The 57,671-nt window shown below is 62.7% G+C and carries 47 protein-coding genes (1 of these 47 running past the window's edge); 27 read left to right on the top strand and 20 right to left on the bottom strand.

Annotated elements, in window-relative coordinates; all coding sequences use genetic code 11:
- Nucleotides 1–956, top strand: the 3' portion of a protein-coding gene (locus tag GYH35_RS25995; protein WP_161829921.1) for an NADP-dependent oxidoreductase. 55 nt of this gene lie to the left of the window's left edge; only the last 956 of its 1,011 coding nucleotides appear in the window; the start codon falls outside the window, past its left edge; its stop codon occupies nt 954–956.
- A gap of 62 nt (nt 957–1,018) precedes the next feature.
- On the opposite strand, the gene GYH35_RS25990 is transcribed toward GYH35_RS25995, so the two are convergent.
- Nucleotides 1,019–1,966, bottom strand: coding sequence for a helix-turn-helix domain-containing protein (locus GYH35_RS25990; protein WP_161813147.1), 948 nt, complete (start codon nt 1,964–1,966; stop codon nt 1,019–1,021).
- A 533-nt stretch (nt 1,967–2,499) separates the two neighbouring features.
- Here GYH35_RS25990 and GYH35_RS25985 point away from each other — a divergent pair.
- Entirely contained in the window at nt 2,500–2,742 is a 243-nt protein-coding gene (locus GYH35_RS25985) for a hypothetical protein (RefSeq protein ID WP_129642351.1), read from the top strand.
- A 72-nt stretch (nt 2,743–2,814) separates the two neighbouring features.
- Here GYH35_RS25985 and GYH35_RS25980 read toward each other — a convergent pair whose 3' ends face one another.
- Nucleotides 2,815–5,073: a patatin-like phospholipase family protein gene (locus GYH35_RS25980; RefSeq protein ID WP_161829920.1), complete on the bottom strand. Its 2,259-nt coding sequence runs from the start codon at nt 5,071–5,073 to the stop codon at nt 2,815–2,817.
- Between the two features lie 57 nt (nt 5,074–5,130).
- On the opposite strand from GYH35_RS25980, the gene GYH35_RS25975 reads away from it, so the two are divergent.
- Nucleotides 5,131–7,140: a pyrroloquinoline quinone-dependent dehydrogenase gene (locus GYH35_RS25975; protein WP_161829919.1), complete on the top strand. Its 2,010-nt coding sequence runs from the start codon at nt 5,131–5,133 to the stop codon at nt 7,138–7,140.
- Nucleotides 7,141–7,147: 7 nt separating this feature from the next.
- Nucleotides 7,148–9,259 carry a TonB-dependent receptor gene (locus tag GYH35_RS25970; RefSeq protein WP_161813144.1) on the top strand — a complete coding sequence of 704 codons (2,112 nt, stop codon included), beginning with the start codon at nt 7,148–7,150 and terminating at the stop codon, nt 9,257–9,259.
- On the opposite strand, the gene GYH35_RS25965 is transcribed toward GYH35_RS25970, so the two are convergent.
- From GYH35_RS25965 to GYH35_RS25950, 4 genes are all read right to left on the bottom strand, one after another.
- Nucleotides 9,244–9,840, bottom strand: coding sequence for a Uma2 family endonuclease (locus GYH35_RS25965; protein WP_161829918.1), 597 nt, complete (start codon nt 9,838–9,840; stop codon nt 9,244–9,246). The genes GYH35_RS25970 and GYH35_RS25965 overlap by 16 nt on opposite strands.
- 206 nt (nt 9,841–10,046) lie before the next feature.
- Entirely contained in the window at nt 10,047–11,645 is a 1,599-nt protein-coding gene (locus GYH35_RS25960; RefSeq protein ID WP_202624702.1) for a hypothetical protein, read from the bottom strand.
- A 12-nt stretch (nt 11,646–11,657) separates the two neighbouring features.
- Entirely contained in the window at nt 11,658–14,249 is a 2,592-nt protein-coding gene (locus tag GYH35_RS25955) for a LamG domain-containing protein (RefSeq protein ID WP_202624700.1), read from the bottom strand.
- 14 nt (nt 14,250–14,263) lie between these two features.
- Complete coding sequence (locus GYH35_RS25950; protein ID WP_202624698.1) at nt 14,264–15,469, bottom strand: hypothetical protein; 1,206 nt, start codon at nt 15,467–15,469, stop codon at nt 14,264–14,266.
- A gap of 492 nt (nt 15,470–15,961) precedes the next feature.
- Between GYH35_RS25950 and GYH35_RS25945 the strand changes: the two genes are divergently transcribed.
- From GYH35_RS25945 to GYH35_RS25915, 7 genes are read left to right on the top strand one after another with little or no spacing between them, the layout of a single operon-like run.
- Nucleotides 15,962–18,748: an HzsA-related protein gene (locus GYH35_RS25945; protein ID WP_161813141.1), complete on the top strand. Its 2,787-nt coding sequence runs from the start codon at nt 15,962–15,964 to the stop codon at nt 18,746–18,748.
- Nucleotides 18,748–19,497: an outer membrane beta-barrel protein gene (locus tag GYH35_RS25940; RefSeq protein ID WP_161813140.1), complete on the top strand. Its 750-nt coding sequence runs from the start codon at nt 18,748–18,750 to the stop codon at nt 19,495–19,497. Before GYH35_RS25945 ends, GYH35_RS25940 begins: the two co-directional genes overlap by 1 nt.
- Entirely contained in the window at nt 19,464–20,171 is a 708-nt protein-coding gene (locus GYH35_RS25935; protein WP_161813139.1) for an outer membrane beta-barrel domain-containing protein, read from the top strand. The genes GYH35_RS25940 and GYH35_RS25935 overlap by 34 nt, the downstream gene beginning before the upstream one ends.
- A gap of 45 nt (nt 20,172–20,216) precedes the next feature.
- The gene (locus GYH35_RS25930; RefSeq protein WP_202624696.1) at nt 20,217–20,729 is read left to right on the top strand and encodes a TlpA family protein disulfide reductase; all 513 of its coding nucleotides are present in this window, start codon (nt 20,217–20,219) and stop codon (nt 20,727–20,729) included.
- A gap of 23 nt (nt 20,730–20,752) precedes the next feature.
- On the top strand, nt 20,753–20,977 hold the full coding sequence (locus GYH35_RS25925; protein ID WP_407676192.1) for a DUF4266 domain-containing protein: 225 nt from the start codon (nt 20,753–20,755) through the stop codon (nt 20,975–20,977).
- 8 nt (nt 20,978–20,985) lie between these two features.
- Nucleotides 20,986–22,170, top strand: coding sequence for a DUF3570 domain-containing protein (locus GYH35_RS25920; RefSeq protein WP_161813138.1), 1,185 nt, complete (start codon nt 20,986–20,988; stop codon nt 22,168–22,170).
- An 8-nt stretch (nt 22,171–22,178) separates the two neighbouring features.
- Nucleotides 22,179–23,183: a DUF3187 family protein gene (locus tag GYH35_RS25915; protein WP_161813137.1), complete on the top strand. Its 1,005-nt coding sequence runs from the start codon at nt 22,179–22,181 to the stop codon at nt 23,181–23,183.
- Nucleotides 23,184–23,188: 5 nt separating this feature from the next.
- Here GYH35_RS25915 and pap read toward each other — a convergent pair whose 3' ends face one another.
- From pap to glnE, 4 genes are all read right to left on the bottom strand, one after another.
- Complete coding sequence (gene pap / locus GYH35_RS25910; protein WP_161813136.1) at nt 23,189–24,634, bottom strand: polyphosphate:AMP phosphotransferase; 1,446 nt, start codon at nt 24,632–24,634, stop codon at nt 23,189–23,191.
- A gap of 3 nt (nt 24,635–24,637) precedes the next feature.
- Complete coding sequence (gene aguA, locus GYH35_RS25905; RefSeq protein WP_161813135.1) at nt 24,638–25,768, bottom strand: agmatine deiminase; 1,131 nt, start codon at nt 25,766–25,768, stop codon at nt 24,638–24,640.
- A gap of 115 nt (nt 25,769–25,883) precedes the next feature.
- Nucleotides 25,884–26,084 (bottom strand): zinc-finger domain-containing protein, encoded by a 201-nt coding sequence (locus GYH35_RS25900; RefSeq protein ID WP_116809467.1) that lies wholly within the window; start codon nt 26,082–26,084, stop codon nt 25,884–25,886.
- Nucleotides 26,085–26,117: 33 nt separating this feature from the next.
- Nucleotides 26,118–29,009: a bifunctional [glutamate--ammonia ligase]-adenylyl-L-tyrosine phosphorylase/[glutamate--ammonia-ligase] adenylyltransferase gene (gene glnE / locus GYH35_RS25895; RefSeq protein WP_161813134.1), complete on the bottom strand. Its 2,892-nt coding sequence runs from the start codon at nt 29,007–29,009 to the stop codon at nt 26,118–26,120.
- Nucleotides 29,010–29,147: 138 nt separating this feature from the next.
- On the opposite strand from glnE, the gene GYH35_RS25890 reads away from it, so the two are divergent.
- From GYH35_RS25890 to GYH35_RS25875, 4 genes are all read left to right on the top strand, one after another.
- Nucleotides 29,148–29,765, top strand: a complete 618-nt coding sequence (locus GYH35_RS25890) for an energy transducer TonB (protein ID WP_202624694.1) — start codon at nt 29,148–29,150, stop codon at nt 29,763–29,765.
- A 286-nt stretch (nt 29,766–30,051) separates the two neighbouring features.
- Nucleotides 30,052–30,972, top strand: coding sequence for a hypothetical protein (locus GYH35_RS25885; RefSeq protein ID WP_161813132.1), 921 nt, complete (start codon nt 30,052–30,054; stop codon nt 30,970–30,972).
- Nucleotides 30,973–31,146: 174 nt separating this feature from the next.
- Nucleotides 31,147–31,692, top strand: a complete 546-nt coding sequence (locus GYH35_RS25880; RefSeq protein WP_161813131.1) for a glycine zipper 2TM domain-containing protein — start codon at nt 31,147–31,149, stop codon at nt 31,690–31,692.
- A 166-nt stretch (nt 31,693–31,858) separates the two neighbouring features.
- A complete protein-coding gene (locus tag GYH35_RS25875) occupies nt 31,859–32,599 on the top strand; it encodes an SIR2 family NAD-dependent protein deacylase (protein ID WP_161829917.1) in 741 nt (246 codons plus the stop codon).
- Here GYH35_RS25875 and GYH35_RS25870 read toward each other — a convergent pair whose 3' ends face one another.
- From GYH35_RS25870 to GYH35_RS25860, 3 genes are all read right to left on the bottom strand, one after another.
- On the bottom strand, nt 32,600–33,907 hold the full coding sequence (locus GYH35_RS25870) for an amidohydrolase (RefSeq protein WP_202624692.1): 1,308 nt from the start codon (nt 33,905–33,907) through the stop codon (nt 32,600–32,602).
- 3 nt (nt 33,908–33,910) lie between these two features.
- Nucleotides 33,911–34,960: an FAD:protein FMN transferase gene (locus GYH35_RS25865; RefSeq protein WP_161813129.1), complete on the bottom strand. Its 1,050-nt coding sequence runs from the start codon at nt 34,958–34,960 to the stop codon at nt 33,911–33,913.
- 182 nt (nt 34,961–35,142) lie between these two features.
- A complete protein-coding gene (locus GYH35_RS25860) occupies nt 35,143–35,412 on the bottom strand; it encodes a hypothetical protein (RefSeq protein ID WP_161813128.1) in 270 nt (89 codons plus the stop codon).
- 199 nt (nt 35,413–35,611) lie between these two features.
- Between GYH35_RS25860 and GYH35_RS25855 the strand changes: the two genes are divergently transcribed.
- Nucleotides 35,612–36,505, top strand: coding sequence for a DUF4382 domain-containing protein (locus GYH35_RS25855; RefSeq protein ID WP_161829916.1), 894 nt, complete (start codon nt 35,612–35,614; stop codon nt 36,503–36,505).
- A gap of 47 nt (nt 36,506–36,552) precedes the next feature.
- Nucleotides 36,553–37,020, top strand: coding sequence for an AtaL-like protein (locus GYH35_RS25850; protein WP_161813126.1), 468 nt, complete (start codon nt 36,553–36,555; stop codon nt 37,018–37,020).
- Here the strand turns inward: GYH35_RS25850 and GYH35_RS25845 are convergent.
- Complete coding sequence (locus tag GYH35_RS25845; protein WP_161813125.1) at nt 37,003–37,875, bottom strand: YihY/virulence factor BrkB family protein; 873 nt, start codon at nt 37,873–37,875, stop codon at nt 37,003–37,005. The two genes, GYH35_RS25850 and GYH35_RS25845, sit on opposite strands and share 18 nt — an antisense overlap.
- Nucleotides 37,876–37,944: 69 nt before the next feature.
- Here GYH35_RS25845 and GYH35_RS25840 point away from each other — a divergent pair, with 69 nt between their 5' ends.
- A complete protein-coding gene (locus tag GYH35_RS25840) occupies nt 37,945–38,274 on the top strand; it encodes a hypothetical protein (protein ID WP_202624690.1) in 330 nt (109 codons plus the stop codon).
- 2 nt (nt 38,275–38,276) lie between these two features.
- Here the strand turns inward: GYH35_RS25840 and GYH35_RS25835 are convergent, their stop codons facing one another.
- The 6 genes from GYH35_RS25835 to GYH35_RS25810 form a co-directional block, all read right to left on the bottom strand.
- Nucleotides 38,277–38,756: a pyridoxamine 5'-phosphate oxidase family protein gene (locus GYH35_RS25835; RefSeq protein ID WP_161829915.1), complete on the bottom strand. Its 480-nt coding sequence runs from the start codon at nt 38,754–38,756 to the stop codon at nt 38,277–38,279.
- Nucleotides 38,723–39,145 carry a hypothetical protein gene (locus GYH35_RS25830; RefSeq protein ID WP_161829914.1) on the bottom strand — a complete coding sequence of 141 codons (423 nt, stop codon included), beginning with the start codon at nt 39,143–39,145 and terminating at the stop codon, nt 38,723–38,725. The genes GYH35_RS25835 and GYH35_RS25830 overlap by 34 nt, the downstream gene beginning before the upstream one ends.
- 175 nt (nt 39,146–39,320) lie before the next feature.
- Nucleotides 39,321–40,076, bottom strand: coding sequence for a DUF899 family protein (locus tag GYH35_RS25825; protein WP_161829913.1), 756 nt, complete (start codon nt 40,074–40,076; stop codon nt 39,321–39,323).
- Nucleotides 40,077–40,209: 133 nt separating this feature from the next.
- Nucleotides 40,210–43,065: a malto-oligosyltrehalose synthase gene (gene treY, locus GYH35_RS25820; RefSeq protein ID WP_161829912.1), complete on the bottom strand. Its 2,856-nt coding sequence runs from the start codon at nt 43,063–43,065 to the stop codon at nt 40,210–40,212.
- Entirely contained in the window at nt 43,062–44,975 is a 1,914-nt protein-coding gene (treZ, locus tag GYH35_RS25815) for a malto-oligosyltrehalose trehalohydrolase (RefSeq protein ID WP_161829911.1), read from the bottom strand. The genes treY and treZ overlap by 4 nt, the downstream gene beginning before the upstream one ends.
- A 54-nt stretch (nt 44,976–45,029) precedes the next feature.
- On the bottom strand, nt 45,030–46,040 hold the full coding sequence (locus GYH35_RS25810) for a sugar phosphate nucleotidyltransferase (protein WP_161813119.1): 1,011 nt from the start codon (nt 46,038–46,040) through the stop codon (nt 45,030–45,032).
- Between the two features lie 317 nt (nt 46,041–46,357).
- Here GYH35_RS25810 and GYH35_RS25805 point away from each other — a divergent pair, with 317 nt between their 5' ends.
- The 9 genes from GYH35_RS25805 (at nt 46,358) to GYH35_RS25765 (ending at nt 57,587) form a co-directional block, all read left to right on the top strand.
- Nucleotides 46,358–47,878: a glucan biosynthesis protein gene (locus tag GYH35_RS25805; RefSeq protein ID WP_161813118.1), complete on the top strand. Its 1,521-nt coding sequence runs from the start codon at nt 46,358–46,360 to the stop codon at nt 47,876–47,878.
- A complete protein-coding gene (mdoH, locus tag GYH35_RS25800) occupies nt 47,863–49,995 on the top strand; it encodes a glucans biosynthesis glucosyltransferase MdoH (RefSeq protein WP_161829910.1) in 2,133 nt (710 codons plus the stop codon). Before GYH35_RS25805 ends, mdoH begins: the two co-directional genes overlap by 16 nt.
- Before the next feature lie 150 nt (nt 49,996–50,145).
- On the top strand, nt 50,146–50,760 hold the full coding sequence (locus GYH35_RS25795) for a hemerythrin domain-containing protein (RefSeq protein WP_161813116.1): 615 nt from the start codon (nt 50,146–50,148) through the stop codon (nt 50,758–50,760).
- Nucleotides 50,761–50,937: 177 nt separating this feature from the next.
- A complete protein-coding gene (locus tag GYH35_RS25790; protein ID WP_161813115.1) occupies nt 50,938–51,288 on the top strand; it encodes a DUF2934 domain-containing protein in 351 nt (116 codons plus the stop codon).
- Nucleotides 51,289–51,345: 57 nt separating this feature from the next.
- The gene (locus GYH35_RS25785; protein ID WP_161829909.1) at nt 51,346–51,795 is read left to right on the top strand and encodes a GNAT family N-acetyltransferase; all 450 of its coding nucleotides are present in this window, start codon (nt 51,346–51,348) and stop codon (nt 51,793–51,795) included.
- Nucleotides 51,796–51,862: 67 nt separating this feature from the next.
- Nucleotides 51,863–54,097, top strand: coding sequence for an ATP-binding protein (locus GYH35_RS25780; protein WP_161829908.1), 2,235 nt, complete (start codon nt 51,863–51,865; stop codon nt 54,095–54,097).
- Nucleotides 54,090–54,554 (top strand): response regulator, encoded by a 465-nt coding sequence (locus GYH35_RS25775; RefSeq protein ID WP_161829907.1) that lies wholly within the window; start codon nt 54,090–54,092, stop codon nt 54,552–54,554. The genes GYH35_RS25780 and GYH35_RS25775 overlap by 8 nt, the downstream gene beginning before the upstream one ends.
- Before the next feature lie 2 nt (nt 54,555–54,556).
- Nucleotides 54,557–56,959, top strand: a complete 2,403-nt coding sequence (locus GYH35_RS25770; RefSeq protein ID WP_161829906.1) for a response regulator — start codon at nt 54,557–54,559, stop codon at nt 56,957–56,959.
- Entirely contained in the window at nt 56,949–57,587 is a 639-nt protein-coding gene (locus tag GYH35_RS25765; protein WP_161813110.1) for a biliverdin-producing heme oxygenase, read from the top strand. Before GYH35_RS25770 ends, GYH35_RS25765 begins: the two co-directional genes overlap by 11 nt.
- Nucleotides 57,588–57,671 lie beyond the last annotated feature (84 nt).

Raw genomic sequence — 57,671 nt, 5'->3', positions numbered from 1 at the left:
CCGCCGATACGCCGCCTGCAGAAATGCGAGCGCTGCTCATGACCGGCTACGGCGGGTCGGAAGTCCTCAAACTCGACGAAGTAGCGACGCCCACGCCAGCGAGCGGCGAAGTCCGGATCCGAGTGCATGCCGCGGCCGTCAATCCCATCGACTGGAAGATTCGTACCGGCAAGTTGCAGCGAAACTATGGTGTCAAACTACCCTACATCCCGGGCCGCGATGTGGCGGGAACCATCGACGCGGTCGGCTCGGGCGTCACTCGCTGGAAAGTAGGCGACACTGTGGTGGCTGTGACGGACGGCGGCACGCTTGCCGAATATGTGATCGCTCCGGCAGAGAACGTTGCACGCAAGCCGGCGAAACTCACGTTTGAAGAAGCAGCTGGCATTCCGACAGCATCGCTCGCCGCGTGGCGCACACTCATTACTAACGGCGACATCAAGAAAGGTCAACGCGTTCTAATCCACGGCGGCGCGGGTGGCGTGGGCAGCACGGCCGTGCAACTGGCTCACTGGCGTGGGGCGCATGTGATTGCGACCGCGTCCGCTCGCAATCACGAATATTTGAAATCGATCGGCGCGGACGAAGTGATCGACTACCGCACCACTCGCTTTGAAGACGTCGTGAAGAACGTGGACGTAGTGCTCGACACGGTCGGAGGAGACACATTGCAGCGCTCGCCTGCAGTGCTGCGTGAAGGCGGCACGCTGCTAACGATCGTCGGCATACCGCCGGCGCAGGCATGCAGTGAACGGAAGCTTCGCTGCCCGACTCCGAGCACCGCCACGAATGAGCAGCCCGGCGAAGAACTAACGAAGCTCGGGCAACTGTTCGACAACGGCGCGTTGAAGATGCAAGTAGAAGCGACGTTTCCGCTGGCGCAAGCAGCTCAGGCGCTGGAACTGAGTGAGACGGGCCGGGCGCGCGGCAAGATCATCGTTCAAGTCATCGAGTAACAGGCGCGCAAAAAGAAAAAGCTCCAGCAGGGCACGCCTGCTGGAGCTTCAAGCAGTCTGAATCACGCCGCTGCTGCCCCCATGCCACCCATGAAAGTCAGCGAGTCGGCGGCGCGACGGCATTCACGCGGTGTCACGCCATGGAAGCGCCGCAGAGCGCGGAACAACGTCGAGCGGGAGTCGAAGCCGACCACCTTCACGATGTCTTCCACTGCCATCTCGCTTCCACGCAACAAGCGTCCAGCCACCGTCGTGCGCTTACGCTGCAAGTACTCGTGCGGCGTCACGTCGTGGATGTGCTTGAACAGCCGCAGGAAGTGATGGCGCGACAGGAACGCGGCGCGAGCCATGTCACCCAGCATCAACGGCTTGTCGAAGTTGGAGTGAATGAAATCGGTCGCCAGCGACACCCGTCGCAGGATCTCGCGACGCGTGGCCGCGCGACGCACCGGCACGCCCCGCGCCCGCTGCAACACGTCGCGATGCCGAGCCAGCATGCGCTCGAGCAGGAACGCGAACTGTTCTTCGAACCACAGCGGATCGTTCAAGCCCATCTCGCAGTGACGACGAATGAACAGCAGCACCGGCGTCACGCCCCGGTCGTGGGTCTGCAGGTGGGGAATGAAAGGCAGCGTCGCCGACGCCTGCACTTCACCCTCGTCCAGCAGCCGGTCATCCGGCGTGAGCATGGCGCCGAGCACTTCCTCCGGCATGCCCTTGCGGAACAACACGGTCAACACATTCACGGGCTCGGCGCCGCGAATGCGCACCGCGGCCGGTCCAGAGGGGATCGGCAACCAGGTGTCGTCGTCGACTGCGATACGCCGGTTGTCCAGCGTGACTTCCTGCCGCCCGCCCCATGCGCTCAACAGCGCGAAGCGTTCGCCATCCATCGTGTAATCGGCGACCTGCGTGTGCAGGCTCACCACGGTATTCTCGGAGCTGGGCTGTCGCGCCAACGCCGCACTCAGATCACCACTCACCATCTCATGGGTTCGACGGAGAATCATCCCGTTACCCCTCCCCGTTGCTTAGCAGTCAACACCGGCCGCAACACCGGCCTCACTGGAATCCCGCCGTCGCCCTCACGGCACACGCCGCAACTCCACCCTAAAAGCTGACACATCCTGGAAATCGGCTGAGTTGTTACCATTTCCGCGCCATTTCGCGCCGGCTACAAGCGCTTTACGATGATCTGATTGCGGCATGCGGCGAAAGGTTGCAGTGGTCCCCAGACTTCGGTCAGGCCGGAGATGAATTACGCAATGAATGAGACAGCGTCGCGCACGATCAGATATCGATGGACAGGATGAGTTGATAACTGTCGCCGTCAAAAGTTGCAGGTGCGCCACGACTTTCACCGCATCGCACCCGCTTTTGAACGGGCCTGGCTTAAAGACGAGTGAGACTGCGCGAAGGAGACACCTTGCGAAAAAGAATCTGCGACGGCGTCGGGGCGAATGCGGCTGGTGGAGTCGAGGGCCGACCGGGTAAAATCGCGCCCGCTTAGAACTTGTCCAAATCAACAGACTCCATCCGGCCCATGCCCATCGCTCACGAACACAACCTTGCGCGCCCCCTGCCGCGCGACTGCCAGTTCGGCATTCGTGTCAAATTGCGCTCCACCGATCCGTTCAAGAACCTGGTTGGCGGGGACTGGACGCGCGAACACTGGTACGCAACGCGCGAAGAGCGCGACCGCATGCTCAAGGAAATGAGCGGCCGCTACGTGTACTTCCGCCCGGGCGACCGCCCGACCCTGGAGTTCGAGAAGGTCGACCGGTAGCCCAGCAAAAGTCACGCCTTTTGATGGGCGTGTCGAAAGGGCCTCGGCCGCTTTCGACCATGGAATCCGCCGCTAGAAAGTCCGGCCGAGGAACAGGTAGAACGCCTTCTCCGACTCCTCGGCATCGTAGCCCGTTGCCAGGTAAACGGGCCCGAGCGGCGAATCGATGCCGAAGAACACGCTGAAGTTCTTGCGCAGATCCCCGAAGCTCGCGTCGCTGCTATCCAGCCAGGTGTTGCCCATCTCGAACGACAGGCCGGCATAGGCCGGGAAGTCGAGCACGCCCGCGCCACCCCGCCCCACGCGCCGCTGATAAATGAGCCGGCCGATCCCATAGTGCGGACCGGCCAGATAGCCCGGCGGCAGCCCGGACAGGTTCAAGAAGCCGCCCAGCGAGTAAAAATTCTCCGGCCGCGCCAGCTCCGCATCGGCGGTGGTGCCCCCTTCCAGCCAGAAGATCAGCGTGTGGCGATCGAACGAGCGCGCCACCAGCCACGAGGTCTCGAACGCATTCAGGTTCTCTTCCGAACCGATGCTTTCGCGCTCGCCGCGCCACTGGAACTCGAACTGCTGGCCATGGCGCGGGAAGAAAATGCTGTCGAGCCGATCGTACGAGAAGCGCGCGAAATAACCGCCGCGGTCGAATTCATCGACCGGCAACGTCGGGTCGCCGATCAGCACACGCGCTCGCCCCGTGCCTCGTCGCATGCCGAACCGGACTTCGCCCCAGTTCGATATCTCGCGTCCCACGTCCAGGCCGCCTTGCAGCGTCCGCACCCGATACTCCGCCAACAGGTCCTGACGATCTCCGCCCAACTGGAAGACACTGCGCTCCTCGAAATCGATGCTCGGCGCAATGAAGTAGCGGCTCGCCAGCGACAGCGGTTGATACAGCTCGGTGAACAGCTTGGGGTTGTCGCCGATCTGGATGTCGGTCAACCATTCGGCGCCGAGCGGATTGAGCTCGGTGGCGATGAAGCGTACCGCCGCGTTGTAGCGGCTGGTGCCCTCGAAATTATCTTCCAGGTTCAAGCCGAAGCGCATGTAGTTCGGCCCCCAGCTCTTGCGCTTCAGGTCGAACTCGAGCCCGGCGCGACCGTTCTCTTCGATCAGGTTGTAATCGATGGACTCGAAGCGATCCAACGCATACAGCGAAGACAACTGGCCGCGCACGCGATCCGCATCGATGGCCTTGCCGACCAGATTGCTCATGGTCGCTTTCACCAGCGGGTCGTATTCCATCGAGCGCGGATCGGCGCGAACGAACTCGACCGTCGGCAAGCTGGCGTCACGCGGATTGCGAGTGGCCAGATAGCTCAAATACTCATCCGGACTCAGCGCGAGCTTTTGTAACGACGCGGTTTGATCGCGCGCCCCGGTCTCGCCGGCGCCCAATGCCTGCGTAACGCGGCTGAAATCCGCCGAAGGGAACCGGCCGAGCGGCGGCTCGATCACAATATCGTTCGGCCCGAGCAAAGCTCGCTGCTCACGGGTCCGTCCCCGAATCAGAATCGCGAACGCCTGGTTGGTGATTTCGATGGGCGACGTCAGATCTTCGGCGGCATACAACGGGAAGCTCACATCGACGACGATCAGCACGTCGACCTTCATCGCCCGCGCAATTTCGACCGGCAGGTTTTCGGTGAGCCCGCCATCGACCAGCAACTTGCCGTCGCGTTCGACCGGCGCGAACACACCGGGCGCAGACATGCTGGCGCGCATCGCCGTTACCAGGTCGCCGGAGTCCAGAATCACCGGCTCGCCCGTCTCCAGATCCGTGGCCACTGCACGAAATGGAATGGGCAACCGATCGAAGCTCTGAATCGCGGCCACCGGCAGCGACGCGCCTCGCAGCACCTGCTCGAGCTTCTGGCCTTGAACCAGGCCGCGCGGCAAGACGAAACCTTTGTCGGTCACGCCGAGCGCATAACGCACCAGGAATTCACGATCGTCCTGCTTGCGCCGGAAACCCAGCTCTTCACGCGGCGGGCGGTCCTTGAACGCGTCTTCCCAATTCACCGAGCGCAGCAGTTTTTCAATGTCGGCGACCGGCATGCCCGACGCGTACAACCCACCGACCACCGCGCCCATGCTGGTGCCGGCGATCGCATCGATGGGAATGCGCATCTCGTCGATTACTTTGAGCACGCCGACATGCGCCGCTCCACGCGCGCCGCCGCCACTTAGCACTAGACCGACACGCGGTCGTGACTGCTCCGCGGCTGCCGCCAGCACTGGCGATATCAACGCTGCGCCGAGGACCAGCGCGATGAGCATCGCGATCGACGACGCAGGGAAGCGCCGCGCGCGGCATGCGAGATGGGCCTTCATCGTCGAAATTATAGGACAGAGCTTGTGACGCCGAACCTTGCTCGCTAGGCTTTTTGCATGACATTCGCCTGTCGCCGTCCGGCCACGCTGCTCTGGATCGCTCCGATCGCCCCCCTCGTCGTCATGTTGGGCGGCCTCGTGGCCAGTCAGGCAGTGGCCGCGCCTCCGCATCGGCGGCTCAACGACGACGATGCGCAATGGCAGTTTTACGGCGGCGATGCCGGTGGCACGCGTTACGGGGCGTCCAGGCAAATCACGCCAGGCAATGTCGATCAGCTGGAAATCGCATGGACCTATCGCACCGGCGAGCTCGGCGTCGGCTTTCTGCGCGCCGGGAAACTGTCGTTCGAAGCGACGCCCATCCTGGTCGGCGACACGCTGTATGTGAGCACGCCGACCGACATCGTGATCGCACTCGACGCCGCCACTGGCAAGTTTCGCTGGCGTCACGATCCTAAAATTCCGCGCCACCTGCATTACGCCGAGGCGACCTCTCGGGGCGTTGCGTGGTGGAGCGATGAATCGGCCGACGCCAATGCACGCTGCTCGCAACGTATTTTTATCGGCACATTGGACGCGCGACTGATCGCGCTCGATGCCCGCAACGGCGCGCCTTGCAGCGATTTCGGCAACAGTGGCAGCGTCGATCTCGCCGCCGGCGCGAGGCCGACTGAACGCGGTCAATATCTAGTCACATCGCCGCCAGCCGTTTATCGCGACTTGATCGTCACAGGCTCGGCGATTGGTGACAATCGCGGCGTCGAGCTGGAACGAGGCATCGTGCGCGCCTTCGACGCCCGCACCGGTGTGCAACGCTGGTCGTGGGATCCGATTCCGGTTACGCCCGCAGAAGCGACGACACACGGCTGGACCGAAGAATCCGCTCGACGCACCGGCGCCGCGAATGCCTGGTCGATGATTTCGGTCGATGCGGGCCGCGGTTTGATCTTCGTGCCGACCGGTTCGGCGAGCCCGGATTTTTACGGTGGCGAACGGCCCGGCCTGAACAATTACGCAAACTCATTGGTGGCGTTGCGCGCCGACACCGGCGAACGGGTCTGGCATCGCCAGCTCATTCATCACGACCTGTGGGATTACGATCTCGCCGCCCAGCCCATGCTCATCGATTTCGAGCGCGAGGGTAAAGCCATTCCCGCGGTCGTGCAGGCCACCAAGACGGGCATGCTGTTCGTGTTCGATCGCGAGACCGGCGAGCCGGTGTTCGAGATCGTCGAGCGACCGGTGCCTGCGTCGACCGTGCCCGGTGAAGTTGCTTCGCCGACCCAGCCATTCGCCGCGACACCGGCGTTGGTCTCGCATGCGGCCATCACGCCGCAGGACGCGTGGGGCCTGACCGTGATCGATCGCGCCAAGTGCCGCGACCTGATCGGCAAATATCGCTCGGAAGGGTTGTTTACCCCGCCCAGCCTGCAAGGAACCATTCTGTCGCCCAGCTTCGTCGGCGGCGTGAACTGGGGCAGCCTGGCGTTCGATCCCGAGCGGCAACTGATCCTGGCTGCCGTCAATCACGTTCCCATGGTCGCGACGCTGGTCCCACGCGAGCAACTGAAACCTATGCGCGAGTCCGGGAATTATCCGGACTCGGAGTTCGCACAGCAGGCGGGCACGCCATACGGCATGCGTCGTGAACTGTTGGCGTCGCCGCTCGGGCTGCCATGCACGGCCCCGCCCTGGGGATCGCTGGCCGCGGTCGACCTGCGGCGCAATGCCATCCTCTGGCAGGTGGTGCTCGGCTCGACTCGCGACAGCACGCCCTGGTTCGTGCCGTCCCGGACCATTGGCATGCCGAACATGGGCGGGCCGCTGGTGACCGCGGGCGGTCTGGTCTTTATCGGCGCGGCCACGGACAATTACCTGCGCGCGTTCGATATCGAGACGGGTCGTGAGCTGTGGAAAGGCCGTCTACCCGCGGGTGGCCAGGCAACGCCCATGAGCTACGAGAGCGGCGGGCGCCAATATGTAGTGATTGCCGCCGGCGGACATGGCGGGCTGAAAACCAAACAGGGCGACTACTTGATCGCCTTCGCACTGCCGCCGGCGCGCTGACGATTCAATGAACAGGTTCATCATCATGCGTGCTTCGCGCTTCGGTTCCACCGCCCTGCTGGGTTGCTCGGCGCTGTTTATTTCCACCCTTCAGGCGGCCGACCGTACCAGCGGCCGCGTGGAAGAAGTCGTCGTGACCGGCACACGCGAAGCGGAACAACTGCGCGACTTCGCCGGCAGCATCTCGCTCGTGAAAGGCAACGACGTGACCGTCGTCGGCTCGACTCATCACAGCGAGATCATGAATCGCGCGCCCGGCACGATGATCCAGCGCAATAGCGGCGAGGAAAGCCTGACCGCGATCCGCTCGCCCGTGCTCAGCGGCCCCGGCTCGTGCGGCACGTTTTTGTTTCTCGAGAACAGCGTGCCGATCCGTCCCACCGGCTTCTGCAATGTGAACGAGTTGTTCGAGGTCAACAGCGAGCAGGCCAGCTCGATCGAAGTGCTGCGCGGACCGGCGGGAGTGATCTACGGTTCCGGCGCGATGCACGGCGCGATCAATGTGATTTCCGCTCAGCCTGGCGACATGCCAGCACGCAGCCTCGCGCTCGAAGGCGGCCCGGATGAGTACTACCGCGGCAAACTCGGCTTGAGTCACAAGAGCGATGCGACCGATATCGGCGGTGTCGTGGTCGCCTCGCACGATGGCGGCTGGCGCGACAGCTCGGGCCTCGAAGAACAGAAGCTGAATGTCGGGCTCACGCATCGGCGTGGCGAGGCACAGATGGGATTGGATCTGGCCGCGACCAATCTGAACCAGGAAACGGCAGGCTTCATTCAAGGCTTCAACGCGTATCGCAACGAAGCCATCGCGAAGTCGAATCCCAATCCGGAAGCGTATCGCGACGCCTATGCCGTGAGGCTCACGGGCCGCTACGAGCAGCCGCTGAACGACACCATGCAACTCGCCGTGCGTCCGTATGCTCGATACTCGCGGATGGATTTCCTGCAGCACTTTCTCATCGGCAAACCTCTCGAGGAGAACGGCCAGGAGTCGGTCGGCGTGCTGACAGCGCTCGATTTCACCGCGTTCAACAACACACGGTTTCTGACCGGCGTCGATGTCGAGTTCGCGCAGGGCTTCCTGAAAGAAACCCAGCCCGGACCGGCGACGGATGGCGCGCCCGCCGCGAATGCCATTCGTCCCGCTGGCAAACATTACGACTATCGAGTGGACAGCCGGGTTGCTGCGGTTTATGGACAGGTCGAGCAACCGTTCGCGCAGCGTTGGAAGGCGATCGGCGGCGTGCGCTACGAATACGTCGATTACGAATATGACAACCGCATGATCGCCGGCAACACCCGTGAGGATGGCACGACCTGCGGCGCCGGCGGCTGCTTATACAATCGTCCGGCGGATCGCAGCGACGATTTCAGCAACGTGACTTCCAAGCTGGGGCTCAGCTACGAGATCGCCGACGACCACACTTTGTATCTCACCGCCACTCGCGGCTATCGTGCGCCGGACACCAGCGAGCTGTATCGATTGCAGCGTCAGCAGTCGATCGCGGATCTCGATGCGGAACGTCTCGACAGCATCGAGCTCGGCGCTCGCGGCTTCTTCGGCCCGCTCAGCTATTCGCTCGCCGCGTTCACGATGGACAAGGACAACGTGATCTTCCGCGACTCGAACGGCTTCAATGTCAGCGACGGCCGCACCGAGCACGATGGCGTCGAATATGAGTTCTCGTGGGCGCCGCTCGAGACGCTGTCAGTGGCGCTCGCCGGCACGTATGCGGAGCACACTTACGACTTCGACCGTGTGATCGAGCAAGGCGAAACCATTGTCGCCGGCCGCGACGTCGACACCGCGCCTCGTCACATCAACACCGCCCGCTTGAATTGGAGCTTCCTGCCGTCGGCGGCAGCGGAATTGGAATGGGTATCGGTGGGCAAATACTTCGTCGACGCCTCCAATTCGAACGAGTACGGCGGCCACGACCTGCTGAACGTGCGCGTCAGCTGGCAAGCCACCGACAACTGGCGTGCCCTCGTTCGTCTCAACAATGTCACCGACCGCGCGTACGCCGACCGCGCCGACTTCGCCTTCGGCAACTATCGTTATTTTCCTGGCCGCGGCCGCACGCTGTTCGTCGAAGTGCGCTACGAGACGGAATAGTCGGCGAAGCTGAAAAGCCGCGCCAGATTGACATGCACATCCAGCGACGGCACGGCTAACGATCCTGGAATTTGCATCGACGTTTGTTCGACGAAGGCGCCCCCATGCGGGGCGCCGAAGCAGTTGAGCGTCTTTACGCCGATATCCACCAGCCAGGCTTCTCGCACGCCGTAAGCAGCATACAAAGGCATCTTGACCTCCCGATCGTAGAGCCAGCTGCTGTCGCACACCTCGATCACCAGCAACGCATCGCGCGCGGTCGGGTGAGCCTCGCTGTAATGATCGCGACGCGGACGAAGCAACATGAGATCGGACTGCGGTTCCGAATGGCGGCTCAGCCGCAGCGGAGACTGTTCGAACACCAGAGCCCGATCGCCGACGGCCTTCAGCAGTTGCCGATGCATCCATGAGACCGTGGCCGCGTGCCGACTTCCTATCGGAGGCATATCGCAAATCTCTCCTTCGATCAGCTCCGTCCGCGCATCCGGCGCGAGCAAGCCGACTTCGGCCATGCGGTAGTACTGCTCGATCGAAAACCGGTACGGGCTGTACTTCTTAACGTCGATTGCGTTGGTAGCCATGTTGCAAAGACCTTAGCAGCGTCGCCACGGCGCGAATGACGGATGCTCATCGCGATCCGCCGCGAAAATCAACAGAAATTTCGACCTGGATGGTGTAGGAGGGAATTTTCGTTCCGCGGCATCTCCGCGCGTTCGCGCGCGCGAAATGCCGCGGAAATAAAAAGGCCCGGCGAGAGCCGGGCCTGACAGTCGACAGCGCGAAAAAATCAGACCGTGCCGCTGGCGATCGGAGTGAAGGCAATCAGACCGTCGAGCGCGCCGTCGATGCCGAGAGCATTGCCAAACAGCCCGTTGAACAGATGTTGTTCGTCGTGCAAAGCCATGTAATTCAGGATCACGGTCTGCACCAGCAGGTTGACGTTGTTCGCAGCGGGGCTGCTGCTGGTCACCACATCGCCGCCGGCGCTGTAGTAACCGATCTGCTGATGATTGGCCGCCGCCGGCGTGCCGTTACCGAGCAGCGTCGGGCGCCCATCCGGGTTGTACACGAGGAAAAACGAGGCCGCGGTCTGCTGGTTGTCGCCGGTCCACTGGCCCTTGCCGCGGCCGCCGACGGAATCGTCGACCATGCCATTCGAAGACAGCGAGCCGTCGCTGAAAACGTAGATCATCACCGGTCTGTTGGTCAGCGCCGCATATTCCAGACAAGCGCCGATGCAACGGCCCGCGCGCAAATCGCGAGCTTCGCCCGTGGCCCGTTCGCCGGTGTGATAGTCAAAACCACCCATGGTGATCGTGCCCGCGCCGGCGTTGCCGTCGATGACCAGCTTCATCACCGAAGCGGTTTTCTGGAATTCGCCGTCGCCGCCGAAGTCGGCGCCGCCGAACAATCCCTGCACGCGCGTATCCAGCGAAGGGTTCAGCGACGCCGGATTGCTGAATGTTTCCACCGTATCGGCGGTCTTGAGGTAGGCGCACTGAAATTGTTTCTTGACCGCGGCGTCGCCGCCGACGCCACCGACACCGCCGGCGCCGAGGCGCGTGTCGACATGCGCCAGCTTGCGGCCGCTGATCTTGTACATGGTCTCGAGCGTCTGCACGGTATCGCTGACGCTCAGGATGTTCGCCACTTCACCGGTATCGACCAGACCGGTCACGTCGCTGACGCGATCGATCTTCGTCGGGCGGTTGGCCGGATCGATCATCGCGGCCGGCGCCATGGAATTGCCGCCGGATTCCGAGTTCTGCGAACCGATCAAGGTCAGCAGCTCGCCTTTGGCGCCCTGACGGTTCAGGCCGGCCTGGGCGATGCCGTACATCGGGTTGTGGGGATTGTTGCTGGTGTCGTTCTCGGAACGCGCGGCGATGACGGCGCCGTTCACGAAGGCACGCGTTTCCGGCCTGGTCTTCTCCAGCATGCCGCGCAGGAAGGCGCTGTCCGAATGAAACGCCAGCCCGAACTCGGTGTTGACGAAGTTGGTCGTGGAGTTGTTCGGCAACATGTTGCCCGGCAGGCCCAGCTTCGAGTAACCCTGGGTGCTCAGGAAATCCAGCTGGCCGCCCCGCTGCCCCACCAGCACGTTCGAGCCGGCGATGTTCGCGCCGCCAGCGAGGTCGAAGCAGATGAAAGGAATCTTGCCGTTGCCGCCGACGATTCCGCAGTCCTCCTTTTCCTGCTCCGTCGCCGCCCGGGCGCGGCGCGACGCCATCATGCTCATCGCGGCAGGCACCACGACGGTGGCTGCACCGGTCGTGAATCCCTGAGCGAGGAAATCACGACGAGTCACCGGTCTTTTGTGCGACTCATGCTTCAGCGGCTCGTTCAGGCCGAGGGCACGCTTCCGTTTTGATTTGATGATCAACATGCGAATTGCCTCTTACTGAACCAGGCCCGCGGCGTTGCCGAGAGCGGCGCCACAGGCGGCCTTGATGACTTCCACGGTGCGATTGACGTTGGTCCGCTGATTGACCGTGCCACACGCCAGGTTCTTGGTCTGCGGCGCAACCACGACCGCCGGCAGGCTCGGATTGCACAGCGACTCCACGAGATCGCCCATGTCGGTCGAAAACTCGGGGCTGGTCGGCTGCGAGATCGCCGTGCCGATCATCTTGGCATGCAGACGATTGATAACGGCCTGGCCATTGGCATTCACCGCGCTGTAATCGGGCTCCGTGAGCACGTCGTCGTAATTCACGCCCGCACCCGAGAAGAACCCATCGCGCAGGCTCGGCGTATCCATCATCACGTTGCAGTACTGCAAGGCCAGCTGAGCCAGCGAAGTCTGATGCGACGACAGGAAGCCCTGGATGTCATTCACTGCCGGCAGCGACTGACGCACGCTGGCGTACGTCGCCTTCACCTTTGCGTTGTCCCGCGGCACGCCGGTAATGGTCGACATGGTCGCGTTGATGGCGTCGAACAACTTCACGCCGATGTCCGAGCCCGCCTCCGCCAGCACCGGCGTCGGAGTGATACCCGCGGTGTACTGGGTGCAGGCGTTGGTCTCCGAGCCGAGCGCATCGAAGCACAGGAAGAACTGGTCCGTCTCCGGTCCCTGCTCCACCGGAATGATGGTGCCCACCGCGGAGAGCAGCTGACCGGTCGCCGCCGAGTACATCTCATTGGTGATGTTGGTATCCAGCAAGCGATAGGCCTGGCCGACTTGCGCCTCGGCGCCGTTCACGCCGATGCGCATGCCCTTCAGGCGGATGCTGCCCGGCATGGCCGTCGCATCGAGGCTGATGAACTTCGGATTGGTGAACAGATAACCGTACGAGTCGTACTGCGTGGCCTCGAACAGGATGTAGGCCTTGGGCACGCTGACGATGTGCGAGACGCCGAACAGCAGGAAGAATTTCTGGCCGACGCCGGCGGCGAAGTTCTGCTTGATCTGCTGCAAGGTCAACGCACGGTTGAAGACCGCCGCCAGGCGCACCACACCCTGCCATTGACGGTCGCCGCTGGCCTCATTGCCGAGGAACAAGGCAAAGCTGTTGTCCCATGCCTCGAGCGTGCCGCCGCCCGAGCCGTCCACATCGCCGGTGAACTCGCCGTTCACATAGATGCGACGGCCGTTGACCGGATCGAACGTCACGACGACGTGCTGCAACGATGCCTGCAGGACTTCCTGATCGGGATCGGTTGACAGTCTCGGCGCGCCATCGGCGTCGGTGGCCGAGCTGCGGGCCGCGAACTCGTAGTTGTACAGCTGCTGGCCCAGCGTGAAATTGCGCGCAGTCGCGCTGCCCGAGTAGCTGACGATGCGGGCGTCTTCCTGCGTGACGTTACCCGGCGCGACCCACGCTTCGATGGAATATTCGCCGGTGGCGGCGATCTTTTCGTAGAACTTGCGGCTCGCCGCGCCGAAAGTCTTGGCGCGCCCGTCGCGGATATTGATGCCGTAACCGCCGACCCAGTCGATGCCGGGCACCGACAATTCCAGGTCGGCCGCGGGCGCCACGCCGCTGGTGTCATACGCAATGTTGCCGCTGCCGGTCTTGAACTCATACAGCGCGACGATGTTCTTTTCGTAACGGCTGCCGCCGCTCGCAATCGTGCCGTCGTACAGCGTCAACGCCTTGCTGAGCATGCCCGGCGGTGTCGGGTCGGCCGGGATGGCGCCGGCCAGCGTCCGGATGCGACTCAGCAGCACCGTCGCGTCGGCGTCGCAATCGCTGGTCCAGCAGTTGTGACTTTCGTCGGCCAGGCGGATTACGAAACGAGACAGCTCCGGCTCGTTGAGATTGATCTTCGGCTGCGAAGCTCGATAAGCCTCGAGGTACACGTCCGACGTGAGTATGTCCGCGGCATTCCGATCGCCCGCCGCAAAGAACGGCGACTGCGCGGTGGCCGAGTCGGGCTGATGGCAGTTCGAGCAATGCTGATCGAGCAGGTCGTAGACCGGCTTGAACGCCGCGGGCGGCATCGCCGGGAAGCGCTTGCTGGCGCCCGGATCGATCGGAGTTGGCTCGACCAGCTGGATCTGCTTGGCGCTGTTCCCGTCGGCGCCGACCCAGGCACTGATCCAGGTGGTGAGATCCTCGGCGCAGGCGCCGGGATCGCCGCGCCAGCAGTTATGGCCGCCGGCCACTTTGGTGACGAGCAGCGACAACCCGGGGTTTTCGCGATTCACGATCGCGGTCGTCTGTTGATACGCCTGGTTCACGTCGTCGGAGCGAGCGAACGTCGGCGCCTGGCCGTTGGCGTTGTGGCAGCCGCCGCAACGATCGGCGACGCGGATGTTGGTCCAGAATTCGTTCTGGAACGCCAGGATGTCGTCGTTGGCCGCGGGTAGGCCGTTATAACCGACGTTCGGCGTCGGCGCGCCGGGGTTCGGATTTTGCTCGGTGCTCGAGCCGCCGCTGCAACCAGCCAGGGTCAACGCGCCGAGCGCGGCCACCGCCGCGAAGCGGGCCAGTCTCGCCGCCATGCCGATTTGCTGAGCGCGCATTTGTTTCTTGATGCTCATGGGATCACCGTGCCTCACTGGCCAGCGCATTGCGCAGCCACCTGCGCGAACACGGTGCGCATGCTGCCGTTGGTCTGGAAGTTGCTACCAATGCTCTTGACCGCGTCGTACTCGGCTTGAGTCGAGGGCGAGCGGAAACAGATCTTGCGATACGCCTTTTCGGCCTGGCATTGCGCGAACGCGCCGCTGTACGCCAGCTCCTCTCCCATGCTCTTGGCGCCGTTGCCGCGGCCCGGCAGGTTCGACGACCAGCCCAGCACGCCAGCATCGTTACGTCCGGGCAGACGCATGCGGTTTTCCCACGCATCGTTCGGCGTGACATAGCCGGGCTTGAAGTTGTCGGCATTGATCAGGTACTTCGGTTGCACCTGGTTCGGCGTGTACACCAGCCGGCCGACGGTCTCGTCGAAGTCGTAATACGCGAAGGCCTGCGCCATCGAGTCCATGACGTTGTGGCAGCCGACGCAGTTGTTGTTGAACACGCTGCTGTCGCCGCCGGGGCTGCGCGTCACGTCCTGACGGATACGATCGGGCGGCAGCGACGTGTCGTGCACCTGTTCCAGGTCGCGGCACATGTGATTCAGCAGCGTGAACCGGAACATCGCGCGATTGGTGCCGTCGATGAAAAACGCTTCGGCGCCGGCGCGCGAAGTAATGACGCCCGCGGTCGCTTCCGGCGGCAGGCCGTTCAGCGCGGACTGCACTTCACGCCTCAGAGTGCGCAGGTCGACGCTATTGCTTTCCAGCGCCTCGTAGTGCGCGTTGCTGGTCGGCGAGTACGCCGGACCGCTGCTGCCCACGTAGAGCACGTTTTCGAACAGCACCTGTCGGAAATCCGCGTTGTCGTCCTTGATCAGGCCGATGACCGTGGCGGTGTAATCGTTCAGCGGCGCGAACACCGACTGATCGCGATTGGTCCACGGCGACGCGAAGTTCTTCAGCGTGACGGTATAGAAGTTCTTCGAGGTCTCGTGGTCGGGATCGATGATGTCCGCCGCGGTGGCTTCGAGCTCGGCGATCGAGCCGCTACCGACCATGGCTTCGAGCCTGGTGAGGTCGCTCTCCGACGGCGGCGTACCGGTGAGCCGCTCGTACATGCGGCGGGCCTGGGCACGTCCAGCCGGCGTCGCAACTGCCTGTTGCCCTGACGCGAAAGCCAGTAATGCCACGCCCAGCGCGGCTGCTTTCGCGAGCGGCGAAGTTCCGTTCGTTCGTTTCATGTTGCTCATGCAGCTCTTTCCCACAGCCGGACGATCTACTCTCGGCAGACTCCGGCAAACTCTTAAGGGTCACCCGCGGTATCGATACAAAGTCGGTTGTACCCCGACATTGGGAGGACTATACGGTCGCGTTTTCAGCCAGTTAACTGTCTCAATCGCCATACGTCGCGCCCAAGAGACAGTGTCTGGCGCTTCGCGCGCGCGTGTAGTCTCGCCGCCACGATGCGCAGTCCGCCGACGCACCCGCCATTGATATCGACGGGGTCACGGTTGGAGTGTGAGGCGCTTCACGCAATGGTCCGAAGCCCGGCGGAACAGGCGCTAGATTCAGGGAATATCGCGTCCGCTTGTGACTCGCTTAACGGATCGCGAAATATGTCGCGTCGAAGATGGCGCCCCCCGAAAACGAAGCGCCTCCGAGCCATCGAATACCTGGCGAATATCTGGCAGACAACGTTGTTAATCGATGCGAGAACTCGGAGTAACGCTTCAATGAGTCATCAGGCGCAGCAAGACGCGTCGAATCGGGCCAGCGTGCGCAAAGGCGGCGCGGTGCTGCTCATGAGCGCCATTGCGTTCCTGCTCGGCGGCTGCGACAGCGGCGGCGGCGGCACCGACGTGACCATCGGCAGCGGTCAGAACATGGATCCGGTGACGCTGGATTTCCCGGTGTTCTACGTGAAGCGTCCGGTGCCAGATCCGGAAGACGACGAGCTGGCGAACGCCGATGCGCGCGAGCTGCTGCGTTTCGAGATCGGCGCCGACCTGTTCATGCGCGATCGCGCCTCGACCAGCTCGCCGGAAGTCAATCTCACCTCGGGCGAGACCCAGGGCCTCGGCGATATCCGCGACGTGAGCGTCAACTACGACGGCACCAAGGTGCTGTTCTCCATGCGTGCGCGCTTCATCGAGAACGCGGACGAAGAGGATCAGCCGACCTGGAACATCTGGGAATACAACGTGGCGAGCCGCGCGCTTCGCCGCATCATCACCTCCGACATCGTCGAGGAGACGGGTCACGACATCATGGCGCACTACCTGCCGGACGGGCGCATCGTGTTCAGCTCGACCCGTCAGCAGGCCTCGCGCGCCGTCCTGCTCGACGAGAACAAGCCGCAGTTCGCGGCCCAGGACGAGAACGACAACGAGCCGGCCTTCGTGCTGCACGTGATGGACGAGGACGGCACCAACATCCATCAGATCTCGTTCAACCAGAGCCACGACCTGGCGCCGGAAGTGCTGCCCAACGGCCGGATCGTGTTCACGCGCTGGGAGCATCACATCGATGACAACCAGTTCGATCTGTATTCCATCAATCCCGACGGCTCGGATCTGCAGCTGCTGTATGGCGCGAACAGCCATCAGACCGGCTCGCCCAATCCGCCGCCGGCCGCCACCTTGAGCACCATTCAGTTCCTGAATCCGAAGCCGCTGCAGGACGGCCGCACGCTGTCGCTGATCCGTCAATTCCAGGGCACGGGCGAAGGCGGCGACCTGGTGCTGATCGACACCGATACTTACGTCGACAACACTCGCGCCGCCGCGGCCGCAAACATCGGCATGACCGGTCCGGCGCAGACGCGCGCGCTGCCGACCGATGTGCGCACGATTTCCGGCCCGTCGCCCGGCGGCCGGTATCGCACGGCTCAACCGTTGTATGACGGCACCGGTCGCCTGCTGGTGAGCTGGTCGCAGTGTCGACTGGTGGAGAACGAGCGCATCGTCCCCTGCACCAGCGAGCGCCTGCAGAACCCCGATGCGGTGGAAGCGCCGCCGCTGTATGGCATCTATGTGTACGACGTTCGCGAAAATACTCAGCGGCCCATCGTCGTTCCGCAGGAAGGATTCATCTACACCGAAGTGGTGTCGGGCTCGCAGCGTGCGCTGCCTGTCGTCATTCCGGACCGCACCGCGGGCATCGACTATCCGCAACAGTTGCAGAACGAAGGCGTCGGCGTGCTGAGCATCGGCAGCGTGTATGACATCGATGGCGTGGACAGCGTGCCCGGCGGCATCGCCACCGTCCGCAGCCCGGCGAACACGGCGGCTTACAACACCCGCCCGGCTCGTTTCCTGCGCGTCGAGAAGGCCGTATCGATTCCGGACAACGACACCCGCAACTTCTCGAACACCGCATTCGGTCCGAACCGTGCGCTCGGCATGCGCGAAATCCTCGGTTACGCGCCGATCGAGCCGGACGGCTCGGTGAAAGTGAAGGTGCCGGCGAACGTCGCGTTCTCGATCAGCGTGCTCGATGCGAATGGCCGCCGCCTCGGCGGCGCGCTGGGCGGCCGCCATACCAATTGGCTGCAAGTGCAGCCGGGCGAGCAGCTGACCTGCAATGGATGTCACAACGGCAATGCCACCACGCCGATGGCGCATGGTCGTAAAGGCATGACGAATCCGGTGAATCCAGGCGCACCCAGTGCGGGTGTGCCGTTCCCTGGCGCCAACTCGGCGTTGTTCGCGAACAGCGTCGGCGAGACCATGGCCGAAACGCGTAACCGCATCATGTGCAATGGCGCTTGTTCGATGAGCGTCGACCTGGCGTTCAGGGATTACTGGCTGCCGGTAGCGCCCACGACCAACGAGGTCGACGCGTGCTATGCCACCGGCGCGAACAACGTGCTGACCAACGCCGTCACCCCCACCCCCTTCGCCTGTCAGAACTCGTTACCCGCCGGCGCGGTGGCGCCGGTCGCGTCGACCTGCCGCTCCAATCTCACGAGCCTGTGCCGCATCACTATTCATTATGAGAGGCACATTCATCCGTTGTGGGGGCTGGACCGCTTCGTCGATGCCAACAACGACGGCATCAACGACGTGGATTCCAACGGCGTGGAAATCAACAACAAGTGCAACAGCTGCCATGCGCCGCTGAACGCAGCGGGCATGGTCGACGTGCCGAAGGGCGATCTGGACCTGACCGACGGCGCGTCCGAAGAGCAGGCGCTGCAGTTCAAGTCGTATCGCGAGTTGCTGTTCGGCGACCGCGCCCAGGAACTGAATGGCACCGTCCTTCAGGACATCTGCGAGGAGCAGCAAACCGATCCGGTGACGAACGTCACGACCTGCGTCGCCTTCCGCAACGTGCCGGCTTCGATGAGCGCCAACGGCGCCGCGGCCTCGACTCGCTTCTTTAATACGATGTCGGGCGCCGCCGCCGGCACGGTCGACCATAGCGACTTTATGTCATCAAGTGAGTTACGCTTGCTGTCCGAATGGTTGGACATCGGCGCGCAGTACTTCAACGACCCGTTCACCGCCCCGGAGAATTGATGTCTCGGTCGCTCACGCCGCTATCGTTCCTATGCTTGCTGTTGCTGTTCGCGGCGGGAGTGCAGGCTAAAGAACCGGCGCACAAGATCCTCATCGCCGATCCGTTCATCGAGCTGCGCTCCGGTCCGGGGCGCGGCTATCCGATCTTTCATGTGGTGGAGCGCGGCCGTGAAGTGGAGCTGGTGAAGCGCCGCACCGACTGGTTCCAGCTGCGCACCGATCAGGGCGTCGAAGGCTGGGCGTCGCGCGATCAGATGATCGCGACGCTGGAGCCCACCGGCGAGCCGCTCGATCTGCAGGAGCCGGCGCGCGAGAACTATATGAGCCGCCGTTGGCAGGCCGGCGTGAGCGGCGGCGACTTCGACGGCGCGAGTCTGATCTCGGTGTTCGGCGGTTACGCGTTCAGCGACAACCTGTCGATCGAGCTGACCGTCAATCACATCATCGGCGAGTTCTCCAACAGTCACAGCTACACCGTCGGCCTGTTGCACGTGTTCGCGCCCGAGTGGCGCCTGTCGCCCTATTTCACGCTCGGCACCGGTGTGATCTACACCGATCCGAAGGCGAACCTGGTGGACGCCATCGACCGTGACGATCAGATCGGCTACGTCGGTGGCGGCCTGCAATTTTATCTGACCCGTCGTTTCATGTTGCGCTCCGAATATCGTCACAACATCGTGTTCACGAGCCGCAACGACAACGAGGAAGTGGACGAATGGAAGTATCTCGGTTTCGCATTCTTTTTCTGAGCCTGCTCGCCGTCACGGTGCTGCCGGGCTGCTCCCTGCTGGGCGGTCGTGACGACGACCGGCCTGAGCCGTTGGCGCCTGCCGCGAACGCGGAGCCATTGACCGGCGAGCCGGACCAGCGGCCCATCATCGATCCGCAGGTCGAACGGCGCGAGATCCGTCGCTCGCGCATCGACACGGAAGATTTCGAGCTGGGCGGCTACGTCGGCATCATGAGCATCGAGGATTTCGAGAGCAACGTCGTGTACGGCGGGCGTCTCGCTTATCACCTCACCGAAGATTTCTTCCTCGAAGGCACGTACGGCAAGTCGCGCGCCGGCCGCACCAGCTACGAGAACCTCGCCGGCCAGGCCGATCTGCTCAACGACGACGAGCGCGACTATTCGTATTACGCGCTGTCGCTCGGCTGGAACGCGCTGCCTGGTGAAGTATTCATCGGCAAGAACCGCGCATATAACAGCGCGTTCTACCTGGTGGCCGGCATCGGCAACACCGAGTTCGCCGGCGACGATCATTTCACCGTGAGCGGCGGCTTCGGCTATCGCGTGCTGCCGGCGGACTGGATCGCCGTGCACTTCGACGTGCGCGACCACATCTTCGACAGCGACCTGGTGGGCGAAAAGAAGATCGTCAATAATCTAGAAGCGCATCTCGGTTTGTCGATTTTCTTCTGAGCGACGATACCTGCTGGATTGGTGTGTCATAGAGGGTCGTCTCTCATGTCGATGGGCAAACGGATTCGCGTCTTGATGCGTGTCGGCGCGCTGTGCGGCGCGCTGGTTGTTTCTTCGCTGGTGAGCGCCAGCACGCCCACTGGCGTGGCGCCCACCTTCACCCTGCCGTCGCGGGCTGGCGACAACGTGTCGCTGGAGCAGCTCAAAGGCAAAGTGGTGATGTTGAATTTCTGGGCGAGCTGGTGCGGCCCGTGCCGCACGGAGATGCCGCTTCTCGAACAGATGCACAAGCGCTACAGTTCGCTCGGCTTCACCATGGTCGGCGTGAATGTGGAAGCGAACACGGCGGACGCCGAGCGCTGGTTGAAAGACACGCCGGTCTCGTTCCCGGTGCTGTTCGACCGCGAGAGCAAGGTGAGCAAGCTGTACGACGTGAACGCCATGCCGAGCACGGTGTTCATCGACCGCAAGGGCAACATCCGCTACCTGCACCGGGGCTACAAGGCGGGCGACGAAGGCGAGTATCTGAACCAGATTCGCGCCCTGCTGAAAGAGTAAGAGGTCACGACGTGATCAAGGGAATCGCGGTCAAGGTAGTGTTCAGCGTGGCGCTGGTCTCGGGGCTTTCCGCCTGCGGCAACATCGAGCCGTGGGTGAAGCCTTATGAGCGCCAGCAGCTGGCGGATCCCATCATGTCCGCGAATCCCAATCCCGTTTCCTCTGCTTATATCGACCACGTGTGGGAAGCTCGCGAGGGCGCTCGTGGCGCACTCGGCGGCGGCGGTGGCGGCTGCGGCTGTAACTGAGACATCGCATGAGCCTCGCCCGCAACAAAGCACGCATTCTCTGGACGATCGTGACCGGCGCCGCACTGGCGCTGCCACTGGCGAGCTCGGCCGGCGTGCTGCCGGACGATCGCGCCGACGCGCTCTATCACCGTTACGAAGGCGGCGGCGTGACCATTCACGGGCCGTCGGTGCTGGTGCGGAAGAAGATGGCGGAAAAGTACGCCGTCAGCGCCAACTACTATCAGGACATGATCACCAGCGCGTCCATCGACGTCGAGGTGAGCGGCGCGAGCGAATACAAAGAAGAGCGCGATCAGTACTCGCTGGGCTTCGAGTATCTGCGCGGCAAGACCACGTACAACCTCAGCTATACCAACAGCGACGAAAACGATTACGAAGCGCAGACCGCGAGCTTCGGCCTGAGCCAGGATCTGTTCGGCGACCTGACCACGATCAGCATGGGCTTCTCGCGCGGCTCGGATAAAGTGGGCAACTCTACCGACCCGAGCTTCGAACAAGACATCGACCGCTGGAGTTACCGCGTCGGCGTGTCGCAGATTCTCACCAAGTCGTTGATCGCCACGATGAACCTCGAGGTGATCACGGACGAAGGCTTCCTGAACAATCCCTATCGCTCGTATCGATACGTCGATCCCAACGACAACCGCCGCTTCATCCTCGCGCAGGAAATCTATCCGCGCACTCGCACCAGCAATGCCGTGGCGGTGAACGGCCGTTACTTCCTGCCGTATCGCGCAGCTATCTATGGCGGATACCGATTCTTCACGGACACGTGGGACATCCGCGCCGACACTTTCGAGCTCGGCTACATTCATCCGATCAAGCAGCAATGGACGCTGGAAGCGCGCGTTCGCTACTACCAGCAGGACCACGCCGAGTTCTATGCCGACCTGTTCAGCCGTGTGGACCAGCAGAACTTCCTGGCCCGCGACAAGGAGCTGTCGACCTTCAACAGCGTCGCATTCCGTATCGGCGCGAGCTACGAGTTCGCCCAGACCGGCTGGCGCTTCGTGAAGAAGGGCTCCGTGAATCTGTTCTACGACCGCATCGAGTTCCAATACGACGACTTCCGCGACGCTCGCGCGTCGCAATTGCTTCCCACCGACCCGGGCTATGCGCCCGCTGGCAGCGAGCCGCTGTACGAGTTCGGCGCGAACGTGATTCAGGCGTTCGTGTCGATCTGGTTCTAGCCACGCGCGTGCGGGCCGCAGCTGTCACGCTGCTGCTGATTTCGGGCAGCGTCATCGCTGACGAAGCGCCCAATGAGTTGGAAGACATCGTACTCGGCTGCCAGCGACGCGATTTCGACAAGGCCTTCGTCGTTCGCGATCAAAACCCTCTGCTGTCAGGCTTCGGGCTGCCCACAACCATGCCGGCAATTGCGCCGTACGGCCTGTCGGGCCGCCTCGATCTGTATTGGGGCACCACCGCAGTCATGCAGCAGCGTAACGACGAAGCTCTCCTCGTCGATGCCGAAACACGCGAAGCCCGCCTGACGCTGCAGGGCTCCTTCATGGACACGGGCCTCAGCTGGCAGCTGCAGCTGCCTTATCGCTACACCGGCGGCGGCAATCTCGATAGCTTCATCGATAGCTGGCATGACACCTTCGGCCTGCCGGATGGCGCGCGTTCCGCGTTGCCCCGCGATCAGATTGCCATTGCCTACACCCGCGCCGGCACGCGACAGGTGAACATCAACTCATCGGCGAGTGGTCTCGGCGACATCCAGGCCGCTGTCGGCTACGAGCTCCCCACGGCGGCGACACTCACTGCCTGGCTCACGGTCAAGCTTCCAACGGGCGACGCAGACAAACTCACCGGCAGCGGCGGGACGGATGTTTCTTTACTGCTCGCGGGTCAACGCTCGCTCAGCGACCGCTGGTCCGTCTTCGGACAGGCTGCCGCAACCTATCTTGGCGAGGGCGATCTGCTGCCGGATCGGCAACGCAGTGTCGTGTGGAGCGGCATGGCCGGTGTGGCCGTCCAGGCCTGGCGGGGCTTGTCGCTGAAAGCACAGGTCGATGCGCACACGGCCGCCTACGACAGCGATCTCGATTTCTTCAGTGACGCCGTCGTGCTGACCGTCGGCGGCGACTATCGATTCGACTCAGGCTGGCGCCTCGACCTCGGCGTCAGCGAAGATCTCGCCGTCGAGCATTCACCGGACGTTGTATTCGTAATCAACGTGAGACAAGACTGGTAATCGCCTCAGCGCTCCAGCGTCTCGCACACCGCATTCAGCACCGTGAGCCGCGCTTGTTTCTTGTCGTCCGCGGCGACGATCGTCCACTTCGCATCCTCTGCATCGGTCCGGCGAATCATTTCAGCCGCAGCGTTTTGATACGCGTCGTAATAGCGACGGTTCGCCCAATCTTCGCGATCGACTTTGAAGCGCTTCAGCGGATCTTCATCGCGCGCCTTGAAACGCTTCAGCTGTTCGTCCTTGCTCACCGATAGCCAGAACTTCGCGACCAGCAAGCCGTGCTCGGTCAGCTGCCGCTCGAACTCGACGATCTCCGCATACGCTCGTTTCCAATCCGGATCCGGCGTGAGCTCGCGCACCCGCTCCACCAGCACCCGGCCATACCAGGAGCGATCGAAAATCGTGATCGAGCCTTGCGCCGGAATGTGACGCCAGAAACGCCACAGGTAGGGATATAGCAATTCTTCCGGCGTCGGCGCCGACACCGGCACAACTTGATATTGACGCGCGTCCAACGCATGCGTGATCCGCCGGATCGCGCCGCCCTTCCCCGCCGCATCCATACCTTCGAATGCCAGCACCAGACCATGCTTGCCGAAGCGCGACTTGCGCACCAGCCGCGCCAGATGGCCCTGCAAAGTTTCGAGCTGCCGCTCGTACTCATCGTCATCGAGCGGATGCTGTGGCTGAAGCACGGTGAGCCGCGAGACCTTGGCCGGCTTCTCGCTGGGCCAGTCGCGACGCTTCTGCTCCGCCGCCTTCAATCCAGCAGCAATCTCGTCACGCAGGCGCTTGCCGACCGTCAGCAACCGATATTCCTCGTCGGTGCCGTCGACCCGATGCCACGGCGCGGACTCGTGATCGGTCGCCTTCAAACAAGCGTGCACGATCCGGTTCACTCGCTTGAAATGTTTCGCCTGCCAGCGATCTTCCTTGGTGACGCGCCAGCTCGTGAGCTTGTCGGCGCACAGCGCTTTGAGCCGCCGCTGCTGCGTTTCATGATCCGTGTGCAGATAGATCTTCACGACGCGCACGCCGTCGCGCACCAGCATGTTCTCGAGCTGGAGGATTCTTTCGACCGAGCGCTTGTCGTCCAGCCTGGACTTGCTGTCCTTGATCACGCCGCTCAGATACTCGCCATACCAGCCGGCGAAAAAGAACGTCATGCGCCCGCGCGCCGGCAACTTCCGCCAGTAGCGCCACAGGGTCGGAAACTTTCTGTCGTAGGCGGTGGGAGCCCCCAGCGCATGCACGTCGATGTGCTTGGGATCGAGCCATTCGAGCAGCTCGTTGACGGTTTCGCTGCGGCCCGCGGCCGGCGTGCCGGCGATGATGACGGCGACGGCACACGACTTCTCCGTGTGCAGCTTCAGTTGCAGATCGAGCAGCTCATCGCGCAGTGTCGGCAGACTTCGTTCGAACGCTGCCTTGCTGATGCGTGGAGCTGCCATCGATCACTTCCTCTTCGTAGCCCCGCCACGCGCCGGCTTGCGTGCCGGCACCTGCTGAGTGATGCAATGAATGTTGCCGCCGCCGAGCAGAATCTCGCGCGCCTGCACGCCGATGATCCGGCGCTCGGGAAATATCTTCTGCAACGCCCGCGTCGCGGCTGCGTCCTGCTTCGGATCGAGCAGCGGCATCACAATGCTGGAGTTGCCCATGTAGAAGTTGACGTACGAAGCCGCCAATCGTTCCCCGATCTTGCGCGAGGCCGCGCCGCTATCGGCGACATCGACATCGAGCGACTCTTCATGCGTGCGCTTCAGCGGCCCGGGCTGCTGCAGCTTGTGAACTTTCAACTTGCGGCCCTGAGCGTCGCGAGCATCCATCAACCGCTCATAGGCATCCTGCGAGACCTGATACTGCGGATCGCGCTTGTTATCGGTCCACGTCAGGATCACTTCGCCGGGGCGCGCGAAACAACAGAGATTGTCGACGTGTCCGGTGGTCTCGTCGTCGATGACGCCTTTGCCCAGCCAGATCACGCTGGTGATGCCCAGATATTCGTGCAGCAGGATTTCCAGCTGCCCCTTGTCCAGATGCGGGTTGCGATGCGGACTGAGCAGACACTCTTCGGTGGTGATCAACGTGCCTTCGCCATCCACATGGATGGCGCCGCCCTCCAGCACTAACGGCGCGCGATATCGATCGGCGCCTTCGATCTCGCAGACCTTGCGCGCGACCAGGTCATCCTGATCCCAAGGGAAATACAAACCGCCGCCGATACCGCCCCAGGCATTGAATACCCAATCGACACCGCGCAGCTCGCGGCGTTTGTTGACCACGAAGGTCGGGCCGACATCGCGCATCCAGGCATCGTCACTCGACATCTCCACGACGCGGATCGCATCGGGCAGCATGGCGCGGGCCTGCAGGTATTGGCCGCGGGAAGCGCCGACCGTGACCGGTTCGCCGGTGGCGATTGCGGTGGCAACGGCAGCGAAGGCCTTTTGCGCCGGCTTGGCGCCGAGCCGCCAGTTGCTGGGCCGCTCCGGCCACAGCATCCAGCAGCCGTCGTGCGCCTCGAATTCGGCCGGCATGTGAAAGCCATCGGCCGCCGGCGTAGTGTCCAGTGTTTTGGTCATCCGGCCATGGTAACCAAATCGCTCGGGGCCGAGCGTGAGCCAGTTTTCGATCGGGACCCCACGAACATATGGACATACCCGCAGTGGCCGATCCCGATCATGAAAAAATCACCGCTCAGCGGCTGAGCGTGTACTCAGCGCTGCAATAGGGGCACTTGGCCCAGCCGGTCTTCTCGATCGGCAGGAACACCTTGGGATGCGAATTCCACAGGTGCATGCCGGGCATCGGGCATGACAGGGGCAAGTCGGCCGCGGTCACGGTGTACTGGTTCTGGGCGTTGGGCTGGATCAGCTTGGCGGCAGGTTCAGTCGTCATAACGGCATCGGCATGGACTTCGGAGGGGGCGGATTATCGCAGATCGCCCGCCTCGCGCATGACCTCTTGCCAAACTTCCACGACACCCCGGCGCTCGGCGACGAATTCTGCGTCGTCGACCACGTTTTTGACGCCATCCAGGGCCAGCCGGTGCATGCGCTGGCGGTACTTGCGGTAGGTATCGACCAGGAAATCCACCCGCGACTGCGGCACCAGGTTGCCCGAGCCCAGGCTTTCCAGCTGCCGGATGTTGTCCGAGAACGTGACGATCTCGGGATAGCGGTCCGCCCACTCGAGCATCCAGTACTGCACCAGGAATTCCAGGTCGGCGACGCCGCCGGCATCCTGCTTCAGGTCGAATTGACCCTCCCGCGCCTTGGACAGATTTTCACGCATGCGCTCGCGCATCTTGCGGACTTCATGCTTCAGGCCGTCACGCCGGACAGCATTGCGAAGGACTTCGATGCGGGCCTGCTCGAACTGCTCGCACACCTGCGGATCGCCAGCAATCGCGCGAGCACGCAGCAGCGACTGGTGTTCCCAGGTCCAGGCTTCCTGAAACTCATACTCGCGAAACGCGGCTACCGACTGCACCAGCAGGCCTTTATTGCCGCCCGGCCGCAGCCGGGTATCGACTTCGTACAACCGGCCCGATGCTGTATGCACGGTCAACAGGTGCACGAGCCGCTGCCCGAGCCGCTGGAAGAACACCGTGTTCTCCACGGACTGCTCGCCATCGGTCCGCTGCGACTCGCCGATCGAGTCGTGCAGGAACACCAGATCCAGATCGGAGCCGTAACCCAGCTCCAAGCCGCCGAGCTTGCCGTAAGCCACGACGATCATGTGAGCCATGTGCGACTCGCCGCGCTCGTCGACGTAACGAGGCACGCCGTGCTTGGCGGTGATCTGAGCCCACGCCAGCGACAACGTTTCTTGCACGATCAGCTCGGCGATGTCGGTCAAGCGGTCGCTGACCTTCATCAACGGCAGGCCGGCTGTGAGGTCGGCAACGGCCACTCGAAACATCGCCGCGCTCTGGAACTGACGCAGAATCTCGACCTGGCGTTCCGGATCTTCGTGCTGCATGCGGCCGCGTGAGGATGCGAGGTCGGCGGCGAACTGCGCCCGCGACGGCGCTTCTTCGACAAAGCGCTCGTCGATCAGCTCATCCAACAACAGCGGCTGCGCGGCGATTTGATCTGCCAGGAATTGGCTGTGCGCGCACAGTTCGACGAGCCGTCTCAAGGCCGCGGCATTCTCGGTCAGCAACGCGAGGTACACCGTACGCCCGCCGATCATTTCGAAGATGCGCAGGACTCTGGCGAGCGTCGTAGTTGGCGCAGCGTCGGATGCGAGCATCCGGAGAATTCGCGCCAGCAGATCGCGCAACCGTCGACGGCCCGTGTCATCGAGCCGACGGTAGTAGGTGCTATTGCGCAGCTCTTCCAATCGAGCGTTGATCGGCTCGGGATCGGTCACACCGCAGTTGACCAGCATGCTGGCGCGCTCGGCTGCATCGACGTCCAGATCGAAGGTCGATTCCATCGAGGCGATCCCATCGGTGCGCTCCTGCGGACCGAAGACCGTCTGCGTGAAATAGCGCTCGACCCGTTGACGATGCGCATTGGTTTGAGCGGCGAGCTCATCCCAACTACCCACATTCATTGCGAACGCCAGTCGCTCGCGGGCGATCGGATCGTCGGGCAGCTGATGCGTCTGCTCGTCGTTCCACTGCTGCAGACGATTCTCCAGCACGCGCAGATAGGCGTACGCGGCCTCGAGATCCCGGACCGCATCCTCGCGCAACAGGCGTTGGCCAATGAGCTGCGGCAAGATCACTCGCAGTTCTTTCCCTTGCAGACGGCGATCGCTGCCACCGCGGATCAGCTGGAATGCCTGCACGATGAATTCGATTTCGCGAATGCCGCCGGGGCCGAGCTTGACGTTGTCTTTCAACTCGCGCCGCTCGACTTCGCGCGCGATCATCGCCTTCATGTCACGCAGCGATTCGAACACGCTGAAGTCGAGGTAGCGCCGATAAACGAACGGCCGCAGGACTTCGTCGTAGAGCGATGGGAACTGTTCCGTCGCCGTGAGCGCACGCGCTTTGACGTACGCGTAACGCTCCCAATCGCGACCATGCTGCTGCAGGTAGTGCTCGAACGAGGCGAAGCTGAGCGCCAGTCGGCCGCTATCTCCGAACGGCCGCAAGCGCAGGTCGACCCGATACACGAAACCATCGACCGTCGGCGTCGCCAGTTGCTGCACGATTTTCTGGCCGAGGCGCAGGAAGAACTCGGCATTGTCGATGGGTCGTGCGCCATCGGTTTCGCCATCCTCCGGATACAGCAGGATGAGATCGATGTCGGAAGAATAATTCAGCTCGCCGCCACCGAGCTTGCCCATGCCCAGAATCATCAACGGCTGAGCTTCGCCACTGTCGGCGCCGCGGGGCGTGCCATAGCGTGCCACCAGCGCCGCATACATGCGCCGGCAGACGAGATCGATACATACATTGGCCAGCGTCGACAGATCGCGCAACGTTTCGTCGAGCGTCGCCCAACCTGCGATATCACGCCACGCGATTCGCACCATGTGCCGCCTGCGAAAGCGGCGCAGTGACTCCATCAGGTCGGCTTCTGCGTCCCCACGCACGCGCGCTTCTGCTTCTTGCGCCAGCCAGTCATCGGGCGCGAGCGAGAACAGATTGCCGTCGGCGGTGAGATCGGCCAACAACGCAGGCGAGCGAAGGCAGCTGGTCGCCACGAACTCACTGCAGGTCCACACGCGTGGCAATGACTCGGCGACGCGTGCGTCCTCGAGGATCGATTGCCAGACCTCTGGATTGTCTTCGCGCGCCGCGGCCAAGCGCTTTTCACTGTCAGCGAGCAGGCCACGGGCGGTGTCGGAAATGGATGCCGTCATGACGCCAAGTGTACGGAACTTTTTCGGGTTGCCGCCAACTCGCGACAGTTCCAGCGAATCGCCGGTTGAACCGTTGCGTCATTCCGCCCGTTTATAAGCAGGAGCGCGGGTCATGCCTGCGCACAAATGGAGGTAAGAATGTACGCACCCGGTACTGCGAATAACCAGAGCTTCTTGTCTCGCGGCGGCCCGGCGATGGCCGTCATCGGTATTCACATCCTCATCATTTACGGTCTGGCCGCGACCATGGGCGTGGTCAAGGTGCCGCAGTTCGCAGCGCCGATCGAAGCCGTGTTCATTCCGGAGCAGACCCAGGACGAGCCCGATCCGCCGGTGCCGGTGAAGCCCGAGATCGATCAGGTGATGCCGACCGAGACGCCGATGCCCGAGGTCCAGTTCGACGAGCCTGTCGTGCCTCCAACGGACGTAGTGACGCCGCCTTCGGAGAATGCGATCGCTGCGACGACGGCCGGCGCGGTGGCGCAGGATCTCAAGACCAGCAATCGCGTCGAGCCAACCTATCCGTCAGCATCGCGACGCGCGGGTGAGGAAGGCACGGTGCGCCTGAAGGTGCTGGTCGACGAGAAAGGCCGTCCGAAGGACGTAGCCGTCGCCACCAGCAGCGGCTTTGCGCGACTCGACCAGGCCGCGATGGAGGCCGTTCGTAAATGGCGGTTCGTGGCCGCGACCGATGGCGCCCATCCGATTAGCGCCTGGACGCAGGTCGCCATCACCTTCCGCCTGACCAGCGCGTAAGCGTCGGTCCATTCAGATAGCCGTTCCTCCCGGCCGGGCGCTTGCCCGGCCTTTTTTTTATCGTTGTTCTTAGGAGCAATTCTCGGTTTCCCACACGAGAGTTTGAGGCGCGTCACGCCTTCGGCGAACTCGTCGCCCTAGGCTCGGTCGCAAGGAGAGTTGACCGTAACTGTCCCCGTCCGCAGACAACGGACAGGCCAAGGCGATCAGGTGCTTCAGGGCTCGCCCTAAAGCTTAACCCCGCCTGGCATGCGAACTTCTCAAGCATCCGAGCCACGGGGTGACCATGCGCGCGAAACTTGCCTCTCTGCCCTCTGCCAGCAACTCTCGCAAGAGCGCGCTGAAGATCGCGCTGATGACAGGTGCATTGGCCGCGCTGGCATTGATGGACCACCAGAGCGCGCATGCCGATGCGGCTCTCTGCGGCAAAGGCAGCGCGTGCGCGCCGGACCTCTCCTCGCCGGCCGAGAACCAGCATTTCTTCCGCTTCTCCATGGCGCACGACCAGGGCGCTCAGCACGATTCGCTGCGCCGGAGTGAAGTGACCTCGAAGGATTTCGCTTCGTTCAGCGGTGTCGGCGTGATTTCCTGCATGGTCGATGGCAAGCAGCGCACGTCCACCGCGTTCCTGGTCGGTGCGTTCGACATCGGCGTCACCGTCGCCCACACGTTCCAGAAGAGCGCGACCGGCGCAGAGCCTTCCGACTGCACTTACAACAGCATCGATTCGCTGGGCCAGGTGCGCGAGCGCATTCCGGTTTCGTATGTGAAGTCGCAGTGGGATGAAGCCGGCGCTGCCGGTCAGATCAGCAAGGACTTCGCCGTCGTACGCCTGAGCCAGCCGTCGCGATATGCCCAACGGACCATGCCGCTCGGTCGCTTCTCGGGCGCCGCTGCGTCGGTCGTGATGGTGGGTTACAAGAGCGACATCGACGCCGACAGCGTCAAGCGCAAGGCTCGCGGCACGGTGTATGAGCGTCGCGCCAACGGCATCGTCAATTCGAGCGCGGGCGGCTTCACGCACGATCTGGATTCCCGCGACATCGCTCCCGGTGCGCCGCTGATGGATGAGTCGACTGGAGTCATCATCGGCATGCATGCGCAGTCGGCTCGCAACACCATGATCACCATGAACGACTGGCTCGAAACCACGATCAAGGGCGAGATGCAACAACAGCAGCAGCGCGAAGCGCGCGCCGCCAACTAGAATTCAAGCAATCCTTTTTCACGGGCGCCGCGAAGAATTTTCCGGCGCCCTTTTTCTTTGTGTCGGCGCCGACTGACGCAAGATGGCGACGGGAACCGTCCCTGGGCGGGTTTCGTTTAATCTTTGTCCTACATGCTGCGCGTAATTGTCGGCGCGGCAAAACAGGAGAACTGGATGAACAAGTCGTTGGTGACCGGTTTGGTGATCGGCGCAGCGGTAGTTACGGCGGGTGCGGCGGTTGCCAATCTGGATGTCTTCGATCGCAGCCCCAAGTTTGCAGAGGTGCTGAAGGTCGACGCCGTGAAGGAAACGACCCGCACGCCGCGGGAAGTGTGTAGCGATCACATCGTGACGCATCAGGCGCCCGTCAAGGACGAGAAGCGCATTGCCGGAACCGTGATCGGCGCTGTCGTGGGCGGCGTGCTTGGCAATCAAATCGGCGATGGCCGCGGCCAGAAGATCGCGACCGCCGCAGGCGCCGCGGCAGGCGGCTACGCTGGAAACAAAGTTCAGCAGCGCATGCAGAACGGCAACACGTATACGACGACGGAACAGCGTTGCGAAACCGTGTATGACAGCAACGAGAAAATCGTCGGCTACGATGTGCGCTATCGACTCGGCGATCAGGAAGACACCGTGCGTATGGACCGCGATCCGGGCCCGCAGATTCCGGTAGTCGACGGCCAATTGCAGCTGGCGCAGAGCCCAGCTCACAACTGATCGCGACGGAACGGACCGCGGCGTTCGGCCGTTTATGAATGCCGGAGCCGGTAAAACGGCTGCGGTAGGTTGGCGGTAGGCGCGATGGGCGGTACGTGAGAGTATAAAGAGGAGACCCCTTCCTCCCACCTCTTAACTGATCGTCCTCCGTCCACCGCTGACCCTTATGACTGACTTCAGCGATCTGCTCCGCGCCAGCCGGCGCGTGCTCATCTTCAGTGGCGCAGGTATCAGCACCGAGTCCGGCATCCCGGATTTCCGCAGCCCTGGCGGCATCTGGAGCAAAATCCAGCCTATTTATTTCCAGGAATTCGTCGCGTCTGAACATACACGCCGCGAAGCATGGCGACGTCGTTTCAGCAATGCGGATGGCTGGGTCGGCGCGAAGCCGAATCGCGGCCATTTCGCCGTGGCGGAGTTGATTCGCTCCGGGCGTGCCAGTGTCGTCGTCACTCAGAATGTCGACAACCTGCATCAGGTATCGGGCGTCCCTGAAGAGAAAGTCATCGAGCTGCACGGCAACTCGACTTACGCGAAATGTTTGAAATGCCAGAGCCGTGTCGAGCTCGACGAGTTGCAACGTGAGTTCGAGGCGACCAACACCGTCGGCCCCTGCAAACGCTGCGGCGGCATCCTCAAAACCGCCACCATTTCTTTCGGCCAGCAAATGCCCGAGCTGCCCATGCGGCGCACTCAGGAAGAAACGCTCGCGTGCGATTTGTTTCTAGTGCTCGGCTCGTCGCTGTCCGTTTTTCCGGCCGCCGACTTCCCTGCGCGCGCCAAGCAAAACGGCGCGAAGCTCGTGATCGTCAACCGCGACCCGACGCCGCTGGATGAGATCGCCGACCTCGTCATCCATGACGGGATCGGCGATACGATGGAAGCGGCGCTGGCGCGCTTGAGCTAGTTACTTCGCACCCTGCAGATAATCGACCGCTACCGAGGCCAAAGCGCGCGTTGCGAACGCGATGCCGGGCTCGTCGATATAGAACAGCGGTGAGTGATTGCTCGGAGCCGCGTTTGCATCCTGGCCGGGCGGCGTCACACCGACGTAGAAGAACAGGCTGGGGATGAGGTCCGCGTAGTACGCGAAATCTTCGGACCCGGTGATCAAGGGCAGCGTGACAACCTTGTCCTCGCCCGCGACACGCTTCAGCGACGGCAGCGACCGCTGCGTCAGCTGAGGGTTGTTCATGACTACCGGATTGTTGCCCGGGTTGAACATGACCTTCGCCTGCGCGCCGGTGGACTCCGCGATGTTGGTCGCCGTGACGTCGATGCGCTTCATGATGTCGGCGCGCATGTCCTTATCGAACGTGCGCAGCGTGCCGAACATTTCGACCTTGTCGGGGATGATGTTGTGACGAACGCCGCCATCGAACTTGCCGATGGTCACGACCGCCGGCAGCTCGGTGATGTCGATCTGGCGGCTGACGATGGTCTGCAATCCCATCACGATCTGCGAGCCCGCGACGATCGGATCCACGCCCGACCACGGGCGCGAGCCGTGCGACTGCCGGCCCTGCACTTCGATGCGGAATGAATCCGACGCCGCCATGAACGGCCCGGAGCGATACCCGATGATCCCGCTGTTGAGCGTCGATGTGACATGCAGGCCGAACACGGCTTCCGGCTTCACTTCATTGAACACACCGTCCTTGATCATCAACGAAGCGCCGCCCTGCTCGCCCTCGGGCGCGCCCTCTTCGGCCGGCTGGAATATGAACAGCACCGTGCCGGGCAGATCCTGTTTCATGCCCACCAGCATCTCGGCGATGCCCATCAGGTTCGCGACATGCGAGTCATGACCGCAGGCATGCATGACGCCGACTTTCTTGCCCAGATACTCGGTCGTCACCGTCGACTTGAACGGCACATCGACCTGTTCGGTGACCGGCAACGCATCCATATCGGCGCGTAACGCAATCACCGGCCCCGGCTTGCCGCCCTTCAGCACGGCAGTGACACCGGTGCGGGCAATGCCGGTGCGCACCGGCAGACCCAGCTTCTTCAAATGATCCGCGACCAGCTTCGACGTGCGCGTCTCGCGATTGCTCAGCTCGGGATGCTGATGAATATCCCGACGCCAGCCGATGACCTTCGCTTCCACCTTGCCGGCAGCGGCATCGATCTGCGCTCCCGAAATCTGCGCGTCGGCGGTGGCCGCGCCGAACATCGCCGTCATGGCCAGGCTGGTCGGAATCATCCACTTCATGATTTATTTCCTGCTGCTGGGTTTATCAGATGAAAGGTAAGCGTCGAACTGTGGCGTCGTCACCGAACGCAACTCAGTGCCTTGCACATCGATGAACATCACGGGCATGCCGCGCTTCAGGGCCAGCTCACGTCCGGCATCGGCGCCGAGCACGTTGAGCGCCGTCGCCCAGGCATCGACATCCATCGTCGTCGAGCCGACCACCACTACCGATGCGAGACTGTGCTCGACAGGCCGTCCGGTACGCGGGTCGATGGTGTGCGAGTAGCGGCGTCCCTCGCGATCGAAGTAGTGACGATACTCTCCCGAAGTCGTCACCGATGCATTATCCAAAGTTACGATGGCGTACGGCTCGGGTTCCGCGTCGATAGGACGCTCGACCGCGATTCGCCAGGCCTCACCTCGAGCATTCCGGCCCTGCCCACGCACTTCACCGCCGAGATCGATCATGAAATCGCTCAAGTGCAGGCCTTGAAAGCGCTCGGCGATGAGATCGACCGCATATCCCGGCGCGATGCCGTTGAGATCGACCTGCACGCTCGCATCGGACTTCCGAAGCGCGGGTGGCTGCAAGCGCGCCTCGAGTTTCTGATAACCCGCGCGCGCTCGCAGCTCGGCGAGCTTTGCTTCATCGGGCAGATCGATGGGCTCGCCCTCCGCCCCGAAGCCCCATGCGGCGACCAGCGGCCCGACCGTTACGTCGAACGCGCCGCCGGAGTCGCGGCTGACCTGGAGCGCACGATCGACCACGATGGCGAGATCGGCGGAGACCTCGACCCAGTCGGTCGACGGCGAGGCATTGAACCGGGAGATCTCCGAGTCGGCGCGATAGCCCGACATGCTGCGATCGATGCGATCGAGCACCTGATCGACAGCGGACCGCAACGCATGGGCATCGACATCAGCGGGCGCGGACGCGACTTTGATGGAGTAGGTCGTCCCCATGGTCGGCCCGGAGATGGCCAGTTCCTGGGGCGCGCGTGCGCATCCACCGATGACAGGCGCGAGCGCCAGCGCCAACAGCCCCACGAACGCCCGATTCGCTCCAACCACAAGCTGCCCCAACGATGCACGAGCAGCGGATGGTAACTGAGCTGAACGGGATACATTCAGGAGAAGCCGCGACTGGCTGCAACGAGCGTCCGAGCGGGAGGAGAACGGAGCGCACGCTAATGCGGTGGCATGCAACCAGCCGCGGCTTCAAACCGGTGAAAGCTTCAGCGGCGGATCGATTCTCAGCGGGGGCAGGCTTCGCGCCCATTGACCATAAGGTCAGCGGCAGGCGGTTCGGCTTCGACGACGATGGCGTTCGTCTCGGTGTGCGGGCTCACTTCGGCGCAATCGGCGGCGCCGGGCGTCGCGAGCGGCTGAACGGCGGCGGGCGGCGGCACGGGCGCCGGGGCCTCTTCCATTGCGGAACGGTTGAGCATCGCCGCGAGCAGAAAACTGCCGCAGATCATCAGCCCGCCGACGACGACACCACGTTCCACGATGACTTCCTCCATCCGTGGCGCAGAGTATTGGCGGGTGCACTGGCTGTGATGTGTCCTTTCGGGCAGCCGGACCGCTTGGCCGAGACGTTTGCGGGAAGCCACAATCACCAAGGATGCCGGCGGGAACTTTCTTCCGTACGATCGTGACCAAGAGCGGGACTCCTGCATCAGAATCAGGGATGCTTACGGGCAAGGATCGATGGTGCGCTTCATGGCTTTTATGCAACGTTCAGCTTCCCCGCAGTTCAGCTTGGCCCGTGGCGGCATCGCTCGCCTGGGCGTGCTCGGTTTACTGGCCCTGCTGGCCGGCTGCGAAGGCGAGGTCACCATGGACCTGGGCACCGAGCTGCCCGCCGATCCGAACATCACCCAGGTGGTCGCCGACATCCGCGGGCTGGAATTCACCAAAAGCGGCGGCGGCACCGAGACGATGGAGTTCAGGGGCAGCGAGCAAGTCGACCTGATCGATCTCGCCGACGACAACGGCGTGCTCCGGCTGTTCACCAGCGAGCAGCTCTCCGAGGGGACTTACACCGGGGTGCGCTTGCTGTTCGACGAAGATCGGGCCGACGACGCCTTCGTCAGCACCTTCGCCGGCACGCAGTTTCCGTTGAACCTCGCCGACAGCGCCCCTGCATCGTTGAGCTTCCAAATCGAGGACAACGAGAGCAGCAGCGAATCGTTCACGCTGTTGCTGGACCTGCGCAAGTCGCTCAGCTTCGACGAAGACACCGATGAGTACACGCTCACCCCGACGCTGCGCGCCGTCGAATCGAGCGAGATGAGCCGCATCGAAGGCAACGTGAGTGTCACCTGCCTGTCCGGCACCCTGGAGCGCGGCGCTGTCTATCTGTTCCAGAATTCAGATGTCACCCCCGACGACATCGACGGCGCCGGCGTCGAGCCGTTCGCCACCTCGCCCATTTTCACTGTGGGAGGCGGGTTCGTTTACGCATTGCGATATCTGCCGGCGGGCAGTTACACGATGGCGGTCACCTGCATCGGCAACGACGACGAGCCGTTGACCGACGAGGACCTGCTGTTCCGCAATGTCGTCAACGTGGATGTCGATGACGGCGAAACCATCACGCGCAATCTGCCCTGATCGCGCCCTTGAACGAATCGACGGCGGCCGTCACTCTAGCGGTCGCCATGAGCACCCTGCATCACGAGCACATTGTCCGGATCAACGATCCCGACAACCTCGTGAGCCCGTGGTTGACGCGCGAACAGCTGTGGCGCGGCCTGCATCACACCGTCGTCGCGCCCCAAACGGTCGACGAATCCATCGACACCGCCAATGTATGTGAGATCGCCCCGGGCCGGTTGCGCCGTGAAATCCACCGTGGCCCGCATTGCCTGGCCGATGAAGTCGAGCTGGCTCCGGGAGATTCCGTGATCATCCGTGCCGACTGCAAGGGCTCGTTCGCCGGCAGCACCTTGACCATCCGCATCGAAGAGCCCGCGCCGGAAGCGCTGTTCGTTCGCTTCACTTATGAGATCCAGGGGCTGGAAGCCGTGCGCGATGAGGAAGAAGATCAGGCGCGCCGCTCGGCCTATCAGGCCTCCGACATCGAAAGGATCCGGCAGGCCCGCAGATTCTCAGCGTTCCTTCACTGACTCAGCATCCGGCCGCTTCTCTTCTTTCACGCCGCCCGCACAGGCGGTGAACTCCGCGCCCAATAGAAATATCTGCGCCGAGTAGTACAGCCACAGCAACATTGCGGCGAACGATGCCGCCGCACCGAACGCGGACGGCTGCGTCGAGTTCGCCAGATACAACCCGATCAGCCAGCGCCCGAGATGAAACAACAAGGCAGTGACCACTGCGCCGATCAGCACCGGACGCCAGGGCAGCCGCTTCGAGGGCAGATAGCGATAGATGATCGCGATCAGCCCCGCCACCAGCGACAGTGAAATCACGAAATCGAGCAAGGCCGCCACCACCACGAGCTCCGTGAAACGCGCGGCGATGATGGAACGTAACGCCGCGAGCGCGGACGTTACCGACAACGAAACCAGCAACAGGAACCCCACCGCCAGGATCACGCCGAACGAAAGGATCCGCACCCTCAACCAGCCCCAGACGCCCGTCGGCGCAAGCGCCTGCGCATGCCAGATGTTGTCGAGTGCTTCCTCGAGCGCGGCGAAGACGGTCGTGGCGCCCACGATCAAGCTGACGATGCTGACCGCGGCCGCCGCGAGTCCTTCAGACTCCTGCGACTGTTTCATCGCCTCCAGCAGGACCGCGGCGGTGGCGCGTCCGAACAGTTGCGTCAACGTGTCACTTAGTTGCCCGTAAGCAGCCTCCGCGCCTACGATCCAGCCAGCGACGGTGAGCAGGATGATCAGCAACGGGGCCAGCGAGAAGGCGCAGTAGAACGCGAGCGCCGCGCCGGCTGCCGAGGACCGATCCGTGACCCAGCTGGTCACCGCGCACTTGGCCAAGTTCCAGATTTTTGCCGCCACGTTCATCCGCCGTCGCTCCTGTCCATAGGCTCGAACGCACGGCCCGACCCGAAGGATTCCAGGGGGACGACAGCAATGAGCAGCATCCTGCGTGAATGGCGAGGCGTGATCCGCCGCGAGCACCGCGATGAATATGTGAACTATATAAAAGGCACAGGCCTGGACGATTACCGGGCCACGCCGGGCAATCGCGGCGCCGCCATCGCCGTGCGCGATCTGGACGATAAACGCACCGAAGTAATTACGCTGAGCTGGTGGGATTCACTCGAATCGATCCGCGCGTTCGCCGGCGACGACATCGAACTGGCCCGCTATTACCCGTTGGACGACAAATATCTATTGGAACGGCCCCGGACAGTGCAGCACTACGAATGCCATGGGGATGCAGCGCCGGGGCGCGGTTGAACTTACATAGTCAGCTTGCGGTTATCGCCTAAGTGAGTGCGCTTGCCGGTAACCGCAGCCTTGGCGACGCCGAACAAATAGGCCGCCTTGCCTGCTGACGTCCAATACTCGGCCCGCTCGACGTGCACACGTAACAGTGCGAGCTTCGGATCGTCCGGACCGTCCGGAAACCAGGGCTTGGCGAACGGCGTCCACAGCTCGTGGATGCGCCGACGATCGTTGACGACGTCCGCTGTGCCCGATGCGGCGACGTATGCATCCTTGGCCGTATCGGCAAACGCCACACTCGCGCGCACGTCGTGCATGACTTCATCGACCTTGGCCGAATCGATCGCGGTATAGAACCACAACTGACCATCATTCTCGTACGCCAATGACGCCAGCGGCCGCGTGTGCAACGTTCCATCCGGCTCCACGGTGGTCACCATGGCGACGCGGATATCTTTGATCAGCTCACCCAATTTCTCGAACTCGGCTTGCATGAATACTCTCCTGTGCGCGCATCATCCAAGCAATCGCGCACCATCAGCCAAGGTTCCGAGCCATCCGATCGCCGCGCGCCCCCGTCATCGAGTTCACCACAGTTGCTCCGTCGCGAGCTGACCCAGTAAGTGGCGCGCTGCTCGCGCACCTGATTCGGCGGCGCCACCGCAGCTTGCTCCAGTTCCGCGACTCGCGCGCGGACCTTCTCCAACCGGCCAACAGATTCATTCACCAGGCGCGCAATCACCAGCGCCACGTCGGCGTGCATCGATGAGTCATCGTCGTCCGAATACAGCAGCACGTCGTTCAAACATCGGACCATGGCATGCACCTGCATGAGCTCGATGCGCTCGTGCTCGATCAGCTCGGACAAGGCTGTGTGAGACATGAGATCCTCCTGCGGTGGGTCGGGCTCGAGTCGGATGAGCCGATCATACGCAGGCCCTTGGAGGCTGTATATATAAACAGACCCGTTTGTACGCTGCCGCGATCTGATTTTTTTGGTCGCGTTGCGCGCGCTGACGCGCGGCGTATGCCGCGCAGACGAACGCGCGCGGCGATTCTCAGGGCGTGCCGAGATCGTCGGAGTGGCCGGCGCGAACGCGGGGCCATTGAACGATCGGGCGCCCGTCGATCCGGTACGGATTGTTGTTCTCGTCATCCTTCCACGCTTGCGGCCAGCCCTCAGGCGAATCTTCCCACCATTCCTGGCGCCCATAGACCGTCAGGTCCATCAACGAATAATTGTTGCCCACCACCTCGACGCCGCGACCCGTCGTCCAGTACGTCTCGAACACCTTCGATCCTAGTCGCAGATAGCAGATGAGGTACATCCTGTGCGCACGCCGACCGGCCAGGAGCGCGTCGAGCGATTTCCCTTGCACCGAGTACCAGGGCAACTCCCAGCCCATGAACTTGCGATAGCGTGCACTCGCTTCATAGGGCCCTTGGCAGAACGTCGCATAAGTTATATCGCGCGACTGCAGAAAGGACACCTCGCGCACCTGTGCCGTGTAGAGCGCGCAGCCCTCGCATTGATCTGCGGCAGAATACCCGTGATGCCACATGAAGTAGTAAGCGATCAGCATTCGGCGACCTTCGAACGCGTCCAGCAGCGTCACTTCGCCTCGATCTGAGATCAGCGGCGTGCTGCCGTCGACTTCGACCATGGGTAACCGTCGGCGGGCGGCGGCAATCGCATCCCCCGCCTTCTTGTGCTGCTTCTCGCGAATTCGCAGGGAATCGATTTGCGACTGAAAAGTCCGGCGATCAGCTACGGAAGGTATCTTTCCCGACGCAGTTGCAGACGTTTCTTTCATGGCGACCTCCAGCTATCGGCGCACTTGTGAAACCACGCTGTCATTCTAAGTCCCGAGCCTGCGCACGAAGGAGTAACAAGCTGGTCGCGATCGTGCGCGTGTTGCGTTGAGACGTGAGCAGATCACGGACGGTTCATGAAGCCTTCAGCACCGCAAGCGGGAGCGCGGAAAGAACATCGGCGAGACGAAGTGAGCCATCCTCGGCGGTCGCGCGCGCGGGCTGCGACGTGAGCACGTCGTGCAATTCTCCGGCGTCGGCATTGCCAAGCAAGACTCTCGTATCAGCCCAGATCTCGCCGATAGGCAGTCGCATTTCGCCAGCCATGAGCCGCGCCGACCACCGCGGAACGATGACTACGCAGGTGCGACCTTCATGCGCTCGCGCGAAAGCGAAGACATGATCTTTCTTCTCGCCCTCGACCTGCAGCGGCTGATAGCTGCCCAGAGCGAATAGCGCGGCGTCAGCAGCACGGAATTGCAGGAGTTTCGCAGTCACATAGAGCTTTGCTTGCGCACCGTGCGATTCTTCAAACAGCGCGTGCACTTCTGAAACACTGGCCAGCGAATCCAACCGCGCGGAAGCCGCCTCGAAGTCGACAGGCGCTCGATTGTCCGGATCGACGAGAGTGAACGCCGGCAGCTCCGTGCCCTGATAGAAATCCGGAACGCCGGGCGAAGTAATCTTCAACACCGTCGTCACCAGCGAATTGATCCGCCCGAAGAACGCGATCGTGCCGACGAACGAAGTGAAGTCGCGCAGGAAGGCATTGCGCTCGGGATTGCTCAGCAGCTGCGCGATGAAGTCGTTCACCGCCGCTTCGTAATCGGCGTTGGGATTGATCCACGACGTCGAGCGCTTGGCCTCGCGCCCCGCCTTGGTCATGTACGCCTGCAATCGCTCGATCAATTGCTCGGTCGGCAGCTCAGGCGACCAAAGCCCCGCGAGCGTCTGATACAGCAGATACTCATCCTCACGGTCCGGCGCCGGCGCGTCGTCCACCTGGCGTCGTTTGTTTCGATTCAGCTGCGACCAGCGCGACAGATGCTGCTTCCACAGATCCGGCAGCTCGCTCAGCACGGCGATACGAGCGCGCACGTCCTCGCTTCGCTTCGTGTCGTGGGTCGAAGTGGCCAGCATCGAATGCGGCCACAGCCGAGCGCGCTCGAGGTTGGCTTGATGCAAGGCCGTTGAGGACACGCCGAAGCGGCTCGGGTCGCCGCCCACCTCATTGAGGCAGATCAGGCGATTGAAACGATAGAATGCCGTGTCCTCCACGCCCTTGGCGGTCACCGGTGCGGTCACCTGCTGGAACTTCATGGCGAACTCGAGCATGGCCTGACTATGCGATGACAACCGCAAGTCCGCAGCCGTGCCTAACAGCACGTCACGGAGAAAATCGAACACACTCACTTCAGCGCCCGCGCTTCGCCGCCGCGCCAGACCGGTCGCCCAATGAATGATCCTTTGGTCTTCCTCGCCGAGGCCGCGAGCGGATATATAGGTGCGATACACCGGAAAGCACGCGATCACTTCTCTGATCGCCTCGCGTAAGGCAGCCCGAGTGAAGTCCGATGTGTGCCGATTCAGGTGCGCGATACGATCCAACTGAGTCGCGAGCACTTCGACTTCTGCGGCCAGCGACGAGCGCATCACCAGGCGCTTGCTCTCGTACGCGATGGCTTCGAACGACGCCTCGTTCTCGGTAAAGGTCCGATAGCGGCGCGTCATGCGCGTTTCTTCGTCACCGCATACCAGCCACGTCGTCTGCAACGCCGCGTAGTCATAGCCGGTCGTGCCATGGACCCGCCACGACTCGGGCAAACGTTCGTGCGCCGCCAGGATCTTCTCCGTGACCACATACAGCGGGCGGCGTTCCGGTCCGCCGCCGAAGCGTTCCTGCAGGCGCAGGAAATATTCTTCGGGATCGTACAGACCGTCGGAGTGATCGATACGCAGGCCATCGATGCTGCCTGCATCGATCAGGTCGAAGATCAGATGATGGGTCGCGTCGAACACGCTGCGCTCGTTCATGCGCAGCGCCGCCAGATCGTTTACGTCAAAGAAGCGACGATAGTTGATCTCGTCGACGGCGACTCGCCAGTAGGACAAGCGGTAAGCCTGCGCCTCCAGCAGCGCATCGAGGGCATCGAAGCTTTCCGTCTGTCCGGGCGTGCCGTTGATTCGAGTCACGCTCTCGTTGATGTGACGCAGGACTTCGGGGCCGCGCTCGATCAAGCGAGCCAGGCGTCGTTTGTGGGCTTCCTTGTCCCGATGGCGCACCGCCACCGCGTCCGCGGACGTATCGTCACGCGGCGGAAGATTGCTGAAGCTATTGAGCAAGCTCTCGAAGTCGGCGCGGTGCGCGTCGTCTGGCGGCAGCAGTTCTTCTGGAATGGGCTGTGAGAAAACTCTTGGATACTCACGCGGATCGATCGGCAAGCGGTGATCGTAATAGCGCACTGAGAAGCTGCCGGCCGCGGCGTCGAACTCGATCTGTAACTCGCCGCGCTCGAGCACCATGCCATAAGCGTCGCCCAGGATCGGCACGAGGATGCGATCGCGCATCGAGCTCCGGTTCGGCCGCCAATCGATGTCGAAGTGATATGCATAGCGCGCCGCGGGCCCGTTCTCCAGGACATCCAGCCACCACACGTTGTCGTTGCCCATGACGCCGAGATGATTGGGCACGATATCGACGATCAGCCCCAGTCCGTGCTCGTGCAGTTTCTGCACGAGCCGATCGAAATCTTCGCGCGTGCCGAGCTCGGGATTGAGCTGCGAATGATCGACCACGTCGTAGCCATGCATGCTGCCAGGCCGCGCCTTCAGGATCGGCGACGCGTAGACGTGACTGATGCCGAGTCGCGCCAGATAGGGGACAATTTGTGAAGCGTCGTTGAAGGTGAATTGATGGTTGAACTGGAGTCGATACGTGGCGCGGGGAATGTTGAAGCGCGCGCCCGGTTCGGTTGGCACCAGTGAGCTCATGACGCTCCCAGCGACAGTCTGACTTCCCAGGGGTGTAGTTCCTCATGGCGTGCCGATGCGCCAGCGGTTGAATACCAGAGATCGAGGGCTCGTGATACCGGAAGACCCACCCCCTGCCCCCTCCCGTGGACGGGAGGGGGAATGGTGTTTTTTATTTTCTCCTGCGGAGGGCCAAGATCCGGTTGAAGGCCAAGATCCTGCTGAAGACCAAGAGCCGGCGCGGGATCGTTGCCGAAGTTTGCTTGCATCACTAAAGCGCGGCCGCGGCTCAGAGGCCACCACACGGCGAGAACGGGACCGCTCGTCTTGTATCGAGCGGCGCCAGGAACAATCTCCGGAATCAGCGGCACAACCTTCTCAGCGCGCACCGCCAGCAATTCCTGTGTGTACGCCAGCCATTCGCGATGCCTCGCCTCGGCTCGATCGTCGCCATCGAGTTGGCTCGCCAGATAAGTCTGCTCGGCGTTGGGATCGGGAATATGCTCGCGGCGATGCTCATCCGCGAACGCACCGAACGATGCGAATTCGTTGCGCCGGCCTTCGCTGATCGCCTTCGCCAGATCGCCGTGATAGTCACAAAAGTACAGGAACGGCTGCACCGCCCCGTATTCCTCTCCCATGAACAGCATCGGAATCTGCGGAGCCAGCAGAAGAACCGCCACTCCGGCGCGTAATTTCTCTGGTGGCGCGAGCTGTGTCAGTCGCTCGCCGAAAGCGCGATTGCCGATCTGATCGTGGTTCTGGATGAAATTCACAAACGCGGTGGGCGGCAGCGAGGCGCTGCGCTCGCCGCGTGCATGCCCCTCGGTCTGGTAGACCTCGCCTTGATAAGCAAACCCCTCGGCGAGCACTCGACCCAGATGTTCGATGGGCCGATCGGCATAGTTGCGATAGTAGCCGTCGTGCTCGCCGCTCAGCAGGATGTGCATCGGATGATGAAAGTCGTCATTCCACTGCGCCACCATCGAACGATCTTTCCGGCCGAGCCGGCGCGCCTCGTTGTGATGATTCTCCAATACGACATGCACGTGCCGCTCGCTGCCTGGCCCGCGCTGCACGCTGTCGACCAACTCGTCGATGAAATGAGTGTCGCCCTCGTCGAACATGGCGTGCACGGCGTCGACCCGCAGCCCGTCGAAGCGGTATTCGTTCAACCAGTACAACGCATTCTGGATGAAGAACTGCCGTACGACGGGATGAGTGAAATTGATGGCGCTGCCCCACGGCGTGTGATGCGCCGACGTGAAGAAATCCTCGGCGTAACGATGCAGATAATTTCCTTCGGGCCCGAAATGGTTGTAGACCACATCGATCAGCACCATCAACCCGCGCTCGTGGGCCGCCTGCACGAAATGTTTCAACTCGTCCGGTCGGCCGTAGTTCGGCTGCGGCGCGTACAACAACACGCCGTCGTAACCCCAGCCGCGCCGCCCCGGAAACGTGTTCAGCGGCAACAGCTCGATGGCCGTGATACCGATCCGGGCGAGATCGTCGAGGCGCTCGATTGCCGCCCGGTAGGTGCCCTCCCGAGTGAACGCGCCAACGTGCAATTCATACAACACGGCCTCGTGCCAGGGCCGGCCTTGCCAGCGCAGATCGCGCCATTGAAATGAGTGGGGATCGAGAATTTCGCCGGGGCCGGTCACGCCCTCGGGCTGGAAGCGCGAAGCGGGATCGGGCACATCGAGCTCATCGTCGATGCGGAATCGATAGCGGTCGCCAGCGCCGACGCCGCGCACCAATGTTTCAAACCAGCCGTCACCCGCCGCTGTGAATGGTTGCCGCCACGCCGGGCCTTTCTTGGGTTCCAGCAGCAGGTCGACCCGCCGGGCGCCGGGAGCCCAGAAACGAAACGTCGTGCCATCGGTGCCGGGCTGGGGGCCGAAGTTAAATGAGACGGATCGGCTCACAACAGCACCCCATCGCGCTTACCCACCCTCCGTTGGCAGACGCTGGCGGAGAATTTACAGAGGCGCGCCCGCCATCGAGCGCTCGAAGTTCGCGTGCCGTGCGGCCAGATTGATATAACCCGACATCTCCGCCGCATACCCGGCCGTTCGCTCTCCGGGCAATTTGCGCAGCGTCTCGCCGACCCGATGCGGCGTGCCCAGATCGCTCCAGCCACAGGCCGGCACCGGCAGCACGCACAACGAGGCTTCGCGCCCTTCCAGCAGGTCGCGCGAGAAATCCAGATCTGGCATCCGCGTATACATATCGACAATGGCCGGCCAGCCGCCGGCCGATTTGTGCTGAAGCGCGCTGCTGACGATGACCTGCATCTCCATGACGGTGGGAGCGAAGCGCGGCAGGTACAGGTTCAACAGCGCGCGGGCCGAGGCCGCGATAATAAAGGTGTTCCACAAGCCGCCCTTGCGGACGATCTGGGCTGCCACAGGCAACTCGGGCTTTTCCACGAACCGCGCCACAGTTCGGGCGCCGAACCGGCTGGATTCGCCCGGCACGATGTAGCCGAGCTCGCTGTCGGGCTCCTCGGGATGCAGCCCGAGCAGCACCGGCAGATCAGGACAGCGCGAGACATGTTCCATCGCGTCCGCGAGCGAGCGCTGCAGGATGGATTCGTTGGCCACGTAGTGGTCCGACGGCAACATCAGCACCTGCGCTTCCGGATCCTGGCTTAAAATGTGCACCAGCGAGTAGAGGATGCCGATGGCCGTGCCCCGGTTGCTGGGCTGAACGATCAGGTTCGGTTGCGGCAGCGAGGACAGCGCCGGAATGTTCGCCCACCAGCGGTGATGCTGTTGAGCGACGATGGCGCAGACCCGGTCGGCGGCGACCTGCGTTCGGGCGCGGGTCAAGGCATCTTCCACGAGCGACGGGCCGCCGCTCAGGGAGCAATACTGTTTGGGGACCGGCGTACCGCAGGGCTGAGTGGTCAACGCTCGTAGCCGACTGCCGTCGCCTGCCGCCAGAACCAATGCCCATCGATGTGGCTGGCTGCGCAACGCGTCGGTCATGCTGGTCTCCGAGAAGAATGCGGTACGAAGGGAATAGGCTGGTAAAGTGACGATGTGGTAGCAATGCCACGAGCGAACATCGCTGCGAGTAATACGCGGCGAACCGACGCAGTTCCGCGACAGTGATGAAATCTGGAACCGTGGTAACGAGACATGCGTAGACCTTTGAGTGAACGCTGCTCGCGCCGCGGCCTTTGAACCAGGAACGATCGATTCGGATGAATTCAGGCGAGTCAGCAAATTCTCGGGGCCCGGGCGCCCCGCCCACTCCGCGCACACAACCTCCCCTGCCACCGCAGCGGGCGGCGCAGAAAGTCATGCGCCGTTACTGGCTGTTGATGCTCGCCATCACTTTTTCCTGTGTGGCCGGCGCCGCATCGGTGAAGCCGGCGGTCGAAGGCGCACGCAACGCGCGTTACAAATTCACGCCGAACACGGTCGTCGACCTGGCCAAACGAACCGCCGCGGCCGCCTACGTGCCACGCCGCCTGGAGGGCAACTCCGCGCTCCAGCAGCTCAGCTACGATCAATATCGCGACATCCGCTTCAAACCGGAAATGGCGTTGTGGCGTAACGAGCAGGTGCCGTTCCGGGTCGAGCTGTTGCCCGCCGGCTTCCTGTTTCAAACACCGGTGAAGGTGTCGGCGGTCGAAAGCGGCATGGCCAGCGATTTGACCGGCACGCCCAATATGTTCGTGCTCGGCCCGCACGTCGCGAAGCAGCTTGCCAATCACACCCTGCCGCTGTCGGGCTTTCGCGTGCGCACGCTGCTCAATTCCCGCTCGGTGTGGGACGAATTCATGGTGTTCCAAGGCGCCTCCTACTTTCGCGCCGTGCCCCGCGGCGGGCAGTACGGCTTGTCGGCTCGCGGCCTGGCGATCCGCACCGCGCATCCGGCAGGCGAAGAGTTTCCGGCGTTCACCCAGTTCTGGATTGAACGTCCGGGCGCTAATTCGTCTGGAATCGTCGTGCACGCCTTGCTGGACAGCCCGTCCACGACCGGCGCGTATCGCTTTTCCATCCAGCCGGGCACCGAGACCGTGATGGACGTGGACGTGACGCTGTTCCCGCGCGTTGACCTGGACAACATCGGTCTCGCGCCACTCACATCGATGTTTCTGTTCGATGAATCCGAGCGCACCCGCATCGACGACTTCCGCGATGAAGTGCACGACTCCGACGGTCTGCAAGTGGTAACAGCTTCGGGCGAGCGTTTGTGGCGGCCGCTGCGCAATCCCACCGAGCTGCAGACATCCGCCTTCACCGCCGAGGCGCCGCGCGCCTTCGGTTTGGTGCAGCGGTCCCGTCGCATCAGCGACTATCGCGACTTCGAAGCCAAGTACGAGCTGCGCCCGAGCGCCTGGATCGAGCCCACCTCCGACTGGGGCAAGGGCTCCGTGGATCTGATCGAGATTCCCACCGAGAACGAGACCAACGACAACGTCGTCGCGTTCTTCCGTCCGCATTACACCGTGCCGGCGGGCAAGCCCTGGCACATCTCGTATCGCATGCGTTGGAACAACACGCCGCGCATTACTCCTTCATTGGGCCGGGCCACGGCCACGCGCACCGGTCCGACGATCGACGGCAAGCGTCGTATCTTCGTGATCGACTTCGCCGGCGCGGGGCGTAACATCGAGGACCTCAAGCTCGACGTTGGCGCTTCCGCGGGCAAGTTGTCGCATCCGATGTTGCAACAGAACCCGTTGACCAAAGGCGTCCGCGCCAGCTTCGAGCTGGATCCCGCGGGCAGCAACCTGGTCGAATTGAGATTGCGCCTGCTGCGCGCCAATCGTCCCATTACCGAAACCTGGCTTTATCGATGGACGGCCAGCTGAAATCTCCGACCTCTCCTACCGAAGGCCGCGACGTGGTTCGCGGCGGCATGCCTTTCGAACGTCCGATCGACATGCCAGTGCAGGATCTGCGGCAGAGTCCGCAGGTCGTGCGTGCGCTCGGGCCGGCGCCGGTCCGGGCAATATTTGCACGCGCCATCGTGATTCTTGCCACGCTGGGCCTGACCGGTTATGCGCTGTTCGAAATGCTGGGCATCGTCGAGTTCTCGAAGATGACGGTATTGCAGGGCGTGATGATTTTCTTCTTCACCGTCACGTTCGGCTGGATCGCGTTCTCCGCCGCCTCGGCGATCGCCGGTCTGCTGGTGCCCATCCACATTCCGAAGACCCAGGCGAATCTGGCCGGCTCGCGCACCGCGCTGCTGATGCCTATATATAACGAGGATCCGACCGCCACGACGTCGGCGCTGCAGGCGATGGCCGAAGCGCTCGCGCAGGCCGGCGCCGCTCAGCACTTCGAGATCGTCATCATCTCGGACTCGACGCAGGTCGATCCGTGGATCAATGAATCGATTGCCGTCGACCGGCTGCGGCGCGAGCTGCGCAACGTCATGCCGGTCTGGTACCGCCGCCGCTGGCACAACACCGGCCGCAAGGCCGGCAACGTGGAAGAGTTCGTCAAGCGCTGGGGCGGACGGTACGACTACATGATCGTGCTCGACGCCGACAGCCTGATGTCGGCGGAAACCATGGTCGAGCTGGTCCGTCGCATGCAGGGCGACGCGCATCTCGGCATTCTGCAGACCGTGCCGATGCTGCACGGTCATTACAGTTTGTTTTCACGCATCCAGCAGTTCGCCGGTCGCGTCTATGGCGGCATCATCGCGCGCGGTGTCGCGACGTGGTCCGGCAACGAAGGCAATTACTGGGGTCACAACGCCATCATTCGCGTCCAGGCGTTCGCCGAAGCCTGCGGCATGCCGCAGCTGCCCGGCCGCAAACCCTTCGGCGGTCATGTGATGTCGCACGACTTCGTCGAAGCCGCCTTGATGCGCCGGGCCGGCTGGAAGGTCCGCATGGCGCCCGACCTCGACGGCTCCTGGGAAGAAAGCCCGCCGTCGTTGATCGACGTGGCGGTGCGCGACCGGCGCTGGGCGCAAGGCAATCTGCAACATTCCAAGATCGTCGGCGCCGATGGCCTGTCGACCATCAGCCGCGGTCATTTCTGCATCGGCATCATGAGCTATCTGTCCTCGCCGCTGTGGCTGATGCTGCTGGTGGTGGGTTTCGCGCTGACCTTGCAGGCGACGCTGATCCGTCCCGAATATTTCAGCCGCAGCTTCCAGCTGTTCCCCGACTGGCCGAAGTTCGACGCCGAACGCATGATGCAGCTGTTCGTCTTCACGATGATCGTGCTGTTCATTCCCAAAGTGCTGGGCATGTTGCGCTCGTTGTTCAACAGCAAGATCCGCAAGGGTTGCGGCGGCTTCCTCGGCGTCATCCTCAGCACCGTATTCGAGACGCTGCTGTCCGCGCTGTACGCTCCGATCATGATGCTGGTGCAAACCCAGCATGTCATCGAAATCTTCACGGGTCGCGACTCGGGCTGGAATGCACAGCGCCGCCGCACCGACTCCACCGCGTGGAGCGAGTCTGCGCGCATCCATTGGGTGCACGTCGTGATCGGCGTGCTCACCGGCATCATCGCCTATCTCATATCGCCTACATTGCTGGCCTGGCTGACGCCGACGCTCGCCGGCCTGTTGCTGTCGATTCCGCTGTCGAAGATGAGCGGCAGCGTGCTGGCCGGTCGGGTGATGCATTCGTTGGGGCTGCTGCGGACGCCCGAAGAGAAACATGCGCCGGCGGTCATCAAGCGTCGCGACGAATTGCTTGCGCAAGCCAAGGAGCCGGCACGCGATGGTCTGCGCCTGCTGGCTGCCGATCGTCAGGCGCGCTACGCGCATATCACCGGCAACCTGCCGCGCCCCGCCGAGTCGCGAGGCCACCCGGATCCGCATCGTCTCACCGCAGAACAAAAAGTGCGTGACGCCAGCAACCTCAACGAGGCGCTGTCGTGGCTCGGCCCCGCCGAGAAAGTGCACGTCGCGGGCGATCCTCGCATGCTCGAGCGACTGGCCGAGCTGCCCGAGAGCTAACTAACATTTGATAACCACTCGCCTCCTGCGCGAGTGGATGTTGTCCGCGCTCTGCTCTCATGGTTCCTGCTCAGGAACTTCGAGTCTTCGCAGGTCATTGCTCCGGAGCTAGCCACTCCCACTCAAGTTCAAATGTCGAGGAGCAAGCCCATGGCACGAGCCACACACACAAGTTCGACGGATGCACCGCGGGATGCAATTGCTTTGCTCAAGCAAGACCATCGTGCGGTGGAAGCGTTGTTCGCTGAATTCGAGGACGCCGACGAAAGCGAGCAGTCGGAGCTCGCGACCCGCATCTGTCAGATGTTGACGGTGCATACGCAGATCGAGGAAGAGCTGCTGTATCCGCGGGCCAAGGAGGCCTTCGACGAGGAAGACGACGAAATGGTGTACGAGGCCGAGATCGAGCACGGCTCCGCCAAGGAGCTGATTGCCAAGATCGAAGCCGGCACGCCGGAGGATCCGGAGTTCAAGCCGCTGGTGACGGTGCTGATGGAATACGTGAAGCATCACGTCAAGGAGGAGGAGAAGGAGCTGTTCCCCGCGCTCAAGGAGACCGAGCTCGACCTCAAGGAGCTGGGCAGCCAGCTCGCGCAACGAAAGATGCAGTTGATGGAGCAGATGGGCATCGAAGCCGAAGAAGCGCCGGAGCCGCGACGCAAGCGCTCGACGGGATCGCGCACTTCAGCAGCCAAACGCCGCCAGGCTCGCGCCGGCAGCCGTAGCAAATCGGCACGCAGCTCGGCGAGTCGCGCACGCCATTGAGATGTGACTTGATTGTGATCGCACCGAACGGCGGTGGCTCTGACGAGTCACCGCCGTTTTCTTCAGTGCGGTCGGAAGAATGAGCGCAGCGCTGCTCCAGCCATGTAGTTCCTGGAACCTTTGTCGGTCGATGACGTTTGACTCGAGGATGAACACAACCGCCGATCGGAGATCATCATGGCGAGCCGCCCCTCAGGTACGAACCCCCGCTCCAAGAAAGGATCGACGCGCACGCTGCCGCCGGTGACGACTGTGACCAACGAGGAGCAGAAGCTCGCCGATGCCGACGCTGTCGAAAATCGCGCTGCCGACGGCGTCGTCGGCGAAGCCGCGACTCACGATGTCGAGATCACCAAAAGCAATCTGCAACAGCGCGAGCTGCCGTCGCTTTCCGGAAATCGCGAAGCAAGGATTGCCGAAGCCGCCTATTGGCGCGCCGAACGTCGCGGCTTCGCGCCCGGCAGCGAGCTCGACGACTGGTTGAGCGCGGAAAAAGAGATCGACGAGCAGAACGATCGCCGAGAGTAATTCGGCCACCGATCCGGTCCTTTATACTTCCACGCAAAGTGGCAGCCTGAGGACCGTATGACGTCAACTTCGTGTGTGCGCCCGTTGCAAGCCGATGACCGTGCCCGCTGGGATGAGCTGTGGGCTGGATATCTGCAGTTCTATCAACAAACCCTGCCGCAATCGACCACCGACCTGACCTGGCGCCGGCTCATGGAAGGTCGCGAGCTGTGGGGCTTCGCCGGACTCGATGACGGCGGGCGGATGGTCGGCTTCGTTCATTATCATTTCCATCTCTCGACCTGGTCGCCGGTCGGCTACTGCTATCTGGAAGATTTGTTCGTCGATCCGCAGGGGCGCGGTCGGCATGTCGGTCGCTCGCTGATCGAAGCTGTCTACAAAGCAGCCGACGAGCGCGGCAGCGCCCGCGTCTACTGGCATACAGAAAACACCAACGCGCGAGCGCAGATTCTGTACAACCAGATCGGCCATCTCACTCCGTTCCTGCAGTTCCGCCGCCGTAGTTGAATAAACGGAACTTTCTGCGCCTTCCACGCATTGGATCGCGCAGAAAATCAAGCTCGATGAGCGGCGGATGGTGTCAGCGGTCTCGACATCCGATCTCAACCTCGACCTCGACTTATGCGCGCAAGAAGCTATCCGGATTCCGGGCAGCATTCAGCCGCATGGGTCGCTTGTGGTTGTGGATCCCGGCAGCAAGCGGATCGTGCAGGCAAGTGCCAATGCAACGGCACTGCTCGGCAAGCGCCGCGGCTCGACCGTGCTCGGCCTTTCGCTGGCCGAACTGGTCGGTGCATCCGCCAGGCGCCAGATCGATAGCTGGCTGGCCAACCCCGACAGTAGTTATTTAAGAACATTGGACATCAATGGCCAGCGCCTGCAGGTGCTCGGCCATCAGACGGCTCAGGGGATCATTCTCGAGTTCGAGGAGCCGCCCGAGACCGAAGGCGAAACGCTCGAAGCCTATTACCCGCGGGTCGGCCGCTTCATGGAAGATCTGCCGGCGCACGAAGATCTCGCCGCGCTATGCGCAGCCGCCGCCCGCGAGTTCCGGCAGATCAGCGGCTTCAATCGCATCCTGATCTATCGTTTCGACGAGCAATGGAACGGCGAAGTGCTGGCCGAAGACGGCGACGGTGTGCTGCCCTCCTACGCCGGCCTGCGCTTTCCCGCGTCGGACATTCCTCCGCAGGCGCGTGAGCTGTATCGACTCAACCGGCTGCGCGTGATTCCGGACGCGAACTACACGCCCGTGCCGATCGAGCCGCCGCTGGATGAAGGCGGCACGCCTTTGGATCTGAGCTTCGCTGCCCTACGCAGCGTCTCGCCAGTGCATCTCCAATACATGCGAAACATGGGCACGCTCGCGTCGATGTCCATTTCGGTGCTGGTCGACGGCCGTTTGTGGGGCCTGGTATCCGCTCACAATGCGTTGCCTCGACGAGTCAATGCACAGGCGCGCACCGCGTGCGATCTGATGGGCCAGGTGCTGTCCCAACACATCGGCGCGCGTCAGCGCGGCGCGTACGCCGCCCGGCGTATCGATCTCAAGCAGGTGGAAAGCGAGCTGCTGACCAAGATCGCAGCCAGCGATTCATTCCAAAGCGGCCTCGGCAATCACGCGGACACCTGGTTGAAGATCGCCAACGCGAGCGGCGCGGCGGTTTTGCACGATGATTCATTGTTCACCGCCGGCGTCACGCCGCCACAGGATCGGCTGCGAGCGCTGACCGAAAAACTGCATCGGCAGGGCGCCGATTCTTTCGTGACCGACAGCCTCGGCCAGCAATGGCCCGAGTTTGCCGACATCGTCGATGCGGCGAGCGGCGTGCTGGCGATTTCGATCTCACAATTGCATTCGAGCTACATCCTCTGGTTCCGCCCCGAAGTGGAGCGAACCGTGCTGTGGGCCGGCGATCCACGCGAAGCCAAACAAGTGGAAAACGAACGCCTGACGCCGCGCAACTCGTTCGCCAGTTGGAAAGAGTTGGTGAAAGGCCGCGCCTTGCCGTGGTCGCAGGCCGAAATCGACGGTGCGGTGGACTTCCGAAGCGCCATCGTCAATTTCGTGCTTCGTCGCGCCGAGGAGCGCGCCGAGCTCACCAGCCAGCTGCAACGCTCGAACCGCGAGCTGGAGTCGTTCTCCTATTCGGTGAGCCACGACCTGCGTGCGCCGTTCCGGCACATCGTCGGATACACCCAGCTGCTGCGCGACCGTGAGCAGTCGCTGAGCGCCCAGTCGCAGCACTATCTCGACAGCATCAACGAGGCCGCCGCGTCGGCCGGTCAGCTGGTCGACGATCTGCTGAGTTTTTCGCAGCTCGGCCGCACGGCGCTCTCGATGGCGCCGGTCGATATGCAGAAAGTGGTGCAGGAAATCATCCGCTCGGTGGAACCCGATACCCGCAGCCGCCAGATCGAATGGCGCGTTCAACCGCTGCCGCCAACCAATGGCGACGCCGCGCTGTTGCGCCAGGCCCTGTACAACCTGGTGGACAACGCTCTCAAGTACAGCCGCGACCGCTCGCCCGCAATCATCGAGATCGGCGGTGAACAACTTGCGTCGGAGTGCGTTTACACAGTGCGCGACAACGGCGTCGGCTTCGACATGGCGTACGCGCACAAACTGTTTGGCGTGTTCCAACGGCTGCATCGCATGGAAGATTTCGCCGGCACTGGCATAGGACTGGCATTGACACACCGGATCATCGAGCGTCACGGCGGCTGGATCGAAGCGCATGGCGCCGTCGATCGAGGCGCGGAATTCCGCTTTGGCATACCTCGTAAAGGAGCAAGCGTCGATGGCTGATCTGCGGCCCATCCTGTTGGTCGAAGACAACCTGAAAGATATCGAGCTGACCCTCGCCGCGTTGGCCAAGTGCCAGCTGGCCAACGACATCGTCGTGGCCCGCGATGGCGCCGAGGCCCTGGATTATCTGTACAGCCGCGGCCAGTACAAAGACCGCCTGCCGGGCGATCCGGCAGTGGTGCTGCTGGATCTGAAACTGCCGAAGGTCGATGGCCTGGAAGTGCTTGCAAACATCAAGTCCAATGGACAGACGCGTTCCGTCCCTGTCGTGATGCTCACGTCGTCGCGCGAGGAAAGCGACCTGGTGCGCAGCTACGAGCTCGGCGTGAATGCTTTCGTCGTGAAGCCGGTGGACTTCAACGCGTTCTTCGAAGCGATCCAGGATCTGGGCATGTTCTGGGGTGTTCTCAACGAAACGCCGCCTCGCATGGCGATGTCTGGCACGGGCAAGAAGTAGCCATGGTAGCCGAGCTCGCCTCTCGCACCAACGCGCAGACACGCATTCTCTTGCTGGAAGACAGCGAGATCGATGCCGAGCTCGCCATCACTCATCTGGCAAAAGCAGACAGTGCGAACACGGTGCAGCGAGTAGCGACCCGCGACGACTTCATGCGCGAAATCGGCAACGGCGGCTACGACGTGGTGCTGGCGGATTATTCCCTGCCCGACTTCGACGGGCTGACGGCGCTCGACATCGTGCGCGAGCACCATCCCGATATGCCTTTCATCTTCGTCTCCGGCGTGGTCGGCGAAGAGTTCGCGATCAACGCATTGCGCCGGGGCGCAACCGACTATGTGATGAAACGCGGCTTGAGCCGTTTGCCGGCCGCAGTCGACCGTGCCGTCGCCGAAGCGCGCGAGCGTCAGGATCGTGTGCGGGCCGAACAAGCCCTGCGCATCAGCGAGACCAGCGCGCAACTGGCAATCGAGACCGCGGGCCTGGGCCGCTGGGAGTTCGATCCCGCAACCGGCACTTTCGATGTGGATGCGCGCTGTCGCGAGCTGTTCGGGCTCGCACCGGACACCGTCGCCAGTCACGAAACGTTTCTGAAGAGCTGTCACAGCGGCGATCGGCTGCGCATCGAAACGATCTTGAATGAAACGCTCCAGGCCGGGAGCGCGAGCAACGTTGCCACCGAGTTTCGCATCATCCGCGCCGGCGATGCGCAAGAGCGCTGGATCTCGCTGTCGGGCCGCTCGTTCCAGGACGGCGGCGCGTGCACTCGCCTGATCGGCATCGTCAACGACATCACCGAGCGCAAGCAGGCCGAGGCCGCCCTGCAGGATTTGAATCAGACGCTGAAGTTGCGGGTCGCTCACAAGACCGCCGAGCGCGATCACTTGTGGCAACTGTCGAAAGACCTGATGGCGGTGATGACGCCGGTCGGCGCGCTCATCGAAGTCAATCCAGCGTGGCAGGCGTCGCTCGGCCACGGCACCAGCGAAGTGGTCGGCGAGCATCTCGCGAAGTTTGCCCATCCCGACGACGCCTCCGTGGTCCAGCAGGCCATGGCGCAAGCGGCTCACGAGAATCAGCGCCCGTTCGAATGCAGATTCGTTTGCCGAGGCGGTGAGACCCGCTGGATTTCCTGGTCGACGGCGCTCGGTCACGGCTACATCTATGCGGTGGGCCGCGACATCACCGAAGACAAGGTGGCGCAATCTCAGCTCGAGCACGCACAGGAAGCTCTGCGTCAGGCGCAGAAGATGGAGGCGGTCGGCCAGCTCACCGGCGGCATGGCGCATGACTTCAACAATCTGCTGCAGGTCGTGGTCGGCAACATCGAAACTTTGCAACGCAAGCTGCCGCCGAATCAGGAACGCTTGCGGCGTGCGGCCGATCACGCCATGGCCGGCGCCCAGCGCGCGGCGAATCTCACTCAGCACCTGCTGGCCTTCTCGCGCAAACAGCCGTTGAATCCGCGACCGGTGGCGGTCAACCGGCTGGTGGCCGGCATGTCCGAGATGATCCAACGGACGCTCGGCGAACTGGTTGTGGTCGAGACCGCGCTCTCGCCAAACCTGCGGCACGTGGAGATCGACGGCAATCAACTCGAGATCGCGCTGCTGAATCTGGCTGTCAATGCCCGCGACGCCATGCCTCATGGCGGCACGCTCAGCATCGAAACATTCAATCTGGATCTGCGCAACGCGCCTCACTGTACGGCAGAAAATCTGCCGCGCGGCGAGTACGTCGTGATCAACGTTCGCGATACCGGCACCGGCATGCCGCCCGAAGTGCAGGCACGGGCGTTCGAACCTTTCTTCACGACCAAGAGCGTCGGCCAGGGCACCGGTCTCGGGTTGTCGCAGGTCTATGGCTTCGTGCGCCAGTCCGGCGGCCAGGTGCGCATCACTTCGGCGGACGGCGCCGGCACATCGATTCGTATTCATTTGCCCGCCGCTCGTCCCGATGCGCAGGTGCCCGAAGATGACAATCAATGCGAAGCGTCGCTCGCCGCGAAGCGCGAAACGATTCTGGTGGTAGAAGACGATCCAGATGTACGCGCTTTTACCGTCGAGACGGTCCGCGAGCTTGGCTACGATGTGCTCGAAGCGCGCGATGGCGTCAACGCACTCAACCTGCTGCGCCAGACGCCTGCCGGCGACATCGATCTGCTGTTCAGCGACGTAGTGTTGCCGGGAGGCATGAATGGCCAGCAACTGGCCCAGCAGGCCGTCGTCCTCCATCCACGCTTGAAAGTATTGTTCGCGACCGGCTACGCGCGCGATGTAATCGTGCATCACGGAAGGCTCGACCCGGGCGTGCAACTGATCACCAAACCTTTCGCTTTCGATGACCTGGCAGCGCGCATCCGCAGCGTGCTCGACGGTCAGGATTCCGCTCGACATGCAAATTGAAGAAACACCGACGACCGGCCCGGCCACCTCCAGCGTCAAATTGAACCGCCGCAACTCGCTGCGAGGCGCGACCGATCATTTACATCGCGACCTCGATCGGATCGCCGCCGGTTTCAACCTGGCCGATGCGACTCACTATCGGCGCTTTCTGCAAGCCAATGCCGCGACGCTGATCGCGATCGAACAGCTGCTGGAAACAGCGGGCGTCGATCAACTGTTGCCCGACTGGCACGAGCGATCGCGCCGCGCGGCGATTCTCACCGACCTGCAAAGCCTGCAGTCGGACGTGCAACCGCTCGCGCTGCGCCGTACAGCACCGACGCCGCCCGAAGTGTTCGGCATCTTGTATGTATTGGAAGGCTCGCGCCTCGGGGCGCGCGTGCAGTTGGATCAGGTGCTGGCCAGCGCCGATGAGAACGTTCGTAACGCGTCGTCCTATCTGAGCCATGGTCAGCCCGGCGAAGGCAGCAACTTGTGGCGCAGCTTCCTCGAGCATCTGGAGACCCACGAGGCCGCCGACGACCAGACTCAGACTGTGTCTGGCGCGGTGTACGCCTTCACCATGTTCATCCGTTCCTTCAGCCAGGCCGCCAACGATCTGCGCTTGCGCACTGCGCCGGCGGCGTAATCAAGTGCTTGGGCATGGATGCCCTGATGCAGCGGGCACAGGGACGTGCAGGAGCTGACTTGGGCACGGATGCCCTGATGCAGC

The sequence above is a fragment of the Steroidobacter agaridevorans genome (assembly GCF_009932555.1).
In the GTDB taxonomy this organism is placed as follows: domain Bacteria; phylum Pseudomonadota; class Gammaproteobacteria; order Steroidobacterales; family Steroidobacteraceae; genus Steroidobacter; species Steroidobacter agaridevorans.
This window is presented reverse-complemented; position numbering and strand designations above follow the sequence as displayed.

Coding starts and splice junctions, on each gene's coding strand:
- GYH35_RS25965 (WP_161829918.1), bottom strand. CDS start 9,840: ATGGCTACCAACGCAATCGACGTTAAGAAGTACAGCCCGTACCGGTTT.
- GYH35_RS25985 (WP_129642351.1), top strand. CDS start 2,500: ATGCCCATCGCTCACGAACACAACCTTGCGCGCCCCCTGCCGCGCGAC.
- GYH35_RS25765 (WP_161813110.1), top strand. CDS start 56,949: ATGCAAATTGAAGAAACACCGACGACCGGCCCGGCCACCTCCAGCGTC.
- aguA (WP_161813135.1), bottom strand. CDS start 25,768: ATGACCAAAACACTGGACACTACGCCGGCGGCCGATGGCTTTCACATG.
- pap (WP_161813136.1), bottom strand. CDS start 24,634: ATGGCAGCTCCACGCATCAGCAAGGCAGCGTTCGAACGAAGTCTGCCG.
- GYH35_RS25875 (WP_161829917.1), top strand. CDS start 31,859: ATGACTGACTTCAGCGATCTGCTCCGCGCCAGCCGGCGCGTGCTCATC.
- treY (WP_161829912.1), bottom strand. CDS start 43,065: ATGAGCTCACTGGTGCCAACCGAACCGGGCGCGCGCTTCAACATTCCC.
- GYH35_RS25885 (WP_161813132.1), top strand. CDS start 30,052: ATGCGCGCGAAACTTGCCTCTCTGCCCTCTGCCAGCAACTCTCGCAAG.
- GYH35_RS25810 (WP_161813119.1), bottom strand. CDS start 46,040: ATGACCGACGCGTTGCGCAGCCAGCCACATCGATGGGCATTGGTTCTG.
- GYH35_RS25960 (WP_202624702.1), bottom strand. CDS start 11,645: ATGTTGATCATCAAATCAAAACGGAAGCGTGCCCTCGGCCTGAACGAG.
- GYH35_RS25940 (WP_161813140.1), top strand. CDS start 18,748: ATGTCTCGGTCGCTCACGCCGCTATCGTTCCTATGCTTGCTGTTGCTG.
- GYH35_RS25990 (WP_161813147.1), bottom strand. CDS start 1,966: ATGATTCTCCGTCGAACCCATGAGATGGTGAGTGGTGATCTGAGTGCG.
- GYH35_RS25935 (WP_161813139.1), top strand. CDS start 19,464: ATGGAAGTATCTCGGTTTCGCATTCTTTTTCTGAGCCTGCTCGCCGTC.
- GYH35_RS25775 (WP_161829907.1), top strand. CDS start 54,090: ATGGCTGATCTGCGGCCCATCCTGTTGGTCGAAGACAACCTGAAAGAT.
- GYH35_RS25840 (WP_202624690.1), top strand. CDS start 37,945: ATGAGCAGCATCCTGCGTGAATGGCGAGGCGTGATCCGCCGCGAGCAC.
- GYH35_RS25880 (WP_161813131.1), top strand. CDS start 31,147: ATGAACAAGTCGTTGGTGACCGGTTTGGTGATCGGCGCAGCGGTAGTT.
- GYH35_RS25950 (WP_202624698.1), bottom strand. CDS start 15,469: ATGAAACGAACGAACGGAACTTCGCCGCTCGCGAAAGCAGCCGCGCTG.
- GYH35_RS25830 (WP_161829914.1), bottom strand. CDS start 39,145: ATGTCTCACACAGCCTTGTCCGAGCTGATCGAGCACGAGCGCATCGAG.
- GYH35_RS25870 (WP_202624692.1), bottom strand. CDS start 33,907: ATGAAGTGGATGATTCCGACCAGCCTGGCCATGACGGCGATGTTCGGC.
- GYH35_RS25770 (WP_161829906.1), top strand. CDS start 54,557: ATGGTAGCCGAGCTCGCCTCTCGCACCAACGCGCAGACACGCATTCTC.
- GYH35_RS25890 (WP_202624694.1), top strand. CDS start 29,148: ATGTACGCACCCGGTACTGCGAATAACCAGAGCTTCTTGTCTCGCGGC.
- GYH35_RS25855 (WP_161829916.1), top strand. CDS start 35,612: ATGGCTTTTATGCAACGTTCAGCTTCCCCGCAGTTCAGCTTGGCCCGT.
- GYH35_RS25790 (WP_161813115.1), top strand. CDS start 50,938: ATGGCGAGCCGCCCCTCAGGTACGAACCCCCGCTCCAAGAAAGGATCG.
- GYH35_RS25900 (WP_116809467.1), bottom strand. CDS start 26,084: ATGACGACTGAACCTGCCGCCAAGCTGATCCAGCCCAACGCCCAGAAC.
- GYH35_RS25860 (WP_161813128.1), bottom strand. CDS start 35,412: ATGGAGGAAGTCATCGTGGAACGTGGTGTCGTCGTCGGCGGGCTGATG.
- GYH35_RS25955 (WP_202624700.1), bottom strand. CDS start 14,249: ATGAGCATCAAGAAACAAATGCGCGCTCAGCAAATCGGCATGGCGGCG.
- GYH35_RS25835 (WP_161829915.1), bottom strand. CDS start 38,756: ATGCAAGCCGAGTTCGAGAAATTGGGTGAGCTGATCAAAGATATCCGC.
- GYH35_RS25930 (WP_202624696.1), top strand. CDS start 20,217: ATGTCGATGGGCAAACGGATTCGCGTCTTGATGCGTGTCGGCGCGCTG.
- GYH35_RS25795 (WP_161813116.1), top strand. CDS start 50,146: ATGGCACGAGCCACACACACAAGTTCGACGGATGCACCGCGGGATGCA.
- GYH35_RS25825 (WP_161829913.1), bottom strand. CDS start 40,076: ATGAAAGAAACGTCTGCAACTGCGTCGGGAAAGATACCTTCCGTAGCT.
- GYH35_RS25780 (WP_161829908.1), top strand. CDS start 51,863: ATGGTGTCAGCGGTCTCGACATCCGATCTCAACCTCGACCTCGACTTA.
- GYH35_RS25970 (WP_161813144.1), top strand. CDS start 7,148: ATGAACAGGTTCATCATCATGCGTGCTTCGCGCTTCGGTTCCACCGCC.
- GYH35_RS25805 (WP_161813118.1), top strand. CDS start 46,358: ATGCGCCGTTACTGGCTGTTGATGCTCGCCATCACTTTTTCCTGTGTG.
- GYH35_RS25845 (WP_161813125.1), bottom strand. CDS start 37,875: ATGAACGTGGCGGCAAAAATCTGGAACTTGGCCAAGTGCGCGGTGACC.
- GYH35_RS25980 (WP_161829920.1), bottom strand. CDS start 5,073: ATGAAGGCCCATCTCGCATGCCGCGCGCGGCGCTTCCCTGCGTCGTCG.
- GYH35_RS25785 (WP_161829909.1), top strand. CDS start 51,346: ATGACGTCAACTTCGTGTGTGCGCCCGTTGCAAGCCGATGACCGTGCC.
- glnE (WP_161813134.1), bottom strand. CDS start 29,009: ATGACGGCATCCATTTCCGACACCGCCCGTGGCCTGCTCGCTGACAGT.
- GYH35_RS25975 (WP_161829919.1), top strand. CDS start 5,131: ATGACATTCGCCTGTCGCCGTCCGGCCACGCTGCTCTGGATCGCTCCG.
- GYH35_RS25850 (WP_161813126.1), top strand. CDS start 36,553: ATGAGCACCCTGCATCACGAGCACATTGTCCGGATCAACGATCCCGAC.
- GYH35_RS25945 (WP_161813141.1), top strand. CDS start 15,962: ATGAGTCATCAGGCGCAGCAAGACGCGTCGAATCGGGCCAGCGTGCGC.
- GYH35_RS25920 (WP_161813138.1), top strand. CDS start 20,986: ATGAGCCTCGCCCGCAACAAAGCACGCATTCTCTGGACGATCGTGACC.
- mdoH (WP_161829910.1), top strand. CDS start 47,863: ATGGACGGCCAGCTGAAATCTCCGACCTCTCCTACCGAAGGCCGCGAC.